Source organism: Billgrantia gudaonensis, from assembly GCF_900100195.1.
Taxonomy (GTDB): domain Bacteria; phylum Pseudomonadota; class Gammaproteobacteria; order Pseudomonadales; family Halomonadaceae; genus Halomonas; species Halomonas gudaonensis.
Window position 1 is genome coordinate 54,034 of sequence record NZ_FNES01000009.1, and the last position, 57,191, is coordinate 111,224.

The 57,191-nt window shown below is 66.2% G+C and carries 53 protein-coding genes (2 of these 53 only partly in view); 21 read left to right on the forward strand and 32 right to left on the reverse strand.

The annotated features are described in order from the left end of the window. A protein-coding gene (locus BLP96_RS11770; protein WP_089686393.1) for a S1C family serine protease crosses the window boundary here: on the forward strand, positions 1–233 show its end. 988 nt of this gene lie to the left of the window's left edge; only the last 233 of its 1,221 coding nucleotides appear in the window; its start codon lies beyond the left edge, outside the window; it ends in the stop codon at positions 231–233. A gap of 59 nt (positions 234–292) precedes the next feature. Here BLP96_RS11770 and hisD read toward each other — a convergent pair whose 3' ends face one another. The 9 genes from hisD to BLP96_RS11815 form a co-directional block, all read right to left on the reverse strand. Further along, complete coding sequence (gene hisD / locus BLP96_RS11775; RefSeq protein ID WP_089686395.1) at positions 293–1,615, reverse strand: histidinol dehydrogenase; 1,323 nt, start codon at positions 1,613–1,615, stop codon at positions 293–295. A 46-nt stretch (positions 1,616–1,661) separates the two neighbouring features. After that, positions 1,662–2,339: an ATP phosphoribosyltransferase gene (gene hisG / locus BLP96_RS11780; RefSeq protein ID WP_089686396.1), complete on the reverse strand. Its 678-nt coding sequence runs from the start codon at positions 2,337–2,339 to the stop codon at positions 1,662–1,664. Between the two features lie 33 nt (positions 2,340–2,372). Beyond that, complete coding sequence (murA, locus tag BLP96_RS11785) at positions 2,373–3,635, reverse strand: UDP-N-acetylglucosamine 1-carboxyvinyltransferase (protein ID WP_089686398.1); 1,263 nt, start codon at positions 3,633–3,635, stop codon at positions 2,373–2,375. A gap of 13 nt (positions 3,636–3,648) precedes the next feature. After that, positions 3,649–3,918: a BolA family protein gene (locus tag BLP96_RS11790; RefSeq protein WP_089686400.1), complete on the reverse strand. Its 270-nt coding sequence runs from the start codon at positions 3,916–3,918 to the stop codon at positions 3,649–3,651. 134 nt (positions 3,919–4,052) lie between these two features. After that, a complete protein-coding gene (locus BLP96_RS11795; protein WP_089686402.1) occupies positions 4,053–4,388 on the reverse strand; it encodes an STAS domain-containing protein in 336 nt (111 codons plus the stop codon). Beyond that, entirely contained in the window at positions 4,385–5,044 is a 660-nt protein-coding gene (locus BLP96_RS11800; RefSeq protein WP_089686404.1) for an MlaC/ttg2D family ABC transporter substrate-binding protein, read from the reverse strand. Before BLP96_RS11800 ends, BLP96_RS11795 begins: the two co-directional genes overlap by 4 nt. 37 nt (positions 5,045–5,081) lie before the next feature. Further along, entirely contained in the window at positions 5,082–5,546 is a 465-nt protein-coding gene (mlaD, locus tag BLP96_RS11805) for an outer membrane lipid asymmetry maintenance protein MlaD (protein ID WP_089686405.1), read from the reverse strand. 37 nt (positions 5,547–5,583) lie between these two features. After that, entirely contained in the window at positions 5,584–6,366 is a 783-nt protein-coding gene (mlaE, locus tag BLP96_RS11810; RefSeq protein ID WP_089686406.1) for a lipid asymmetry maintenance ABC transporter permease subunit MlaE, read from the reverse strand. After that, on the reverse strand, positions 6,363–7,175 hold the full coding sequence (locus BLP96_RS11815) for an ABC transporter ATP-binding protein (RefSeq protein WP_089686588.1): 813 nt from the start codon (positions 7,173–7,175) through the stop codon (positions 6,363–6,365). The genes mlaE and BLP96_RS11815 overlap by 4 nt, the downstream gene beginning before the upstream one ends. A gap of 125 nt (positions 7,176–7,300) precedes the next feature. On the opposite strand from BLP96_RS11815, the gene BLP96_RS11820 reads away from it, so the two are divergent. The 11 genes from BLP96_RS11820 to BLP96_RS11870 all read left to right on the forward strand — a co-directional run bounded on the left by BLP96_RS11820 (position 7,301) and on the right by BLP96_RS11870 (position 15,439). Next, positions 7,301–8,248: a calcium/sodium antiporter gene (locus BLP96_RS11820; RefSeq protein ID WP_089686408.1), complete on the forward strand. Its 948-nt coding sequence runs from the start codon at positions 7,301–7,303 to the stop codon at positions 8,246–8,248. 32 nt (positions 8,249–8,280) lie between these two features. Continuing rightward, positions 8,281–9,282, forward strand: coding sequence for a KpsF/GutQ family sugar-phosphate isomerase (locus tag BLP96_RS11825; protein WP_089686410.1), 1,002 nt, complete (start codon positions 8,281–8,283; stop codon positions 9,280–9,282). A gap of 17 nt (positions 9,283–9,299) precedes the next feature. Continuing rightward, positions 9,300–9,842: a KdsC family phosphatase gene (locus tag BLP96_RS11830; protein WP_089686412.1), complete on the forward strand. Its 543-nt coding sequence runs from the start codon at positions 9,300–9,302 to the stop codon at positions 9,840–9,842. Positions 9,843–9,845: 3 nt separating this feature from the next. Beyond that, positions 9,846–10,448, forward strand: coding sequence for an LPS export ABC transporter periplasmic protein LptC (gene lptC, locus BLP96_RS11835; RefSeq protein ID WP_089686414.1), 603 nt, complete (start codon positions 9,846–9,848; stop codon positions 10,446–10,448). Next, positions 10,445–10,948, forward strand: coding sequence for a lipopolysaccharide transport periplasmic protein LptA (lptA, locus tag BLP96_RS11840; RefSeq protein ID WP_089686416.1), 504 nt, complete (start codon positions 10,445–10,447; stop codon positions 10,946–10,948). Before lptC ends, lptA begins: the two co-directional genes overlap by 4 nt. Positions 10,949–10,953: 5 nt before the next feature. Then, on the forward strand, positions 10,954–11,679 hold the full coding sequence (gene lptB / locus BLP96_RS11845) for an LPS export ABC transporter ATP-binding protein (protein WP_089686418.1): 726 nt from the start codon (positions 10,954–10,956) through the stop codon (positions 11,677–11,679). 158 nt (positions 11,680–11,837) lie between these two features. Beyond that, on the forward strand, positions 11,838–13,256 hold the full coding sequence (locus BLP96_RS11850) for an RNA polymerase factor sigma-54 (protein WP_089686420.1): 1,419 nt from the start codon (positions 11,838–11,840) through the stop codon (positions 13,254–13,256). A 172-nt stretch (positions 13,257–13,428) separates the two neighbouring features. Beyond that, positions 13,429–13,737: a ribosome hibernation-promoting factor, HPF/YfiA family gene (gene hpf / locus BLP96_RS11855; RefSeq protein ID WP_089686422.1), complete on the forward strand. Its 309-nt coding sequence runs from the start codon at positions 13,429–13,431 to the stop codon at positions 13,735–13,737. A gap of 6 nt (positions 13,738–13,743) precedes the next feature. Continuing rightward, on the forward strand, positions 13,744–14,211 hold the full coding sequence (gene ptsN, locus BLP96_RS11860; RefSeq protein WP_089686424.1) for a PTS IIA-like nitrogen regulatory protein PtsN: 468 nt from the start codon (positions 13,744–13,746) through the stop codon (positions 14,209–14,211). A 38-nt stretch (positions 14,212–14,249) separates the two neighbouring features. Continuing rightward, a complete protein-coding gene (rapZ, locus tag BLP96_RS11865; RefSeq protein ID WP_089686426.1) occupies positions 14,250–15,167 on the forward strand; it encodes an RNase adapter RapZ in 918 nt (305 codons plus the stop codon). Positions 15,168–15,169: 2 nt separating this feature from the next. Beyond that, positions 15,170–15,439, forward strand: a complete 270-nt coding sequence (locus tag BLP96_RS11870) for an HPr family phosphocarrier protein (RefSeq protein ID WP_089686428.1) — start codon at positions 15,170–15,172, stop codon at positions 15,437–15,439. Positions 15,440–15,508: 69 nt separating this feature from the next. On the opposite strand, the gene pmbA is transcribed toward BLP96_RS11870, so the two are convergent. Then, positions 15,509–16,849, reverse strand: coding sequence for a metalloprotease PmbA (gene pmbA / locus BLP96_RS11875; protein ID WP_089686430.1), 1,341 nt, complete (start codon positions 16,847–16,849; stop codon positions 15,509–15,511). Positions 16,850–17,016: 167 nt separating this feature from the next. Between pmbA and yjgA the strand changes: the two genes are divergently transcribed. After that, positions 17,017–17,523 carry a ribosome biogenesis factor YjgA gene (yjgA, locus tag BLP96_RS11880; protein ID WP_089686432.1) on the forward strand — a complete coding sequence of 169 codons (507 nt, stop codon included), beginning with the start codon at positions 17,017–17,019 and terminating at the stop codon, positions 17,521–17,523. A 99-nt stretch (positions 17,524–17,622) separates the two neighbouring features. On the opposite strand, the gene tldD is transcribed toward yjgA, so the two are convergent. The 7 genes from tldD to BLP96_RS11915 all read right to left on the reverse strand — a co-directional run bounded on the left by tldD (position 17,623) and on the right by BLP96_RS11915 (position 27,680). After that, positions 17,623–19,077 carry a metalloprotease TldD gene (gene tldD / locus BLP96_RS11885; RefSeq protein ID WP_089686434.1) on the reverse strand — a complete coding sequence of 485 codons (1,455 nt, stop codon included), beginning with the start codon at positions 19,075–19,077 and terminating at the stop codon, positions 17,623–17,625. After that, entirely contained in the window at positions 19,074–22,913 is a 3,840-nt protein-coding gene (locus BLP96_RS11890; protein ID WP_089686436.1) for a YhdP family protein, read from the reverse strand. The genes tldD and BLP96_RS11890 overlap by 4 nt, the downstream gene beginning before the upstream one ends. Positions 22,914–22,917: 4 nt before the next feature. Further along, complete coding sequence (gene rng, locus BLP96_RS11895; protein ID WP_089686438.1) at positions 22,918–24,381, reverse strand: ribonuclease G; 1,464 nt, start codon at positions 24,379–24,381, stop codon at positions 22,918–22,920. A 46-nt stretch (positions 24,382–24,427) separates the two neighbouring features. Then, positions 24,428–25,030: a Maf family protein gene (locus BLP96_RS11900; protein ID WP_089686440.1), complete on the reverse strand. Its 603-nt coding sequence runs from the start codon at positions 25,028–25,030 to the stop codon at positions 24,428–24,430. Between the two features lie 12 nt (positions 25,031–25,042). Beyond that, positions 25,043–25,534, reverse strand: coding sequence for a rod shape-determining protein MreD (mreD, locus tag BLP96_RS11905; protein ID WP_089686441.1), 492 nt, complete (start codon positions 25,532–25,534; stop codon positions 25,043–25,045). After that, on the reverse strand, positions 25,534–26,415 hold the full coding sequence (gene mreC, locus BLP96_RS11910) for a rod shape-determining protein MreC (protein WP_089686590.1): 882 nt from the start codon (positions 26,413–26,415) through the stop codon (positions 25,534–25,536). Before mreC ends, mreD begins: the two co-directional genes overlap by 1 nt. Before the next feature lie 227 nt (positions 26,416–26,642). After that, positions 26,643–27,680, reverse strand: a complete 1,038-nt coding sequence (locus tag BLP96_RS11915) for a rod shape-determining protein (RefSeq protein ID WP_089686443.1) — start codon at positions 27,678–27,680, stop codon at positions 26,643–26,645. A 179-nt stretch (positions 27,681–27,859) separates the two neighbouring features. On the opposite strand from BLP96_RS11915, the gene gatC reads away from it, so the two are divergent. The 5 genes from gatC to BLP96_RS11940 all read left to right on the forward strand — a co-directional run bounded on the left by gatC (position 27,860) and on the right by BLP96_RS11940 (position 33,778). Continuing rightward, the gene (gatC, locus tag BLP96_RS11920) at positions 27,860–28,147 is read left to right on the forward strand and encodes an Asp-tRNA(Asn)/Glu-tRNA(Gln) amidotransferase subunit GatC (RefSeq protein ID WP_089686446.1); all 288 of its coding nucleotides are present in this window, start codon (positions 27,860–27,862) and stop codon (positions 28,145–28,147) included. 78 nt (positions 28,148–28,225) lie between these two features. Further along, on the forward strand, positions 28,226–29,686 hold the full coding sequence (gene gatA, locus BLP96_RS11925) for an Asp-tRNA(Asn)/Glu-tRNA(Gln) amidotransferase subunit GatA (RefSeq protein ID WP_089686447.1): 1,461 nt from the start codon (positions 28,226–28,228) through the stop codon (positions 29,684–29,686). Then, positions 29,686–31,140, forward strand: coding sequence for an Asp-tRNA(Asn)/Glu-tRNA(Gln) amidotransferase subunit GatB (gene gatB / locus BLP96_RS11930; protein WP_089686449.1), 1,455 nt, complete (start codon positions 29,686–29,688; stop codon positions 31,138–31,140). The genes gatA and gatB overlap by 1 nt, the downstream gene beginning before the upstream one ends. A 141-nt stretch (positions 31,141–31,281) precedes the next feature. Continuing rightward, entirely contained in the window at positions 31,282–31,833 is a 552-nt protein-coding gene (locus BLP96_RS11935; protein WP_089686452.1) for a cupin domain-containing protein, read from the forward strand. A gap of 250 nt (positions 31,834–32,083) precedes the next feature. Beyond that, on the forward strand, positions 32,084–33,778 hold the full coding sequence (locus BLP96_RS11940; protein ID WP_089686454.1) for a methyl-accepting chemotaxis protein: 1,695 nt from the start codon (positions 32,084–32,086) through the stop codon (positions 33,776–33,778). 82 nt (positions 33,779–33,860) lie between these two features. Here BLP96_RS11940 and BLP96_RS11945 read toward each other — a convergent pair whose 3' ends face one another. Continuing rightward, positions 33,861–35,363: an aldehyde dehydrogenase gene (locus BLP96_RS11945; RefSeq protein WP_089686456.1), complete on the reverse strand. Its 1,503-nt coding sequence runs from the start codon at positions 35,361–35,363 to the stop codon at positions 33,861–33,863. A 321-nt stretch (positions 35,364–35,684) separates the two neighbouring features. Here BLP96_RS11945 and BLP96_RS11950 point away from each other — a divergent pair, with 321 nt between their 5' ends. Then, positions 35,685–37,061 (forward strand): glutamine synthetase family protein, encoded by a 1,377-nt coding sequence (locus BLP96_RS11950; protein WP_089686457.1) that lies wholly within the window; start codon positions 35,685–35,687, stop codon positions 37,059–37,061. A 28-nt stretch (positions 37,062–37,089) separates the two neighbouring features. Here the strand turns inward: BLP96_RS11950 and BLP96_RS11955 are convergent, their stop codons facing one another. Beyond that, on the reverse strand, positions 37,090–38,286 hold the full coding sequence (locus tag BLP96_RS11955) for a glycine cleavage T C-terminal barrel domain-containing protein (protein ID WP_089686459.1): 1,197 nt from the start codon (positions 38,284–38,286) through the stop codon (positions 37,090–37,092). Positions 38,287–38,567: 281 nt separating this feature from the next. Between BLP96_RS11955 and BLP96_RS11960 the strand changes: the two genes are divergently transcribed. Further along, positions 38,568–41,135, forward strand: coding sequence for a GcvT family protein (locus BLP96_RS11960; RefSeq protein WP_089686461.1), 2,568 nt, complete (start codon positions 38,568–38,570; stop codon positions 41,133–41,135). A gap of 3 nt (positions 41,136–41,138) precedes the next feature. Here the strand turns inward: BLP96_RS11960 and BLP96_RS11965 are convergent, their stop codons facing one another. Next, positions 41,139–42,182 (reverse strand): GlxA family transcriptional regulator, encoded by a 1,044-nt coding sequence (locus tag BLP96_RS11965; protein ID WP_089686463.1) that lies wholly within the window; start codon positions 42,180–42,182, stop codon positions 41,139–41,141. A gap of 207 nt (positions 42,183–42,389) precedes the next feature. Between BLP96_RS11965 and BLP96_RS11970 the strand changes: the two genes are divergently transcribed. Next, a complete protein-coding gene (locus BLP96_RS11970) occupies positions 42,390–44,123 on the forward strand; it encodes a formate--tetrahydrofolate ligase (protein ID WP_089686465.1) in 1,734 nt (577 codons plus the stop codon). 154 nt (positions 44,124–44,277) lie between these two features. On the opposite strand, the gene BLP96_RS11975 is transcribed toward BLP96_RS11970, so the two are convergent. The 12 genes from BLP96_RS11975 to hemA all read right to left on the reverse strand — a co-directional run. Continuing rightward, on the reverse strand, positions 44,278–45,570 hold the full coding sequence (locus tag BLP96_RS11975; protein WP_089686467.1) for an NAD(P)/FAD-dependent oxidoreductase: 1,293 nt from the start codon (positions 45,568–45,570) through the stop codon (positions 44,278–44,280). A gap of 94 nt (positions 45,571–45,664) precedes the next feature. After that, a complete protein-coding gene (locus BLP96_RS11980; RefSeq protein WP_089686469.1) occupies positions 45,665–47,032 on the reverse strand; it encodes a glutamine synthetase family protein in 1,368 nt (455 codons plus the stop codon). A gap of 56 nt (positions 47,033–47,088) precedes the next feature. After that, entirely contained in the window at positions 47,089–48,153 is a 1,065-nt protein-coding gene (locus tag BLP96_RS11985) for an ABC transporter substrate-binding protein (RefSeq protein ID WP_089686471.1), read from the reverse strand. A 40-nt stretch (positions 48,154–48,193) separates the two neighbouring features. After that, entirely contained in the window at positions 48,194–48,991 is a 798-nt protein-coding gene (locus BLP96_RS11990) for an ABC transporter permease (protein ID WP_089686473.1), read from the reverse strand. After that, positions 48,988–49,911, reverse strand: coding sequence for an ABC transporter permease (locus tag BLP96_RS11995; protein ID WP_089686475.1), 924 nt, complete (start codon positions 49,909–49,911; stop codon positions 48,988–48,990). The genes BLP96_RS11990 and BLP96_RS11995 overlap by 4 nt, the downstream gene beginning before the upstream one ends. After that, positions 49,842–51,038: an ABC transporter ATP-binding protein gene (locus tag BLP96_RS20570; RefSeq protein ID WP_422666818.1), complete on the reverse strand. Its 1,197-nt coding sequence runs from the start codon at positions 51,036–51,038 to the stop codon at positions 49,842–49,844. Before BLP96_RS20570 ends, BLP96_RS11995 begins: the two co-directional genes overlap by 70 nt. A gap of 30 nt (positions 51,039–51,068) precedes the next feature. Then, the gene (locus BLP96_RS12005; protein ID WP_089686478.1) at positions 51,069–52,382 is read right to left on the reverse strand and encodes an NAD(P)/FAD-dependent oxidoreductase; all 1,314 of its coding nucleotides are present in this window, start codon (positions 52,380–52,382) and stop codon (positions 51,069–51,071) included. Between the two features lie 309 nt (positions 52,383–52,691). Continuing rightward, positions 52,692–53,450, reverse strand: a complete 759-nt coding sequence (locus tag BLP96_RS12010) for a HesA/MoeB/ThiF family protein (RefSeq protein WP_089686592.1) — start codon at positions 53,448–53,450, stop codon at positions 52,692–52,694. Between the two features lie 5 nt (positions 53,451–53,455). Next, complete coding sequence (locus BLP96_RS12015) at positions 53,456–53,956, reverse strand: Lrp/AsnC ligand binding domain-containing protein (RefSeq protein WP_089686480.1); 501 nt, start codon at positions 53,954–53,956, stop codon at positions 53,456–53,458. 179 nt (positions 53,957–54,135) lie between these two features. After that, the gene (prmC, locus tag BLP96_RS12020; RefSeq protein WP_089686594.1) at positions 54,136–54,981 is read right to left on the reverse strand and encodes a peptide chain release factor N(5)-glutamine methyltransferase; all 846 of its coding nucleotides are present in this window, start codon (positions 54,979–54,981) and stop codon (positions 54,136–54,138) included. A gap of 16 nt (positions 54,982–54,997) precedes the next feature. After that, entirely contained in the window at positions 54,998–56,089 is a 1,092-nt protein-coding gene (gene prfA, locus BLP96_RS12025) for a peptide chain release factor 1 (protein WP_089686481.1), read from the reverse strand. 11 nt (positions 56,090–56,100) lie between these two features. Further along, positions 56,101–57,191, reverse strand: partial view of a glutamyl-tRNA reductase gene (hemA, locus tag BLP96_RS12030; protein ID WP_089686483.1) — the 3' portion only. 175 nt of this gene lie beyond the right edge of the window; only the last 1,091 of its 1,266 coding nucleotides appear in the window; its start codon lies beyond the right edge, outside the window; its stop codon occupies positions 56,101–56,103.

Consider the following 57,191-nt stretch of genomic DNA (forward strand, 5'->3'; position numbering starts at 1 on the left):
CCGGCGTGGTCCCCGACGGCCCTGCCGCGCGTGCCAACCTGCGCCCCGGCGACGTCCTGCTGGAAGTGGATGGGCGCCCCATTCTCGACGCACGCGTGGTCATGAGCGATATCGCCGCCATCGAACCCGGTGCCGAGCTACCGTTGACCGTCGTGCGCGGCGGCGAAACCCTCTCCGTGACGCTGGAAGTCGGTGAGCGTCCGACCCCTCGGCGACGCCAGCCCGAGCGCTGATCCCGCCATCCAGTCGCTCCACTCTGCCCGTTCGGCAGGGGTGCTGGAAATCGCGGCAGCTATTTCCGGATGCGGTACTCGGCCGAGCGGGCATGAGCGGTCAACGCCTCGCCACGAGCCAGCACCGACGCCGTCTCCCCCAGGGTGGAGGCACCCGCTGCCGAACAGTGGATGATCGACGAGCGTTTCTGGAAGTCATAGACCCCAAGCGGCGACGAAAACCGTGCCGTGCCGGACGTAGGCAGCACGTGGTTAGGGCCGGCACAGTAATCTCCAAGCGCCTCGGCGGTGTAGCGCCCCATGAAGATGGCGCCGGCATGACGCACCTCGGGCAGCCACGCCTCGGGATCGGCCACGGAGAGCTCCAGATGCTCGGGAGCGATCCGATTGATCAGCGCCACTGCCTCCCGACGATCGCGACAGTGGATCAACGCCCCGCGCCGCGCCAACGACTCGCGCACGATCTCGGCCCGCTCCAATGTCGGCAACAACCGCTCGATGGCCTCTTCGACGGCATCCAGGTGCGCCGCATCCCAGCTCACCAGGATCGCCTGGGCATCCTCGTCATGCTCGGCCTGCGAGAACAGATCCATGGCCAGCCAGTCGACCTCGGTCTCGCCATCGGAGACCACCAGGATTTCCGAGGGGCCGGCGATCATGTCGATGCCGACCTGGCCGAACACCGCACGCTTGGCGGTCGCCACGTAGATATTGCCCGGCCCCACGATCTTGTCGACCCGCGGCACCGTCTCGGTGCCATAGGCGAGCGCCGCCACCGCCTGAGCGCCTCCCAGGGCAAAGACCCGATCCACTCCGGCGAGGTGAGCAGCCGCCAGCACCAGCTCGCTGATCACGCCATCCGGCATGGGCACCACCATGACGATCTCGCGGACCCCAGCCACGTGGGCGGGAATGGCATTCATCAGCACCGATGAGGGATAGGCCGCCTTGCCTCCCGGCACGTAGATGCCGGCGCGGTCGAGCGGGACGACCTGTTGGCCGAGCACGGTGCCGTCGGATTCGGTGTAGTGCCAGGATTCGGGTTTCTGGCGCTGATGGTAACTACGAATCCGCTCGGCAGCCTGCGCGAGCGCCTCACGCTGATCCTCGGGCAAGGCGGCAAACGCCTCTGCCAGCCGCTCGGCGGGAATCGTCAGCTCCGCCAGACTCGATACCGCCACTCGGTCGAAACGGTTGGTGGCCTCGACCAGGGCCGCATCGCCCCGCGTTCGCACGTCGTTCAGGATCGACTCGACGCGCTGCTGAACCCCGCTGCTGGAAACGCCCTCCCAGGCCAGCAACGCACCGAGCCGAACCTCGAATTCGTCGTCGGCCGTGGCGAGCCGGTTGATGCCGCAGAATGCGTCGTGGGATTCGCTCATGATGCTGTCCAGTCTCGTTTGCAGGAATGGTCGTAAAAGCACCCGATCATGCAGAGCCCCGCTCCGCTCGAGCCGGCGCCTCGGACGCACGGCGCTGCTGCACGGCCGCCTCCAGACGAGCGAGCAGCGGCTTGATGCGCGCGTGCTTCATGGTCATGGAGGCCTGGTTGACCACCAGCCGAGTGCTGATCGAAGCGATCAGCTCACGCGGCGACATTCCATTGGCACGCAGGGTATTGCCGGTATCGACGATGTCGACGATCTCGTCGGCGAGGTTCATCAGCGGTGCCAGTTCCATGGCCCCATAGAGCTTGATCACCTCCGCCTGGATGCCCTGCTCGGCATAATAGCGGCGCGCCACGTTGACGAACTTGGTCGCCACGCGTCGCCGAGCCCGAGCGGGCCGGCTGCCGTCGATGCCCGCCGTCATCAGCTTGCAGCGGGCGATCTCCAGATCGAGGGGTTCGTAGAGCCCTTCGGCACCGTGCTCCAGCAGCACGTCCTTGCCCGCCACGCCCAAATCGGCGGCGCCCAGTTGCACGTAGGTCGGCACGTCGGTGGCCCGAATCACCACCAGCTTGACGTCGGGGAGGTTGGTATCGAAGAGCAGTTTGCGGCTCTTGCCGAGATCCTCTCCGGGCACGATGCCGGCATCGGCCAGCAAGGGCAGGGTTTCGTCGAGAATGCGTCCCTTGGAGAGGGCCAGAATCAGTTGCTTGCTCATGGTTTCGCCTTGCCGGGATAGCGATGGTGGAACTCAGCCGGGCACGCGCCGTATGCGGGCCCCCAGCAGTTGCAGCTTCTCTTCGATGCATTCGTAGCCCCGGTCGATATGGTAGATGCGATCCACCTGCGTCTCGCCATCGGCCTTCATCGCCGCCACCACCAGCGATGCCGAGGCTCGCAGATCGGTGGCCATGACCGGCGCCCCAGACAACCGCTCGACTCCTTCGATCACGGCGGTATTGCCTTCCAGGGCGATCTTCGCCCCCATGCGATTGAGCTCCTGGACGTGCATGAAGCGATTCTCGAAGATCGTCTCGACCACCCGTGCCGTACCCTCGGCCACGGCATTGAGCGCCACGAACTGGGCCTGCATGTCGGTCGGAAAGGCGGGATAGGGCGCGGTACGCACGTTGACCGCCCGGGGACGCCGCCCGTGCATGTCCAGCGCGATCCACCCGTCGCCGCTGGTCACCTCGGCACCGGCCTCCTCGAGCTTGGCGAGGACCGCCTCGAGGATATCCGCACGGGTATTGCGCACCCGTACGCGCCCCCGCGATAGCGCCGCCGCCACGAGAAACGTGCCGGTCTCGATGCGATCGGGCATGACGTCGTGCTCGGCACCGTGCAGACGCTCGACGCCCTCGACGACGATGGTGTCGGTGCCATGGCCACGTATCCTGGCGCCCATCTTGATCAGGCATTCGGCTAGATCGGCCACCTCGGGCTCGCGGGCGGCGTTCTCCAGCACGGTGGTACCATCGGCCAGCGTCGCTGCCATCATCAGGTTCTCGGTCCCGGTCACCGTGACGGTATCGAAGAAGATCGTCGCCCCTTTCAGCCGTCCCTCGACGCGAGCGCGAATGTAGCCACCCTCGACGCGGATCTCGGCCCCCATCGCTTCGAGCCCGCGAATGTGCAGGTCCACAGGCCGCGAGCCGATGGCGCAGCCTCCCGGCAGCGACACGTCCGCATGACCGAAATGCGCCAGCAGCGGCCCGAGCACGAGGATCGAGGCGCGCATCTTCTTGACCAGCTCGTAGGGGGCGTGGCACTGGCGCACCTGGGAGCCGTCGAGCTGAATGGACATCTTCTCGCCCATCACCGGCTCGACGCCCATGCGGCCAAGCAGCTCAAGCGTCGTGGTAATGTCCTGCAGGTGAGGCAGGTTGCCCACCGTCACGGGCTCGTCGGCGAGCAGCGTGGCGCACAGGATGGGGAGAGCCGCATTCTTGGCGCCGCTGGCCCAGACTTCGCCCTCGACGGCACCGTTGCCGGTAATGATCAACTTGTCCATGGCGACTCGGCCGTCAGGCATCCTGGTTGCGGGAATCGGGGTTCTCGGGCGCACCCTGCCACTGCTCTGGGGTATAGGTCTTGATGCTCACGGCATGTACGTCCCCGGAGGCGATCTCGTCGGCCAGTGCCGAATAGATCAGCTGCTGGCGTTTGACCGGCGAGAGCCCGTCGAAGACCTCGCCGACGGCGATGACCTGGAAATTGCAGCCTTCGCCCTGGATGTGGAAGTCACAACCTTCGATGCGAGTTTCGAGTAGCACCTTGACGTCACTGGGTTGCATGGAAGCCGGAACTCCTGTGGTTGGGCCCGTCATCGACGAGGCCACGGCCGCCGCCAGTGAGCGACGTGCCGCGATCGGGGAAAGGCTACATGGTAATGAAAAGCGACGCACTTGGCGATGCCGGAGCCAACCGCTCAGCGGGGGGCGTCATCCACCGGCAACAGGGTGGCCAGCCCCGCTACGCGAGTCAGGCTCGCCAGCGCTGACGAGAGCCGCACGCGCTGGATGGTGATGCCCGCCGCCCGGGCACGGCGAGTCCATTCGAGGAGCACGCTCAGCGCCGCACTGCTGACCCGTTCGACGCCGGAAAGATCGAGGGTCACGCAAGCATCGGCCGGCTGCTTCGCTAGCCAGGCACTGCCCGCCCGGGCGAGCGCAGCGGCGACGCCGAAGTCCACGTCGCCACTCACCCACAGCCCCTCGGCATCGGCCTCCAGGCAAACGCCATCCTGCTGCAGGAGACGGTTCACGCTTCGCCACCTTCCTCGAGATCGCCGACGTCCAGCTCCGGCGCCCAGGCGTCGATCACGGCATCGTAGTCACGGCCGTTGTCACGCATGGCCTGGTCGAACTGGTTGCGGAAGGTGAGCCCCAGGTTGATGCCATTGACGATGACGTTGACCACTTTCCACTGGCCGTCCGAAAGACGCAGCGTATAACTCACCGGATAGACCGTACCGTCGGTGGCGACCACCTCCATGGCCACGCTGGCCTGGTCCTCGTGACGCCGGGGCTGCTGGGTATCGAGCACGCGCAATTCGTCGTAATCGAAGGTCACCAACCCCTTGGCATAGGTGTCGATCAACGTTTGGCGAAAGGTATCGACGAAACGCGAACGCTGCTGAGGCGTGGCATTGCGGAAATAGCGCCCCATCACACTGGCCCCGATGTAGCGGAAGTCGGCGATGTCGTCGAGGCTGTCGTCGACCAGCGCTTCCAGCTCATCCATGTTGTCCGAAAAATAGTCGCGACGGCCATCGATCTGGTTCACCAATTCATCGATGCTGCCGCGAATCACTTGCTCGGGGCTGCGTTCGGGGTCGGCCTGGGCAGGCAGTGCCAGCAGTACGACGAGCACCGGCCAGAGCCGGCGAAACAAGGCGGAAATGGCAGGCTTCAGGCTCATGACAGACATCCTCGGCACAAGAGAAAAGTGAGCCACGCTAGTTGGTGGCCATGTTGGACACGAACTGCTGGATGAGTTCTTCGAGCACCACCGCCGACTGGGTGTCGCGGATGGCATCCCCATCGGAGAGGGTTTCCGGATCGCCGCCCACGGAGAGACCGATGTATTGCTCACCCAGCAGCCCCGCCGTGAGAATCGCGGCCGTGGTGTCTCGCGACAGCTGGCCTTCGAGCTCGCCATCGAGCTCCAGGACGACCCGAGCATCGTACCACTCGGTATCCAGGTCGATGTCGGTGACCCTGCCTACCGTCACACCGGCCATGGTCACCCGGGCCCGTGGCTTGAGACTGCCGACATTGGCGAAATTGGCTTCCAGGCGAAAGGTCTCGCCAGGGGCGCTGAAGGTCAGGCCGCTGACGCGCACGCCAAGGAACACCAGGCCCAGGATGCCAGCCAGCATGAAAATGCCGACCCCCAGCTCCATCGTCTTGCTGCGCTTCATCCCGTTTCTCCGAACATCAATGCCTTGTCTCCAGGTATCAGGAAAGACCGCCGAACATCACGGCGGTGAGCACGAAATCGAGCCCGAGCACCACCAGTGAGGAATAGACCACGGTACGCGTCGTGGCCCGCGATATGCCCTCGGAAGTGGGGATCAGGTCGTAACCCTGGAATACGGCGATCCATGTCACCACCAGCGCAAAGACCAGGCTCTTGACCATGCCGTTACCGATATCGCTCCAGAAGTCGACGCTGGCCTGCATGTTGCCCCAGAACGAGCCATCGAAGACGCCCAGCCATTCGACACCCACCAGGTAACCCCCGCCGATGCCCACCACGCTGAACCCCACGGTGAGTAGCGGCAAGGCCACGAACCCCGCCCACAGGCGAGGCGCCACGACCCGACGCAGCGGGTCGACGCCGATCATCTCCATGCTGGTGAGCTGCTCGGTGGCCTTCATCAGCCCGATCTCCGCGGTCAGCGCCGAGCCGGCCCGGCCGGCAAAGAGTAGCGCCGCTACCACCGGCGACAATTCACGCAACAGCGACAGTGCCACCATCTGCCCCAACGCCTGCTCGGCGCCGAAATCGACCAGGATGGTATAACCCTGCAATGCCAGCACCATGCCGATGAACAGGCCCGACACCATCACGATGGCCAGCGACAACACGCCGACGAAGTGCATCTGACGCAACCACAGGCGCCACCCTTCCGGAGAGGGCACGCCGAAGGATGCCTGGATCAGGAAGATACCGGCGCGTCCCAGTGTCTCCAGGCCCTCGCAGCCGCGGCGACCGAACCGCTGCAGGAGCACCATCATCGCTGCGCTCCCGTGGCCAGGATATCGGTGACAAAATCGACCGCCGGATAATGGAACGGCACCGGCCCGTCGGGCTCGCCATGCACGAACTGGCTGACTCGCGGGTCATCGTCGACATCCAGCGAAGCGGGCGTGCCGTGTGCCATGACTTCGCCATCGGCGATCACGTAAACGTAGTCGGCGATCGAGAGCGTCTCCTTGATGTCATGCGAAACCACGATGGCGGTGAGCCCCAGCGCCTCGTTGAGGCGCTTGATCAGCTGTACCAGCACCCCCATCGAGATCGGGTCCTGACCGACGAAGGGCTCATCGTAAAGGACCAGCTCCGGATCCAGAGCAATCGCCCGAGCCAGCGCCACCCGCCGCGCCATGCCGCCGGAAAGCTCCGCAGGCATCATGGCGCGGGCGCCGCGCAGGCCCACGGCCTCGAGCTTCATCAGCGCCACGTCACGGATCATGGCGTCGGGCAGGTCGGTATGCACGCGCAGCGGGAAGGCCACGTTCTCGTAGACATCGAGATCCGAGAACAGCGCACCGCTCTGAAACAGCATGCCCATGCGCCGTCGCAACACGAAGAGTGCCTTGCGCGACAGCGCATGAACGTCATGCCCATCGATCAGCACCTGTCCGGCGTCCGGCACCAGTTGGCCGCCGATCAGCTTGAGCAGCGTCGTCTTGCCGGTACCGCTCGGGCCCATCACGGCAGTGATCTTGCCACGCGGGATCTGCATGTCGACACCGCGAAAGATCGGCATGTCGCCGCGCGAGAAGTGCAGATCCTTGACCACGACCAGCGGGGAGTCACTCATCGGCAGATTCCCGGGAAAATTATCGAACATCGTATCCTAACTCACCTCGACGACGCCAGTGCGGTCTTGCACCCCAAGGTCACAGCACGTTTAATGGGCGCCTTTCTCGGCCACCATCCAATGCCATGCTCGTGCCCCTGATTCTGGTTCTTGCCGGCCTCGTCGGCCTTCTGTGGAGCGCCGATCGCTTCGTCGGCGCGGCGGCCGCCACGGCCTGTCGTGCCGGTGTCAGCACCCTGCTGGTGGGCATGACCGTAGTCTCCATCGGCACCTCGGCTCCCGAGATCGCCGTTTCCGTCATGGCCGCCGCCGACGGGGCGCCCGATCTCGCCGTGGGCAACGCCCTGGGTTCGAACATCGCCAACATCGGCCTGGTGCTGGGCATCACGGCCCTGGTGGTGCCGGTTCCCGTGCCCTTCTCGATGGTGCGTCGCGAACTTCCGCTGCTGCTGGGCGCCACCGGTCTCGCCGGCTACGCGCTGGCCAACGGCCATCTCGACCGCCTCGATGGCGCCTTGCTGGTACTTCTGCTGATCTTCAGCCTTTGGTGGCTGATCCGTGCCGACACGCCGGACAGCCACCCCAACGAGTCCATTCCCGGCATGCCGCTGGGGCAGGCCGTGTCGTGGCTGGTGATCTCCCTGGTCATCATGCTGGCGAGTTCACGGGCTCTGGTGTGGGGTGCCAGCGAACTGGCCCGCGGGCTGGGCATCAGCGAGCTGGTGATCGGGCTGACCGTGGTCGCCATCGGCACCAGCCTGCCCGAGCTGGCGGCCTGCATCGTCAGCGCCCTGAAGCGGCAGCATGGGCTGGTCATCGGCAACGTCATCGGCTCCAACCTGTTCAACATGCTGGCCGTAGTGCCGATCCCCGCGCTGCTGGCTCCTGGAGCCAGCGATCCGGCCGCCGGAGGTCGCGACTACCCGGTGATGCTGGCCCTGACGCTCGGCCTCGGCGCACTGCTGTTATGGCAACGCCGTGGCCGCGTCGGCCGGCTTGCCGGTGCGGTCCTGTTGGCGAGCTATCTGATCTATCTGGCCTGGCTCGGCATGTCCGGCACCACGGCCACTTGAGTGAAACCCTGCAACGGGCAACAATCGCCACCATGACCACGGACACTTCGAACGCTCCCGATGCCGAAGCCTCGCCGCTGCGCGACAGCGCTCGGCGAACCCTGGACGTGGAGCAACAGGCCATCGCCGCTCTCGCCCAGCGCCTCGATCATCACTTCGACCGCGCCTGCGAACTGGTGCTCGCCTGCCAGGGACGCGTGGTGGTGACCGGCATGGGAAAATCGGGCCACATTGCCGGCAAGATCGCCGCCACCCTGGCCAGTACGGGCACGCCGGCCTTCTTCGTCCACCCCGGCGAAGCGAGCCACGGCGACCTGGGCATGATCACCCCGGGAGACGTGGTACTGGCACTGTCCAATTCCGGCGAAACGGGCGAAGTCACGGCCCTGCTGCCGCTACTCAAGCGACTGGGCACGCCGTTGATCAGCATGACCGGTCGCCCCGGCTCGACGCTGGCCCGCCACGCCGACGCCCATCTCGACTCGGGCGTCACCCGCGAAGCCTGCCCCCTCGACCTCGCCCCCACCGCTTCCACCACCGCCGCCCTGGCGCTCGGCGATGCGCTGGCCGTGGCTCTGCTGGAGGCGCGCGGCTTCACGGCGGAAGACTTCGCCCGTTCGCATCCCGGCGGCAGCCTGGGCAAGCGGCTGCTGTTGAGAGTGCGCGACCTGATGCATGAGGGCAGCCGTCTGCCCCGGGTTCCGCTGGGCAGCCCGCTGCGCGACGCCCTGCTCGAAATCACCCGACAGGGCCTGGGCTTCACCTGCGTGGTAGACGCCGACGGCTGCCTCGCCGGGGTCTACACCGATGGCGACCTGCGCCGCACCCTTGACCACCATGGCGACCTCAGCGCACTCCGGGTCGACGACGTCATGACTCGCCCAGGCAAGCGCATCGCTCCCGACGTGCTGGCCGCCGAGGCGGTACGCATGATGGAGGACAACCGCATCACGGCATTGGCCGTGGTCGACGAAACGGGCCACCCCATCGGCGCCCTGCACATGCACGACCTGCTGGCCAGCGGCGTGATATGACCCTTGGAGGAGAACGCATGCCCCCGGCTCCGCACCTGATGGACCGCCTTCGCCAGATACGCCTTCTGGGTCTGGACGTGGATGGCGTACTCACCGACGGACGCCTCTACTTTCAAGCCGACGGAATCGAGATCAAGGCCTTCCACACCCATGACGGCCATGGCATCAAGCTGCTGCAGCAGGCCGGCATCGTGGTCGCACTGATCACCGGACGCGATTCGCCGATGGTGAGTCAGCGCGCCGCCGCCCTGGGCATCCAGCACGTGCATCAGGGCGTGGACGACAAACTCGACGTACTCGGCGAGCTTTGCCAACGGCTCGATATCGGCCTTGAACAAGTCGCCTATTGCGGCGACGACATGCCCGACTTGGCCCCCATCCAGCGCGTCGGCGTGGGTATCAGCGTCCCCGGCGCCCCGTCCTACGTGCGCCGGCACGCCGACTGGGTCACCGCAACGCCCGGCGGTCACGGCGCGGTGCGCGAGATCTGCGACACCCTCCTCCAGGCGCAGGGGCACTGGAATTCCGTGCTCGCCACCTACCTGCACGGCGAACGCTGAACGATGCGCTGGCGCCCCACCTTCCGCTTCGGGCTGCTGCTGGTGCTGCTCGCGCTGGGCGGCCTGCTGGTCTGGCTCGATCCCCGCGAGCCCGCGCCGCCGGGTCCAGTGCCCGGCGATAGCGCCGGCGAACCCGATTACTATCTGGAAGAGGCCCGCCTGACCCGCTTCGACGCCACGGGCAACGCCCATCAACGCCTGGTCACGCCCCGCCTGTCGCACACCCCGCATGACGACGTCACGCGCCTGGAAACGCCCCGCATCGAGCTCATCGACGACAGCGACCGCCGCTGGCTCGCCAGCGGCGATGCCGGCCGCCTCGGTGCGAACGGCAACCCGCTGACCCTGTCGGGTGATGCACGCCTCATCGCTCCCGCCGAGCGCTGGCAGCTGGATACCGAGGTTCTACACTACGACGCCGACCTCGGTCACGCCTGGAGCGACACGGCCGCCATTCTCCGGCAACCGCCACAACGCATGCGCGGCGAACGCTTCGATGCCTGGATCCATGACAACCGCGCCCGTCTGACGGACAATGTGCGCGGCCACCATCCCCCCGAGCCCCGCAGCAACTCACCCGCCGACCGCGAGGAGCCGAAGCCATGATGCGTACCGCCTGCCTGCCCTTGTTCGCCCTGGCCCTGGCCAGCTCCCCCGTTCTGGCTCTGGAGGGCGACGCCGAAGCCCCCGTCGAGGTGACCGCCGACCAGCTCGACCTGGACGACCAAGCCGGCACCGCCATCTATACCGGCGACGTGGACATCCGCCAGGGCAGCCTCCACCTTACCGGCGAACGCGTCGAAATCCAGCGCAACGACGCCGGCGAGCTGTCACGAGCCATCGCCACCGGCGAACGCGCCTACATCGAACAGCAGCCCTCCCCGGAGGAGCCGGTGGTACGCGGCTGGGGCCGCACCATTCGCTACCACGTCAGCGAACGCAGGGTCGAGTTGATCGATCGTGCCGAACTCCATCAGGGGGGCGACACCTTCGACGGCGGCTATCTGGAGTACTTCCTCGATCGTCGCGAGGTCCAGGCCCGATCGGAGGCAGAAGGCATCGACGAGCGCCAGCGCGTGCGCATGACTCTGAAGCCGGAACAGTGAATGCCATGAAGACCCTACACGCTCGCCATCTGGCCAAGAGCTACAAACGTCGCCGCGTGGTACAGGACATCGGCCTGGACATCGGCCAGGGCAGTATCGTCGGGCTGCTGGGTCCCAACGGCGCCGGCAAGACCACCTCCTTCTACATGATCATCGGCCTGGTACGTGCCGATGCCGGCACGGTGACCATCGACGACCTCGACCTGTCGCAGGCAGCAATGCACGAACGCGCCCGCGCAGGCATCGGCTATCTGCCCCAGGAAGCCTCGATCTTCCGCAAGCTCTCGGTGGCCGACAACATCATGGCCATCCTCGAAACGCGCCGCGATCTCGATCGCGCCGGGCGACACCATCGCCTGGAAGAGCTGCTCCACGACTTCCACGTCACCCACATCCGCGACAACCTCGGGATGAGCCTTTCCGGTGGGGAACGACGGCGCGTCGAAATCGCCAGGGCCCTGGCCACCGAACCGACCTTCATCCTGCTCGACGAGCCTTTCGCCGGCGTCGACCCCATCTCCGTCAACGAGATCAAGGGCATCATCCGGCAGCTCAAGGCGCGCAACATCGGCGTGCTGATCACCGACCACAACGTACGCGAGACGCTGGACATCTGCGACACCGCCTACATCGTCGGCGACGGCCAGATCATCGCCGAAGGCGATGCAGAGAGCATTCTCGCCAACCGCCGGGTCCGAGAGGTCTACCTGGGTGACGACTTCCGGCTATGACCCACATCGCAACGTACTGATAGAGCGACGCACCGGGTGCTGCGGCATGAAGATTGCGCATGGCACGATTGTTGCTTTTAAGCGACGCGATCTCCGCTTGCATGCCAGCTGACAGCGGTCTAGGGTGAGCCTTTTCGGGATACGAGCATTCGCCCCCCATGGCCATGAAAGCTTCTCTGCAACTGCGCATCGGCACCCAACTGACCATGACGCCTCAACTGCAGCAGGCCATTGCCCTGCTGCAGCTCTCCACGCTCGACCTGCGCCAGGAGATCCAGCAGGCACTGGAAACCAACCCCATGCTGGAGCTCGACGACGACTTCGGCGAACAGCGCGTCGACGAAACGCGGGACGAAGAGTGGTCGAGCGAGATTCCCAGCGACCTCAGCGTGGATAGCGACTGGTCGGACACCTACCCCGATCACGGCGGCAGTGCAGCCGGCAGCGAGGGTCCCGATTTCGAACGCCAGGCCAGCAGCCAGAGCTTGTCCGGTCATCTGGCCTGGCAGCTCGCCATGACCGACCTCCCTCCTCGCCAGTTGCAGATCGCCGAAAGCCTGATCGACGCCGTGGACAATGCCGGCTACCTTGCCCAACCCCTCGACGAGATCCGCGATGGCCTCCGCCAGCAAGGGCTCGAGGGCCTGCCCACCCGTGAGGTCGAACAGGTGCTGCTGCGCTTGCAACAATTCGAACCCACCGGGGTCTTTGCCCGCGATCTTCGCGAATGCCTGATGCTGCAACTCGCGGCCCTGCCCGACGACACCCCGCTGCTACCCCAGGCGCGGCGCCTGGTCCGCCAGTTTCTCGAGGCGCTGGCCGCCGGTGACCGCCGCCTGCTGAAGCGTCGTCTGGGACTGGACGACGACGCTCTCGACACGACCATTGCCCTGGTGCGCTCGCTGGATCCCCGACCGGGCAGCGCCTATGCCGATGTCAGCAGCGACTACGTCATTCCCGACCTGGTGGCCCGTCACGACAGCGATGGCTGGCGCGTCGAACTCAACGCCGAGGCCCTGCCACGCCTGCGCATCCAACCCGATTACGCGGCCCTGATTCGCCGTGCCGACAAGAGCCAGGACAACCAGTTCCTCAAGGACCATCTGCAGGAAGCGCGCTGGCTGATGAAGAGCCTGGTCAGCCGCAACGACACCCTGCTCCGGGTGGGTCGCGAAATCATGGCGCGCCAGATCGAATTCCTGGAGCACGGCGAGGAGGCCATGAAGCCGCTGGTGCTGGCCGACATCGCCCAGACCGTGGAAATGCACGAATCGACCATCTCGCGGGTCACCACCCAGAAGTTCATCCACACGCCCCGAGGCGTCTTCGAACTGAAGTACTTCTTCTCCAGCCACGTGGGGGGTGGCGAAGGCGAGGGCGATGCCCACTCCAGCACGGCGATTCGTGCCCGTATCCGCAAACTGATTCAGGACGAGCCGCCGCGCAAGCCTCTCTCCGACAGCAAGCTCGTCGACCTGCTCGGCAAGGAGGGCATTCAGGTCGCCCGGCGTACCGTAGCGAAGTACCGCGAAGCCCTCGGCATTCCCTCCTCCAGCGAGCGCAAGCGCTTCCGCTGAGTGGCGTACCGTAGCGCTCACCAAGGCCGGCCGCGAAGCCCTCGGCATTCCCTCCTCCAGCGAGCGCAAGCGCTTCCGCTGACATCCTGATGGCCGTCGAGTGACAGGGGGTTTGCAGGGCAGGAAAAAGGGTTACAATCGAGGCACCATCCGAAGGACGAAGGAGCCTGTCATGCAAGTCAATATCACCGGCCACCATGTAGAGCTGACCGATGCACTGCGTGACTACGTCAACGAAAAGCTGGCACGCGTGGAGCGTCACTACGACAACATCACCACCGTTCAGGTCACGCTCTCCGTGGAAAAGGAGCGACAACAGGCCGCCTGTACCTTGCATGCCGCCGGCGCCGACCTACACGCCGAGGCCCAGGACGTCGACATGTACGCCGCCATCGACGCCCTGACCGACAAGCTCGACCGCCAGCTGGTCAAGCACAAGGAAAAAGCCCAGGCCCGCGCCCAAGGCGCCGGCGCTCGCTGATTCGCCATGTCACTGGAAACCATACTGCCCCCAGAACGCACTCTGTTCGCCGTCCCCGGGGGCAGCAAGAAGAGGGTGCTGGAGTTCTTCAGCACCTTCATTGCCCAGAATACCCCTAGCCTCGACAGCCAGGAGGTCTTCGCCCGACTGATCGGCCGCGAACGCCTGGGCAGCACCGGCATCGGCAATGGGGTAGCCATTCCTCATGCCCGCAGCCCGCATTGCAACGGCCCGGTCGCGGCCTTTCTCAAGCTCGCCGAGCCCATCGACTTCGACGCCATCGACGGCGAGCCCGTCGACTTGGTATTCGTTCTGCTGGTTCCCGAAGAGGCCGACGACACCCACCTGGCACTGCTCAGCCAGGTCGCCACCGTCATGAACGATGCCGATACGCGTACTCGTCTTCGCCGCAGCACCACCCAGCGCGAGCTGCATGAAACCCTCTTGGAGGCAATTCGCCGCCAGGGCAGTTGACGCCCCTGTTCGTTTACCTACCGGGAGAGCCCGACCGTATGCAGCTCGTGATCATCAGCGGACGCTCCGGATCGGGCAAGTCCATCGCGCTGCAGGCCCTCGAGGATCTCGGCTTCTACGCCATCGACAACCTCCCGGCCATGCTGCTCGGTGCCCTGGTCGATGAGCTGAGCGAGAGTCCCACCGGCCCGGATGCCATCGCCGTCAGCATCGATGCCCGCAATCTGCCCCATGCCCTGCAGCGCTTTCCGCAACTGCTCGAGGACCTGCGCGGCCGCCGGGTCGATCGGCAGGTGATCTACCTCACCACCGACGCGCGCATCCTGCTCGAACGCTACTCGGCGACGCGCCGACGCCACCCGCTCACGCGAGGCAGCGACATGACGCTGGCCGAAGCCATCGAGTCGGAGGAGGACGCACTCGGCGAGATTCGCGACCTCGCCGACCTGGTCATCGACACGTCGCGCCTGTCGGTCCACGATCTGCGCGGGCGCATCGCCGAGCAAGTGGCCGGGCACCGTGCCGAGGAGCTGACGCTGACGGTGGAATCCTTCGGCTTCAAGCGGGGCGTCCCCCTGGATGCCGACATCGTCTTCGACGCCCGCTGCCTGCCCAACCCCTACTGGGATCCGCGACTGCGCTCGGCCACCGGCAGGGATCCCAGCATCGCCACCTTTCTCGAACAGTACCCGCTGGTGGGCGAAATGCTCGACGACATCGTCGCCTGGGTGGAACGCTGGCTGCCGGCCTACCGAGACAGCCATCGCAGCTACCTCACGGTAGCCATCGGCTGCACCGGCGGCCAACACCGCTCGGTCTATCTGGCCGAGAAGCTCGCCCACCACCTGGCCGAACAGCAGCCGGGCATCCGGCTTCGCCACCGGGAACTCGGCATCCACACACCACTCACCCCGGTAACGCCGCCTGAGACACCGACAGACGACGAGGAATCCTGAGCGTGGCCAGCCGCAAGCTCACCCTGACCAACAAGCGGGGCCTGCACGCCCGCGCCGCCACCAAACTCGTGCAGTGCTGCCAGCGTTTCCAGGCTCGCGTGACCGTCAGGCACGCCAGCCAGCACGCCGATGCCGCCAACGTCATGGCGCTGCTGATGCTGGCCGCCCCCTGCGGCACCGAACTCACGGTGAGCGCCGAGGGCGAGGATGCCGAAGCGGCATTGGAAGCGATCGAGGCGCTGTTCGACGCCCGCTTCGAAGAGGATATCTGAAAGCCGCGAGCCGCAGCATAATCCAGAGCGAAAAGCCCGTGGCAAGGTCGCGGGCCTTTCGCTCGAAGCTCAGCCGCCCGCCACGGTCATCTCGTCGATCAACCAACTGCCGGTGTGAATGCTGCCGCGAGTGTCGAGATCGTCGCCCACTCCGACGAGCCCCTTGAACATGGCTTCCAGGTTACCGGCGATGGTGAATTCCTCCACCGGGTACTGGATCTCGCCGTTCTCCACCCAGAAGCCGGCCGCACCGCGCGAATAGTCGCCGGTCACGCCGTTGACGCCCTGCCCCATCAGTTCGGTGACCAACACGCCGCGTTCCATGCGCCCCAGGAGTTCATCGCGCGAGAGCAGCGGCGCCGCGATGCGCAGGTTGCGGGCCCCGCCGGCATTGCCGGTGGTCTGCATTCCCAGGCGGCGAGCGCTGTAGGCCGAGAGCATGTAGCTGGCCAACCGGCCGCGCTCGATGAAGACGTTGTCGCGCGTCTGTACGCCGTCATTGTCGAATGGCGAGCTGGCCATGGCGCCACGCTCCATGGGGCGCTCGAAGAGCGTGAGCCACTCCGGAAAGAGCGGCTCGCCCAGGCGATCGCACAGAAAAGACGCCTGGCGGTAGAGCGAGCCGCCGGCAATGGCGCTCATCAGATGCCCCACCAGGCCGCTGGCCACCGTGGCATCGAACATCACCGGCAGTCGACCGGTGGCTGGCCGCTGCGCCCCCAGACGCTGCAGCGTGCGTTCGGCAGCGCGGCGGCCGACCGTCTCGGCCGCCACCAGATCGCGAGGATCGCGGGCGCTGGTGTAGTCGTAGTCGCGCTGCATGCCACTGGCATCCTCGGCGATGAGCAGGCAGGAGAGCGAATGGCGGCTACCGCGCTGGCTACCCAGAAAGCCATGGCTGTTGGCGTAGACCCTCACCCCCTCGCCGCTGGACAGCGAGGCTCCCTCGGACTGGCGAATACCGGCCACGCGCCGCCCCGCCGATTCACAGGCCAGCGCCACATCGATGGCCTCGTCCGTCCCCAGCGCCCAGGGATGGTGGACGTCCAGATCGGGCAGCTCACGAGCCATCAGCTCGGCGTCGGCCAACCCGGCGGCCGGATCTTCCCCCGTATGCCGAGCGATGCCCAGCGCCTTTTCGACCACGGCATGAATCGACGCCTCGCTGGCATCGGTGGAGGAAGCGCTGCCCTTGCGTGCCCCGACGTAGACGGTGACCGCGATGCCCTGATCGCGCGACAGTTCGACCGTCTCCACCTCGCCCTCGCGGACGCTGACGCCAATCCCCTGATCGACGCTGGCCCCTATCTCGGCGGCATCGGCACCCAGCCGGCGTGCCAGGGCGAGTGCCTGCTCGGCCCGTGACTCCAGCTGCCTCTGCTGGGCGACGGCATCGAAAGCCTGTGTCATGCGATTCTCCTTCCTCTACCGGCCCGTGGGCCGTGCTGCATTCGTGACCACGCGCCCATCGGTCGCGTCGGATTGATGTCGGGTCCGCTGCCGCCAGCGGACTGATATACTGCACCTTGGGCGGCATCGTCTGCCATTCCCAAGCTTCCCACTCACTTGGATGCGGTATGACCCAGGAATTCACCCCTTCGGCCGACGAAAGGCCGAGCAAGTCCCAGCTCAAGCGCGAGATGCATGCGTTGCAGGCCCTGGGCGAGAAGATCATTGCCTTGCGCGACGCCGAGCGCGCCCGCCTGCCGCTCTCCGACGATCTACTGGCTGCCGTCGAGGAAACCGGCCGCATCCGTTCCCGCGAGGCGCGCCGGCGCCACATGCAGTACGTCGGCAAACTGATGCGCCGCGAGGATCTCGACGCCATCGACGCCGTCTTCGAGCAGATGGAGCAGGAAACGCAGCGCCGCGACCTTGCCTTCCACCGCCTCGAACGGTGGCGCGACCGGCTGATCGACGAAGGCGATGCTGCCGTCGAGGCGTTCATCGCCGACCACCCCGACGTCGATCGTCAGGCACTGCGCCAGCTGGTGCGCAACGCCCGTCAGGAGCGCCAGCGGGACAAGCCGCCCACCAATGCTCGCCGGCTGTTCCGGCTGATTCGCGACACTGCGGGGCTCTGAGCGGCGAGGCCCGCGTCGCGAGCGAAGCCCGAAGCGACAGGGTTCGACTGCCAGCTTCGGTCTTCGCGCCTCCCGCCGCGGAGCGGCACTCTTCCCGCCTTACGACTGCGTTCCCCCTACGGTGATCTCGTCGATCTTGAGCGTGGGCTGCCCCACGCCCACCGGCACGCCCTGCCCCTCCTTGCCGCACACGCCGATACCGGTATCGAGCTCCAGGTCGTGGCCGATCATCGATACCCGCCCCATCGCCTCAGGACCGTTACCGATCAGCGTGGCCCCCTTCACCGGCGCGGTGATGCGGCCATCCTCGATCAGGTAGGCTTCGCTGGCGGAGAAGACGAACTTGCCCGAGGTGATGTCCACCTGGCCACCGCCGAAGCTGACCGCATAGAGGCCGCGCTTGACACTGCCGATGATGTCCGCCGGGTCATCCTGACCGGCCAGCATGTAGGTGTTGGTCATGCGCGGCATGGGCAAGTGAGCGAAGGACTCGCGGCGCGCATTGCCGGTGGTCGTCATGCCCATAAGCCGGGCATTGAGCTTGTCCTGCATGTAGCCGGTCAGAATGCCGTCCTCGATCAGCGGCGTGTACTGCCCTGGTGTGCCCTCGTCATCGACCGCGAGGGAACCTCGGCGATCGCCCAGAGTGGCGTCGTCGACCACGGTCACCCCCTTCGCCGCCACGCGCTGACCCATGCGGCCGGCAAAGGCCGAACTGCCCTTGCGATTGAAGTCGCCCTCCAGGCCATGGCCCACCGCCTCGTGCAGCAGGATGCCCGGCCAACCCGGGCCGAGCACCACCGGCAACTGCCCTGCAGGGGCATCCACGGCCTCCAGGTTGACCAGCGCCTGTCGCACGGCTTCCTTGGCGAAACGCTCGGCGACATCGTCGTCGCGCAGCCGATCCATGGCGTAGCGGCCACCCCCACCGGCGCTGCCACGCTCACGACGGCCATTCTTCACGGCGATGACGCTGACATTGAAGCGCACCAAGGGGCGGATGTCCGCGGCCAATGTGCCGTCGCTGGCGCGTACCAGCACGACCTCGTGCACCCCAGTGAGCGATGCACTCACCTGGCTGACGGAAGGATCAGCAGCCCGTGCCACGCGGTCGGCCCGCTTGAGCAGGGCGACCTTCTCATCGGCGGAGAGCCCGGTGAGGGGGTCGACGGTGGCATAACGCGCCGGCGCATGGCAGATCGCTCGCGGCGCGACACCGAGCCGCGATCCGCTGCGCACGATGCCCGAAGCGGTACGGCCGGTTTCGGCCAGAGCGTCGGCGGTGATCTGATTGGAATAGGCGAAGCCGGTCTTCTCACCGGCCATCGCCCGCACCCCCACCCCGCCATCGATGTTGTAGCCGGCCTCCTTGACCTCACCGTCTTCCAGCACCCAGCTTTCGTGCCAGCTGCGCTGGAGATAGAGGTCGGCGTAGTCGACACCGGGCGTCAACACATGGCCGAGGCCGGTATCCAGCGCCTCGAGGTTCAGGCCGCCGGGATGCAACAGGATCTCGGCGGCGGTGTCGAGCAGGGCATGCGGTCGTATCGTCATTCGGCGTCTTCCAGGGTGATCTGCGGCGCCGTCCAAGGACCGCGCACGCGGTAGTGTATTCGAGTGACCCGGTCGATGGCGCTGCCGAACAGCTGGTCGGCAATGAACAGTGCACCACCGACCACCGGAGCCCCCGCTATCACGGCGGCCAGCGGTAGATTGCGGCTGATGGGCACTGTGACGCCCAATCGCTGATCGAGTTCACGCCGTGCCAGATCCACGGTGCCCTCCAGAGTGAAGGTCGTCGCCGGTGCTTTGACTTCCACCGGCCCACGGGTCTCGAGAATGCCCTCGTACAGGGTAGCGGCTCCCACGACGGAATCGAAGGCGGTACCCTGCCCTGTCACGTCGGAAAAATCCAAGCGCAGCCGGCGCACCAGATTATCGAGGTTGAACAATCCGACCAACCGCGCCGAGGGAGATTCCACGTTGAGAAAACGTCCTTCTCTCAACTCGACCTCCACACTGCCTCGCGAACGCGCCAGGGCGAACTGCCAGGGCGCCCCCGACCACGCCAGCTGGCTGCGCACCCGAGTCGTGGCGTTGCGCAAGGTCACCGGCTGCCCCAGCCTTTCCAGCGCCGTACCCAGATCCCCGCCCTCCAGGTCGACGCGCGAGCGCGTCAGGCTCGCTCCCTCGCCGGCGGCTTCCCAGACCACTTCGCCTTGCGCCGTCACTTCACCGAGGGTCAACGCCAACGGAGTGACGGTGAGTCGCTCCGGCTGAGCCCGCCAGCGAGCGGTGAAGGGCCCGAAGGTCCGGTCCCGGTGCTCGATGTCGGCGATCCTCACACGCCCGTTGGGCAAATCGGACACCCAGGATGACAACGCCACGGGGTCGGGCGCCACGTCCAGTTCGTTCAATAGCTCCCCGGTCCTGCCGCGGTCGTCCGCCGGCATGAGGTCATCCAAGGTCAGCCTGTCGAGAGCCAGCTCCAGCGTGTCGTCCTGCGCAGGGCGGTAGTCGAAACGACCTTCCATCAAACTGCCGTCGAGGTCCACGCGCCAACCGCTGCCGGCCTGAGGCACCGCCTCGGCGGCAAGGCTGCCCACACAGCCCCTGCCGACATCCAGGCAGTCGGTTTCCAGCCTGGCGACCCGCAGCCAATCGCCGAAACCGCCATTCGATGAGCCGGCCGCCGGCGACACCACATCACGCCAGGCCGGCAACTGCAAACGCGGCTGGTAGGCATCGACGTGCCAGCCGGCGGCATCGGGCCAGGGCGGTTCGGTCGGCACGCGCCCAATCCACAGCTGCCCCTGCCCCACCGCTGCCGCCCCCCGAGGACGCCAGCGCAAGGCGGCGATGTCCCCCAGCGACGCATCGATCCGACCGCCATCCAGATCGGCATCCACGCGTAGAGCGCGCGAGGCGTCGGCCGTCTTGCCGAAAGGTGCGGGCAGATCGATGGCGAGTCCGTCGAGATCGCTGGTCAAGCGGAGCCGGTTGCGCCCCTCGCTCAGCTCGAGATCGCCCTGCCAGGGGACGCGCCCCGAAAGCCGGCCATCCAGCGCATTGGCGCCGCCCCAATCGAGCAGCGCCGGAACCGACGCCGTCCCGTTGAGCGTGATGCCGCCGCCGTTGAGCGTGTCGAACTGCGCGGTCAGCGGGCCGCCGAGCAGCCGCGCCTCGATCTCGCCGCTGAGCCCCCCTGCCTCGCCGCGCTGATGCCAAACCAACGGGCCCTGCACGTCGTGAAAGGTGAGACCCAGTTCATCCTGGGAGAGGCGAGTGAAAGCAGCGTGGGTGTCAATGGACAAATCCAGGGATTCGGGCTCGTCCAACGTCAATGCCAAGTCCAGCCCGGCCTCGTTGACTCCCTCGCCATGCCATGCCGACACGGCCTCGGTGCCCTCGACCGGCATGGCCAGCAGGTAGCGGCGCAACGACTCGCCATCGGCGACCAGGTCGCCGCGCACCCTGAGATCGTCATCGCGCAGGGTGACGCGGCCGTTGGCTGCCGTCACCCCGAGACTCTCGGCGTGGTGCACCACCGCCTCGAGTTCCTCGCCGTCGACTTCGAGCTGGCCGTTCACGGCCTCCAGAGCCGGCCATTGGGGCGCAAAGGGCAAGCGCCCCTCTTCGACTGTCAGGTCGAGTCGCACCTGCGGATCGAGCTGCGTCTCTTCGCCGCCGATCGGCACATGCAGCCTCACCCGCCCCTGCGGCACCAACCCGGCCGCACCGCCGGCCAGCCATTCCGTCAGCTCGGGATCGAGTACCTTGGTCGGCAACCAGTCGGCCAGCGGACGTTGCCGTGCATCGGCACCTCGAAAATCGAGGTCAAGCCCCAAGCCACCACGTTCCTCTCCTCCGATGGCCAGACCGAAACCGCCTTCGATTTCTGCACCCTGCCAGCCGACGCGAAGCCCTCGCCCACTGACGAAGCTGCGCGGTCCGTCATAGGCCCAGTTGACTTCGCCGCTGGCATGGGCAAGCGCCAGCGGCCCCGGGAAGATCTCGGGAAAGTCGAGCGTCATGCCATCGGCACCGACGAATCGCACGCTGCCGGTCAGGTCGCGTACGTCCACCCAGGCATCCAGCGGTCCACCGCCCGGCGCCTGCTCCCAGGGCGACACCTCGACATCGTGCAGCGCCGCACGGGCCAGCCATTCGCCGTTACGGCGCCCCACGCCCAGGCCGTCGACCCGGCCGCGCGGCGCCAGGCTGTCGATCGTGCGGGTCAGCCCCACGGGCAACGGCACGCGATCCCGCCAGGCCGCCAGGGACGCGAGCTCGAACTCACTGGTGTTGAGCCACCAGCCATCATCGGTGCGACGCAGATGCCAGCGGTGCGGCAATGCCGGCCCGCCGCTGCGCGCCATTTCCTCCGGCGCCGCCCAGTCCACCGTACCGGCGTCGCCCTCCAGCCACGCCTGCCAGCCGTTCCCGGCCTCATCCCGAAGCCACTGCCCGCGCGCCTCCACGTTCTCCAGGGCGATGAGCTCGGCGTCGTGACGCAACGCCAGCCGTGGCGCCGTGAGGTCGAGTCGGGCGTCGGCTAGGGTGCCACGGTGCCAGCGGCCCCACAGTCGCGCCTCACCGCGCGATTCGGCCAGGCGCAACGGGTCTTCGGTGCGGGTGAAAACGGCGGCCAGCTCGATCAAGGTGTCGAGCTTCATGTCGGCCTGCAGTGCGGCACTGAAATCGCCGAACCCGCCGGGCCCGGGAAATATCTCAAGCGCGGCCTGCAGCGACGCCTCGGGATCGCCGTCGACGAACACTTCGCCTTCGAGATGAGTGCGCCGTGCATCGCCGGTCATGAGCAAGCGTGGCGCCGTCAGGCCGAGCTGCGCTTCGCGGCCGTGCAACACCACACGCAGGTCTTCCACCCAGGCGCGCTGGCGCAGCAGCAAGCCGACCCAGAAATCCAGGCGCTGAAGATCGAACGCCGCATCGGGGATCAGTGCCGCAGGCACCCGCGCCGGCTCGGGCCAGTGCCAGGCTCCCTGTTCGTTCTGGTAGAGATGCAGGGTGACGCCGTCGAGCCGCGCTTCTTCGACTACCGGCACACCGTCGCGCAAGCTGGACGGCGTATCGAGTCGCAACCGAGCCCCCTCGACTTCGAGCAGCGCCAGTCCCTCGCCGCCTTGCCGAGAGCGAATGACGAGACCGCCCGCCTCGACCCGGGGATCCAGGCCGACCAGCTGCGCATCGAGGTGCTCGAGCTCGGCCCAGGCACCGAAGCTCGCCTCGATCAGCCGCTCCACGCGGGGAGCCAGATCATCCACTTGCGTCAACGCCAATCGCAGCAGCAACAGCAATACCGCCAGCGTGCCCAGCACGGCGGCAACGAGCGTCAAGACCCAGCGACTCAGCCAGCGGATCGGGTGCATCGGCTCACATCAGCACGATGTCGTACTGCTCCTGGGAATAGTGGCTTTCGACCTGGAACCGAATCGTCTTGCCGATGAAGGTCTCCAGATCGGCCACGGCCGCGGAGTCTTCGTCCAGCAGGCGGTCCACCACCGCCTGAGACGCCAGCACCATGTAGGTCTCGGCGCTATAGGCACGCTCCTCGCGTAGAATTTCGCGAAAGATCTCGTAGCACACCGTCTCTGCCGTCTTGAGCGTGCCGCGCCCGCCGCAGGTGGTACAGGGCTCGCAGAGCGTCTGCTCCAGGCTCTCCCGGGTGCGCTTTCGGGTCAGTTGCACGAGCCCCAGTTCGGTGACGCCGGTGCATTTTGTCTTGGCATGGTCGCGCTCCAGCGCCTTCTCCAGCATGCGAAGCACCTGACGCTGGTGCTCGGGATCGTCCATGTCGATGAAGTCGATGATGATGATGCCACCCAGATTGCGCAGCCTCAGCTGTCGGGCTATGGCGTTGGCCGCTTCGAGGTTGGTCTTGAAGATCGTCTCCTCGAGGTTGCGATGCCCTACGTAGCCCCCGGTATTGACATCGATGGTGGTCATCGCCTCGGTGGGGTCGATCACCAGGTACCCCCCCGACTTGAGCTGCACCTTGCGCCCCAGCGCCTTGTGGATCTCGTCCTCGACGCTATAGAGGTCGAAGATGGGGCGCTCGCCCGGGTAATACTCGATGCGCGTCACGGCATCGGGCATGAATTCGTCGGCGAACTCCACCAGCTTGAGATAGTTTTCGCGCGAGTCGATGCGCACCTTCTCGATCTCGTCGCGCCGCATGTCGCGCAGCGTGCGGATGAACAGCGGCAGGTCGTCGTAGATCACGCTGGGTGCCGGCGCCGTGACCTTGCGCTCACTGACCTTGCGCCATAGCCGCAGCAGGAAATGCATGTCCGTGTAGAGCGCGTCGCGCCCCACCCCCTCGGCAGCGGTGCGCACGATGAAGCCGCCGGTGATCTCCAGCTCCATCTCGCCCTCCACCGCATCGAGCAGCTGACGCAACCGCTCGCGCTCGGCCTCGTCCTCGATGCGCTGCGACACGCCGCTATGCGGAGAGTCGGGCATGTAGACCAGATAGCGCGACGGCACCGACAGGTGCGTCGTCAACCGTGCCCCCTTGGAGCCGATGGGATCCTTGGTGACCTGCACCACCAGCGCCTGTCCTTCATGCAGCAGCGAGCCGATCGCCTGCTGCTCTTCCGCCGGCGTACCCGGCGGCATGACCTCGTGGGCATGGATGAAGGCGGCACGCTCCAGGCCGATGTCGACGAAGGCCGCCTGCATGCCGGGCAGCACGCGAACCACGCGCCCCTTGAAGATGTTGCCGACGATGCCGCGTCGACGCGTGCGCTCGATCAGCGCTTCCTGCAGAACCCCGTTCTCCACCACCGCCACGCGCGTTTCCATGGGGGTGAGGTTGATCAGTACTTCACCGCTCATGCGGAAGTCCTTGTCCAGACGAATCTCCGCGCATTATGACACACTGTCATCGCGATACGGCGCGGTTCCAGCATGGCACGCCCTGACGCTCCAGCAGCGAGGCGGTCTCGAACAGAGGCAGCCCCACCACCGCCGAATGACTGCCTTCGATGCGCTCGACGAATACCGCCGCATAGCCCTGAATGGCATAGCCCCCGGCCTTGTCGAGCGGCTCGCCGGTGCCCCAGTAGGCGGCGATTTCGGCCTCTGAGATAGGCCGCATGATCACGCGCGTCACCACGCAGGCGTCGAGCAAGCCTGCCTGGCCGTTCAGCGCCACTGCGGTCAGCACCTCATGACTGCGTCCCGCCAGCCGGCGCAGCATGGCAGCTGCATGGTCGCGGTCACGAGGCTTGCCGAGGATGGCACCGTCGCACACCACCGCCGTGTCGGAACCCAGCGACGGCAGCGGCGAGCGACGCGACCCGGCCAGCGCCTTGGCCCGCGCCAGGCGCAGCACGTAGTCGGCCGCCGCCTCGCCGGGATGCACCGACTCGTCGATGCCCACTGGGCACACCTCGACGGCCACGCCGATGGAAGCCAGCAGCTCACGGCGACGCGGCGAGGCCGAAGCGAGGCAGAGAACGGGAGAGTTTGCCGAGTTCAGCATAGGCGATACCACTCAGTGCACGCCGGCCAGGCGACGCTCCATGGCACGAAACATGGTGGCCAGCCACGGCCACAGGACCGCGCCGATGAGCGACGGCAGCAGGAAGGAAAGGTGCATGGAAAATGGCCCGAATAGCGTGCGCAGCCACTGCTCGGTGAGCTGCGAAAGCCCCAGCAGCACCAGGATCAGCAGCGACTGCTGCAGTAGCGAGTAAGCGCGAAAGCGCGGATAGACGAGCGCACTGAGAAACGCCAGCAGCGACAGAGCCAGGGCGTTCTGACCCAGGGTGGCGCCTTCGATGAGATCGAGCAGGATGCCCAGTACGAAGCCATGAAAGACCCCCACGCGATCGGGAGCCGCCATGCACCAGTAGATGAGCATCAAGCCCAGCCAGTCGGGCCGCCATACCTGCCAGCCTTCGGCCAGCGGCATCACCTGCAGGCATAGCGCCAGCAGCAGGGAAAGCCAGATCCACGGCAATGCGGTGAGTGGCGAGCTCGGCATCAGGGCTCCTCCTCGCGGGCGGCTCTTTCGTCCGGCTCGAGCACGGGGGGCACACGGATCGCATCCGGCGCGGCTTCGTCCCCCACCGGCCCGTCTCCCTCGGGCCCCGCAGGGAACAGCAACAGAAAGTGGCGCGAACGCTGCAGCCGCGCCGCCGGTTCGGCGGTCACCTGGGCGAACGGCTGACCCGGATCGTGCACCACCTCGCTCACCCGTGCGACGGGGAAGCCCGGAGGAAAACGCCCCGCCAGGCCCGAGCTGACCAGCAGGTCGCCCTCGCGAATGTCGGCCGTGTCCGCCACGTGCAGTACGTCGAGGCTATCGTACTTGCCGGTGCCCTGGACGATGAAGCGCTGACCGTTGCGGTTGACCTGCACCGGCAGCGCATGACTGGCATCGGCGAGCATCAGCACGCGGCTCGAGAAAGCGGAAACCGCCGTGACCTGCCCAACCAGCCCCGAGGCATCCATGACCGGCTGTCCCACGTAGACGCCTTCGCGACGACCGCGATCCACTACCATTTGAAACGTGAAGGGATCGGCATCCAGCGAGAGCAGCTCGGCAGTAATGTAGGGGACGTCCTGTCGCTTGCCGGCGTCGAGCAGCTCGCGCAAGCGCACGTTCTCGGCGGTGAGACTCGACATGCGCTGGACGCGATGGGACAGATGCAGCAGTTGCTCGCGCAGGCGTCGGTTCTCTTCCACCAGCGCGCGCTGTTCGGAGAGCGCCAACGACCCCCAGGTCAGGATGTCACTGGGAGCGCTGACCAGCCACTGGATGGGCGCGACCACGGTAGAGAGCTGGGCCCGTACGGCTTCCATGCGCGTGAGGCGGTGATCGGCGAACATCAGCGCCGCCGCCAGCAACGCGCACAGCAGCATTCGATAGCCGGGCACCGAACCATGCGAGAACAACGGCTTGATAGACGTTTCCTCCAAGTCTCCTGCCCCGTGCCAACCGCCCCCAGTGAAGCGCTGAAGCCGTCGCCGAGCGGGATGAAGCGCGAGGCGCACGGAGCACAGCAACCGGAGCCTATGGGGTATAGGTGAGGATTGCGAGCACCGCGCAACGAAGTGATTCGCCCGCGCAGGCAGGATTCAGCGCTTCACTAGTCGCTGGAGAGCAGCTCGAACGTATGCCGGTCGATCATCTCCAGCGCCTTGCCACCTCCGCGAGCCACGCAGGTCAGCGGGTCTTCGGCGACGATCACCGGCAGGCCGGTCTCTTCGGCGATCAGCTTGTCGAGATCGCGCAGCAGCGCGCCCCCGCCGGTCAATACCAGCCCTCGTTCGGCGATGTCAGAAGCCAGCTCGGGGGGAGACTGCTCGAGAGCGCTCTTCACCGCCGAGACGATCGAAGCCAGCGTCTCCTGCAGGGCATCGAGGATCTCGTGGGAGTTGAGCGTGAAGCTGCGCGGAATGCCTTCGGCCAGATTGCGGCCGCGAACGTCGATCTCGCGCAGCTCGCCGCCGGGGTAGGCGCAACCGATCTCTTCCTTGATGCGCTCGGCGGTGGCCTCACCGATCAGGCTGCCGTAGTGGCGACGCACGTAGGCGGAAATCGCCTCGTCGAAGCGGTCGCCGCCAACGCGGATCGACTCGGAGTAGACCACCCCGTTGAGCGAGATGATGGCGATCTCCGTGGTACCGCCACCGATGTCCACGACCATGGAGCCCTGAGCATCGTCCACCGGCAGGCCGGCACCGATGGCCGCGGCCATCGGTTCCTCGATCAGGAACACTTCGCGCGCTCCGGCGCCTTCTGCGGACTCCTTGATGGCGCGGCGCTCCACCTGGGTCGACATGCAGGGCACGCACACCAGCACCCGCGGGCTCGGCGTGAGAAAGGTGCTCTGATGGACCTTGCGAATGAAGTGCTGCAGCATCTGCTCGGTGACGGTGAAATCGGCGATCACCCCGTCCTTCATGGGACGAATGGCAGTGATGTTGCCCGGCGTGCGCCCCAGCATGCGCTTGGCATCGGCACCTACCGCGGCCACGCTGCGCATGTTGCCGGACTGACGGATGGCCACCACCGACGGTTCGTCGAGCACGATGCCGCGACCGCGGACATATATCAGCGTATTGGCCGTGCCCAGGTCGATCGACAGATCGCTGGAAAACAGCCCCCTCAAACGTTTGAACATGGACGTCGTTACCTAGTGCGGACCGGGAACCCTGTGCGGAGGCAAACGGTATCACCGCGGCCCCCTGGCAGCAAGCGACGCCGCCTCTACGTGCCCGAGCGACGGCTGCCGAAACGTCGTGAATATGGTACATTCAGCGGCTGTTTCCCACTCTCAACCCGTGCGAGGACATCCAGCCCATGGCGCTTGAACAAGCAGATGTACAACGGGCAGCGCACCTGGCCCGGCTGGGCCTGAACGAGGGCGATGCCGCCCGCTATGTCGACGACCTCAATCGCATCCTGGCAATGGTCGACCAGCTTCAGCGGTTGGACACCACCGACATCGCACCCCTGTCGCACCCCCTCGACGCCACCCAGCGCCTGCGCGCCGACGAAGTCACCGAAAGCGACCAGCGCGACCACTTCCAGCGCTGCGCCCCAGCCGTGGAGAACGGCCTCTATCTGGTGCCACGGGTCGTCGAATGATCGTCACCGGCGTCCATTTGCGGTGCCGCTTCGTCCGCCATTCCACCCTTTCGGCACGTCTTCATGGAGCCATGCCGCATGCATGACAAGACACTGAGCGAACTCGCCGCGGGCCTCGCCTCCGGCGAGTTCACCAGCCGCGAACTCATCCAGCACCTGCTGGGCCGCATCGAGCGCCTCGACGGCGAGCTCAACAGTTTCATCACCGTTACCTCCGATGCTGCCCTGGATGCAGCCGACCGTGCCGACGCCGCCCGCGCCGCCGGCCGGGCCGGCGCGCTCACCGGCCTGCCCCTGGCACTCAAGGACATCTTCTGCACCCAAGGCGTGAAAACCAGTGCCGGGTCGCGCATGCTCGACGACTTCGTCTCGCCCTATGACGCCAGCGTGGTCGAGAAGCTCGCCGCCGCCGGCAGCGTGAGCCTGGGCAAGACCAACATGGACGAGTTCGCCATGGGCTCTTCCAACGAGAACAGCCATTACGGCCCGGTGAAGAATCCTTGGGATCTCACCGCCGTGCCCGGCGGCTCCTCGGGAGGCAGTGCGGCTGCCGTGGCCGCCGGGCTGGTGCCCGCCGCCATGGGCACCGACACCGGTGGCTCGATCCGCCAACCCGCCGCCTTCTGCGGCATCACCGGGCTGAAACCCACCTACGGGCGGGTGTCGCGCTACGGCATGATCGCCTATGCATCGAGCCTCGACCAGGCCGGCCCCATGGCGCGCACGGCCGAGGACTGCGCTCTGCTGCTGAACGCCATCGCCGGACACGACCTGCGTGATTCCACCAGCGTGGCGCGAGGCGTGCCGGATTACACCGCCGAACTCGACGCCCCCCTGGCCGGCCTCAAGATAGGCCTGCCCAAGGAGTACTTCGGCGAAGGCCTCGATCCGGCCGTGGCAACCACCGTGCACGAGGCGATCGAGGTTTTCGAAACCCTGGGCGCCAGCGTGCGAGAGGTGAGCCTGCCGCATACGCACTACGCCATTCCGGCCTACTACGTCATCGCCCCGGCCGAAGCGTCCTCCAACCTGTCGCGCTTCGACGGGGTGCGTTTCGGTCACCGCTGCGACGATCCCAAGGATCTCATCGACCTCTACGAGCGCACCCGCTCCGAGGGCTTCGGCGAGGAAGTCAAACGGCGCATCCTGATCGGCACTCACACGCTCTCCGAGGGTTTCTTCGACGCTTACTACAAGAAGGCACAGCAGGTGCGGCGGCTGATTCGCCAGGATTTCCTCGACGCCTTCGAACAGGTCGACGTGCTGATGGGGCCGGCTTCGCCCACCCCGGCCTTCGACTTGGGAGCCAAGTCGGATCCGGTTTCCATGTACCTTCAGGACATCTACACCATCGCCGTCAATCTGGCGGGCATTCCTGGCATCAGCGTGCCTGCCGGGTTCGTCGACGGCCGCCCCGTCGGCCTCCAGGTGCTGGGCACTCACTTCGCCGAGGAGCGGCTGCTCAACGTCGCCCACCGCTTCCAGCAGGCCACCGACTGGCACCTGCGCCGCCCCGCCTTTGCCGAGGAGAACGCCTGATGCAATGGGAAACCGTGATCGGGCTGGAGGTGCACGTCCAGCTCGCCACCCAGTCCAAGATCTTTTCCGGCGCCTCCACCGCGTTCGGCGCCGAGCCCAATACCCAGGCCTGTGCAGTGGACCTGGGCCTGCCCGGCGTGCTGCCGGTGCTCAACGAGGCCGCCGTGGCCATGGCCGTGCAGTTCGGCCTGGCGATACATGCCGAGATCCCCGAGGTCTCGATATTCGACCGCAAGAACTACTTCTACCCGGATCTGCCCAAGGGCTACCAGACGAGCCAGATGTACCACCCCATCGTCGGCCCCGGCGTGGTCGAGATTTCGCTCGACGACGGCGACACCAAGCGCGTCCGGGTGCATCACGCCCACCTCGAAGAGGATGCCGGCAAGTCGCTGCACGAAGACTTCCACGGCATGACCGGCGTCGATCTCAACCGCGCCGGTACGCCGCTGCTGGAGATCGTCTCCGAGCCAGACATGCGCTCGGCCAAGGAGGCCGCCGCCTATCTCAAGGCGATCCACTCCATCGTCACCTACCTCGGCATCAGCGACGGCAACATGGCCGAGGGTTCGATGCGCTGCGACGTCAACGTCTCGGTGCGCCCGCAGGGCCAGGAAGCCTTCGGGACTCGTGCCGAGATCAAGAACGTCAACTCCTTCCGCTTCGTCGAGCGAGCCATCGCCTTCGAAGTGGAGCGTCAGATCGAGCTGCTGGAAGACGGCGGCGAGGTGATCCAGGAGACGCGGCTGTTCGACCCCGAACGCGACGAGACGCGCAGCATGCGCACCAAGGAGCAGGCCAACGACTACCGTTACTTTCCCTGTCCCGACCTGCTCCCGGTCGTGCTCGACCGTGCCTACGTCGATCACCTTCGCGAGACCTTGCCGGAGCTGCCCGCCGACAAGCGTGCACGTTTCCAGAACGAACTGGGGCTCTCCGCCTACGACGCCAGCGTGCTCTCCGCCACCCGCGAGATGGCCGATTACTTCGAGGCCGTCAAGGACGCATGCGGCGATGCCAAGCAGGCTGCCAACTGGGTCCAGGGCGAGCTCTCGGGCGCGCTGAATCGCGAAGGACTCGCCATCCAGGACAGCCCCGTATCGGCTCGCCAGCTCGGCGAGCTGATCGGCAGAGTGATCGACGACACCATCAACGGCAAGGCGGCCAAGCAGGTTTTCCAGGCGCTATGGCACGGCGAGGGCGAGAACGCCGACGCAGTGATCGAGGCCAAGGGCCTCAAGCAGGTCACCGACACCGCGGCAATCGATGCGATGATCGACCGGGTGATTGCCGACAGCCCCGCCCAGGTGGCCCAGTACCGCGACGCCGAACCGGAAAAGCGCGGCAAGATGATCGGCTACTTCGTTGGCCAGGTCATGAAGGCATCTCGCGGCACCGCCAACCCGCAGCAGGTCAACGCGCTCCTCAAGGAGAAACTCGACGCCCTGTGCTGACGCCATGGGCGGGCGCCCTGCGCCCGCCCTTCCGGCGCCATCGCCGTTGGCCATGACGAGAGGCGCCGGTCGGCCCTGATCGACAAGGGCGACGGCGATAGTCGTACCACCCCCACCTCGTGGATTGTCAGAGGACGCCCCATGGCAGACGATGTCGGTGCGCGACTGCGTGCCCTGCGTAACCTGCGCGGCATCTCCCAGCGCGAATTGGCCAAGCGCTGCGGCGTGACCCACTCCAGCCTGTCGCTCATCGAGCAGGGCAAGGTCAGCCCCTCGGTGAGTTCGCTGAAGAAGATCCTCGACGCCATTCCCATCGGCGTCGGTGACTTCTTCACCATGGACCTGGAGAGTCGCAACCAGGTGTTCTATGCGCCCGACGAACTCGCCGACGTGGGCTCGGGCGAAGTGATCTACAAGCTGGTCGGCGCCAACCGCGACAGCCGCGCACTGGCCTTCATGATCGAAACCTATCCGGCCGGCGCCGACACCGGTCGCGAGATGATCGCCCACCAGGGCGAGGAAGCCGGCGTGGTGCTCGAGGGCGAGATCGAGATCACCGTGGGTGCAGAAAGCCGCGTGCTCGGTCCCGGGGAAGCCTATTACTTCGACACCAACGTCCCCCATCGCTTCCGCAACCCGGGCCAGGTGGCCTGCCGCCTGGTCAGCTGTGCCACACCGGCTCGCGCCTTCTGAATCCGACGCCGCCGGCCAAGTTCCTTTACAACACCTTTACACCGACCTCCTGTTCCATCAACCGCCCCTGTCATCGCTCGCCGACCAATGGCGGTTCCACCGCCAGCGGGAGATGGAGGCTTGGGGGATGATTTGCTATACAAGAATAAATTATTTGTACAAGTACAATATAAGTATTAGGCTGGGTAACGAACAGGGTCGCACGATGTCATGCACCCACCCCGACGTTACGCAGAAGGAACGCCTCACAATGAAAACACTATCGGCCAGAGTGGCACGCCTCGGCATCCGCACCCGCCTCGTCGGCGGTTTTTCCGCCGTCCTCGCCCTGATCGTCGTTCTCACCGTCATTGGCATCGATCAGGTCAACCGCATCGATCGCGACCTGACAACCATCAACGACGTCAATGGCGTCAAGCTACGGCATGCCATCGACTGGCGCGGCAGCGTGCACGACCGCGCCATCCTGCTCCGCGACATGACGCTGGTCACTCAGCAGGACGAACTGAATCGACTGCAGGCCGATTACCGGGAACTGGCCGACAACTACCGGACCGCCAGCCAAGGCATGCAGGACACCCTCGACGCCAGCACCGCCAGCCGGGAAGAGGCTCGCCTGCTGGAGGTCATCGAGAACCAGGCGGACCGCACCAACGCCCTGGCCAGCGAGATCATCGCCGCTCGCGAAGACGGCAACGTCGACGAAGCGCGCCGCGTTCTGCTCAGCGCAGCGGGACCGGCCTTCTTCCAGTGGCTCGACGACATCAACGCTTTCATCGACCACCAGGAAGCGGAAACCGCCATCGACACCGCCAGCGCACGAGATACCGCTTCCGGCTTCCAGATGCTGATGCTCGGTCTGTGCCTCGCCGCTCTGGTGATCGGCGGCCTGATCGCCTATTTCCTGTCACGCCAGCTGCTGCGTGAGCTGGGTGCCGAACCGCACGAGGTGAAGGCTTTCGCCGAGGCCATCGGCCGCGGCGATCTGGCCACCGAAGGCCAGCTGCGCAAGGGCGACCGACACAGCATCATGGCTGCCCAGGTGGCCATGGCTCGCCAGTTGCAAGGCATCGTGGCCCAGGTCCGTGCCGCTGCCGAATCGGTGGCCAGCAACAGCGAGCAGATTGCCGAAGGCAACAACGACCTCGCCTCGCGCACCGAGCAGCAGGCCAGCGCCCTGACACAGACCGCCTCGGCCATGGAGGAGCTCAACGGCACCGTGACCCAGAATTCCGACAACGCCGAACAGGCCAGCCAGGAAGCCACGGGCGCCTCCGACACCGCCAAGCGCGGCGGCGAAGCGGTGCATCAGGTGACCCGCACCATGCGTGAGCTCGACGAGAGTTCCAGCGAAATCGCCAGCATCATCTCCACCATCGACGACATCGCTTTCCAGACCAACATCCTGGCGCTCAACGCCTCGGTGGAAGCGGCACGGGCCGGCGAACACGGTCGCGGTTTCGCCGTGGTCGCCGCCGAAGTGCGCAAGCTGGCCCAGAACAGCGCGGATGCAGCTCAGGAGATCACCGACCTGATCCAGCGCAACGGCGAGCGCGTCAAGCACGGCAACGAGCGTGCGGCCGAGGCCAGCCAGGCCACCGAAGAGATCGTTGCCGCCATCGGCCGAGTCAGTCAGATCATGCAGGAGATCAGCCACGCCAGCATGGAACAGCGCGCCGGCGTCGAGGAAGCCGGCACGGCGGTCACCCAGATGGACCAGGTCACCCAGCAGAACGCCGGACTGGTCCAGGAGAGTGCCACGGCCGCCGGCAACCTGCGTCAACACGCGCAACAACTGATGGCCGCCATGTCGGCCTTCCACCTGCCGGACAGCAGCCAGGCAGTGAGTCGCGCCCTGGCCAGCATGGACTCGACCGCCCGCCCGGCGACACCGACCGCGGTGGCTGCGAGCACACGACCGGAACCGGAATGGGCCAGCTTCTGAGCTCCGGGCCGACCCGCGCGTCCCGTGAAACGACGACGCCCGCTCGATGAGCGGGCGTCGTCGTCAAGAGGGCGAGAAGACCTCAGGGTTCCAGCGCCATCCACACCGTCTTGAGTTCCGAGTACTCCTGCAGCGAGTGCATCGACTTGTCGCGCCCGTTGCCCGACTGCTTGACGCCGCCGAAAGGCACGGTCTGGTCGCCGCCGGCCCAGTTGTTGACGAACACCTGCCCCGAATGGAGCCGACGCGTCACGCGCATGATGCGGTCGATGTCCTGGCTCCACAGGCCGGCAGCAAGCCCGTAGTCGCTGTCGTTGGCCATGGCGATGGCCTCATCCTCGCTGTCGAAGCCGAACACCGAGAGCACCGGGCCGAAGACCTCCTCACGGCCGATGGCCATCGCCGGGGTCACGCCATCGAACACCGTGGGCGGAATGAACAGCCCCGGTCCGTCCAGGGCCTGGCCACCGACGCGCAGCCGAGCACCGGCCTCGACCCCCTGGCGAATGTAGTCGAGAATCCGCCGGTGCTGGGCCTCGTCGACGATCGCCCCCATGAAGCTGCCGGGGTCGAGCGGATCGCCCGGCTGCATGGTTTCGGCAGCGGCCAGGACCTCGTCGACGAACGCCTCACGGATAGGGTTCTCGACCAGCAGCCGCGAGCCGGCGATGCACACCTCTCCCTGGTTGTGGAAGATGGCCGCTGCGGCATGCTTGGCCACCCGGCCGAGATTCTTGCAATCGGCAAAGATCAAGTTGGGGCTCTTGCCGCCGCACTCCAGATAGACCCGCTTGAGGTTGGACTGCCCGGCGTACTGCATCAACTGCTTGCCGGTGGCGGTGGAGCCGGTGAAGGAGAGGCAGTCGACCTCCATGGAGAGCGCCAGCGCCTTGCCCACGGTATGGCCGAAGCCCGGCAGCACCTGGAACACCCCGCGCGGCAGGCCTGCCTCTTTGGCCAGTTGGGCCAGGCGCAGCGCCGACAGCGGCGACTTCTCCGAGGGCTTCAGGATCACGCTGTTGCCGGCGGCCAATGCCGGGGCGACCTTCCAGGCGGTCATCATCAGCGGGAAATTCCACGGCACGATGGAAGCCACCACGCCGAGCGGCTCGCGCAGCACCAGTGCCAGGCTCTCCTCGCCGGTGGGCGCGACCTCGCCATAGACCTTGTCGATGGCCTCGGCGTTGTAGCGCAGACAGGCGATGGCGCCGGCCATGTCGCCGAGGGCGCTGCCGATCGGCTTGCCCATGTCGAGGGTATCGAGCAGCGCCAGCTCGTCCTTGTGGGCTTCCATCAGGTCGGCCAGCTCGAGCAGGCGCTTCTTGCGCTTACCGGGAGCGAGACGCGACCAGCCGCCTGCCGCGAAGGCGGCCCGGGCTGCCGCGACGGCACGCTCGGCGTCCAGCGCATCGCAACTCGCCACCTCGGCCAGGCGCTCGCCGGTGGCGGGATTGATCGTCGTGAAGGTCTCGCCGCTCGTCGCTGGCGCAAAGTCGCCGTCGATGAAGGCGCGACTCTCGAAGCTCAGAGAGTCGGCGAGAGCCTGCCAGTCGGCTCGGGTCTCGGGGCGGCGCTGGGCACTCATGCGGATGTCTCCTGTGTGGGCGATTGACAGGCCCGACGCAGTGCCGGGCATGCGGCGGTTTCATCCTGCGAGCCGTATACCGAGCATGCAGTGATGCGACTCCTTCAGGGGTCGATGTTATGTTTTGCTCAACATACAATTCCGAATACCGAATTGCCAACGCATCGCGAAGTCCGTAAATACTCCTTGAACACCAGTCGATACTGGACGGAAAGGCAGACGAGCGAGGCGAAACGGCGAGCGGCAAAACGTAAAGGATTTGACAACAGATGGTGGCGGCGAAAAGATAGCCGCCAAAGCCAACCACGCATAGGTGACACCATGTCGTCACGCCCTGCCGTCGAGGCCGATGCCTTTTTCGAGGAGCATCCGGACATCGACAGCGTCGACCTGCTGGTCAGCGACCTCAATGGCGTCATGCGCGGCAAGCGGCTGCCTGCCGGCAATCTCTCGAAGGCGTTCGAACAGGGCATCCACCTGCCGGCGTCGGTGTTCGCGCTGGACATCAACGGCAATACCATCGAGGCAACCGGTCTTGGCCTGTCGAGCGGAGACGGCGACCGTATCTGCCATCCCATACCGGGTACCCTGGCCCCCACCCCCTGGCTAAGGGAAGGGCGCCAGGCCCAGTTGCTGATGACCATGAGCGAGCTCGATGGCAGCCCTTTCTTCGCCGACCCGCGCCAGGTGCTGTCTCGGGTGCTGGCTCGCTTTCAGCACGCCGGCCTGACTCCAGTGGTCGCCGTGGAAATGGAGTTCTACCTGGTCGATCGTGCACGCAATGCCCAGGGCATGGTACAGCCGCCCCTGTCCCCTGGCAGCGGCGAGCGGGCCACCCAGAGCCAGCTCTTTTCGATCGGCGAACTCGACGAGTACGCCGACTTCCTCGAAGCGATTCAGAACGCTGCCGACATTCAGGGTCTGCCGCTGGACACGGCGCTCAAGGAGTGCGCCCCGGGGCAGTTCGAGATCAACCTGCTGCACTGTGACGATGCCCTGGCCGCCTGCGACAGCGCCGTGCTGCTCAAGCGGCTGATCAAGGGCGTGGCGCTGACCCAGGGTTTCGAAGCGACCTTCATGGCCAAGCCCTATGGTCAGGAGGCCGGCAACGGCACCCACGTGCACATCAGCTTGCTCGACCGGGCCGGCAACAACGTCTTCGCCGCCCCGGGTGGCGAGCCGCTGGGCACGCCCCGCCTCCATCACGCCGTGGCCGGACTGTTGGCCACCATGCCGGCCAGCATGGCCGTCTGCGCACCCAACCTCAACTCCTACCGCCGTTTTCAACCAGGCCTCTACGTTCCCATGGCTCCCACCTGGGGTTTCGACAACCGCTCGGTGTCGCTACGCATCCCGGCCGGACCCAACGCGGCGCGCCGCATCGAACATCGCGTGGCCGGCGCCGATGCCAACCCTTATCTGCTGGTGGCAACCCTGCTGGCCGGCATCGAACATGGCCTCGACCATCGGCTCGAACCGCCGCCCCCCCTCACCGGCAACGCCTATGACCAGGTGCCGCCCAGCCTCACCAGCAGTTGGCAGCGCGCGCTGGACCTGTTGGAAGAAAGCAGCGTGCTCGGCGAGGCGCTGGGACACGATTTCCTCGCCGTCTTCCTGGCCAACCGGCGCGCCGAGCGCGACACGGCCATGCAGGTGGTGAGCAAGCTCGAGTACGACTGGTATCTGCGCCACGTTTGACCCCACCTCGGTGGGGTCGTGGCGTGACTCATCCCTTGGGGATCGCCTTGCTCGGATCGTGGAACGGCTTGGGCACCACCCGCGCTTCCTGCGGCCCGGTGTTGGCCTCGACACGCAATGGCGTGTCCAGCTCGGCATGCTCGATCGGCACCATGGCATAGCCGATGTTGCGCTCCTGCCGCGGAGAGCGAGTGGCCGAAGTCACCTGTCCGATGCGCCTGCCGGCCGAATCGAGGACGGGAAAGACGTCGATCATGGCACCGTCGGTGAAGTAGCCCACGCTGGGACCGTCGATTTCCACCCCCACCAGCTTGCGCGAGACGCCTTCGGCCTTGATTCGCTCCAGGGCGGTGCGGCCGATGAAGTCGTCGTCGCCGCGCAGGTCGACCATCCAGTCATAGCCCATGCCCACCTCGAAGGGGTTGGTGTCGTACCAGATGTCGCAGCCGAAGGCGAGGATGCCACCCTCGATGCGGCGGATGTGGCAAGGACCGATCACCTGCATGCCATGGGGCCGTCCCGCCTCGAAGACCCGCTGCCACAGCGCTTCGCCGTGGCGGCTCGCCTCGCGCAGATAGATCTCGTAGCCGATCTCGCCGGAGTAACCGGTGCGCGAGATCACCACCGACATGCCGTCGAGTTCGGCCTCCATCAAGTGGTAGTAGGGCATCGCCAGCACCGCTTCGCCGAACAGGTCGACCATCACCGCCTTGGCCTTGGGACCCTGGACCTGCACCGGGGCCACGTCCACCTCCCGTAGGGTCACGTCGTAGCCGGACCGATAGGCCAACCCCTGGCACCACAGCAGCACGTCGCTATCCGCCAGCGACAGCCAGAAGCGATTCTCCTCGATGCGCAACAGCACCGGGTCGTTGATGATGCCGCCATCGGGGGCAGTGACGAAGACGTACTTGCACTGTCCCACCTGACACTGGCGCATGTCGCGAGGCACCAGCCGTTGGGTGAAGGCGAAGGCATCGGGACCGCTGATCTCGATCTGGCGCTCCACTCCTACGTCCCACAGGGTGACGCCCTCCACCAGGGCCCAGTACTCGTCTACCGGATCGGTGTAGAGGCGAGGATGGTAGTGGTGATTGTAGACGCTGTACTTGCGCACCCCGTGACGGCGCGAAGCGTAGAAGAACGGGGACTTGCGAATCCGCGGATACAGCAGAATCTCGGGTACCGCGTCGCCTTGGGGGATATTCTCGATGGCCTGGGACATGATCGCTGCTCCTTGCCCGGCTGGTGAACCGCACCGCTGGCGGGCCGACGTCGTGTGTGCGCGGGTCGCCGCCTGGGGCTACCCTCGTTTCCAGGCTAGTGCGCCGAACCGCTGGCATGGCGCCGACGACGACGGCCTTTTTGGCGGCAACGACAAGCATGGCCATCTCCTGTCGCCACGATGCAAGTGCGGGTCGTCGCTGGACAGCAGACACGAGCTGGGTGCATTAGCTTGAGTAGCAACGGCAAGGCCAAACCAGGCGGCACATCAGGAGGACGAGCATGGCGGCATTACCCCAGCAGGCACGCGCGGTCATCATCGGGCAGGGCGGCATCGTCGGCGCGTCGGTGGCCCACCACTTGATCGAGCAGGGCTGGGACGACCTGGTCGGCCTCGACAAGTCGTCGATCCCCTCGGACATCGGCTCGACGTCCCACGCCTCCGACTTCTGCTACATGACCTCCCACGACAAGATGTCTTGCTACACCACCACCTACAGTCAGCGCTTCTACGAGCGCCTGGGCCACTACCAGAAGGTCGGCGGCCTAGAGGTGGCCCGCGTCGGCGATGCAGCCCGCCTCGCCGAGCTCGAGCGCAAAGTGGCCTCGGGCAAGGCCTTCGGCACCAACGTGCGCATGATCAGCGCCGCCGAGGCCGCCGAACGCTTCCCCCTGCTGGACCGCGACCTGATCCAGGCAGCCATGTGGGATCCCGATGCCGGCCTGGTCGTGCCGCGCTCTCAGCAGGTCGCTGGCGAGCTGGTGGAACGGGCCGTGGCCTCCGGAGCCCTGACGGTCTTCGCCGACACCCCGGCCCTGGACATCGACGTACGCAACGGACGCGTCCACGGCGTGGAGACCGCCAAGGGTTACATCTCCACCTCGGTGGTGATCGTCACTTCCGGCATCTGGGGACCGATTCCCGCCGCCATGGGCGGCGCCGCCCTACCCCTGATGCCCGTGGAGCATCCCCTGCTCTTCTTCGGTCCCTTCGACGCCTTCGCCGGCACCGGCCGGGAGATCGGCTACCCGCTGCTACGTGACCAGGGCAACTCCGCCTATCTGCGCGATACCGGCGATCCGGCGAGCACCGAGGGCGGCCAGCTCGAGTGGGGCTACTACGAGGCTCGCAATCCCCGTCTCGTCCCCCCTGGCGACATCCTCGAACGCCACCAGGCGCGGCTGTCACCCTCCATGCGCGACCTAGAGCTGGACCAGGTCACGGAAGCCTTCGAGCGGGCCATCGAGCTGACTCCCGTACTCGGCGAGCTCGGCTGGGACGAGAAGCACTCCTTCAACGGCCTGCTGTCGGTGACCAACGACGGCGGCTCGCTGGTCGGCGAGTCCCCCGAGACCCGCGGGCTGTGGTTCTGCGAGGCGGTATGGGTCAAGGACGGACCGGGCATGGGCAAGGTGCTCGCCGACTGGCTGACCCGGGGCAAGCCGGAACTCGACCCACACGGCATCGACATCGCCCGCTTCTACCCGGTACAGAAGACGCCCGACTACGTGTACGGGCGCTGCGAGGAAATCGCCCGCAAGATCTACGATCCGCCCGTGCATCCCCGCGAGCCGTTCGAGACCGGCCGCAACCTGCGCCGCAGCCCCTTCTGGCCGCGCGAAGTGGAACTCGGCGGCCACTTCATGGAGACCGCCGGCTGGGAGCGCGCCCACGGCTACGCGGCCAACGAGCCGCTGCTGGAGCGCTACGCCGGGCAGGTGCCCGAACGATCCAACGAGTGGGACGCCCGCCACTTCTGGCGCGTCTCCAACGCCGAACACCTGGCGCTGTCCGACGACGTGGGCATGATCAACCTCTCCCACTTCGCCATCTACGACGTCACCGGACCCGACGCCGAGGCGCTGCTGGAGACCCTCTCGGTGGCCAAGGTCGGCGGCGACACCCCGGCCGGCAAGGGCGTCTACACCCACTTCCTGGACGAATGGGGCGGCGTGCACGCCGATCTCACCATCGTGCGCCTGGCCAGCGATGCATTCCGCGTCATCTGCGGCGGCGATACCGGCCATCGCGACCTCGTGTGGATGACGCGCATGGCCGAGGCCAAGGAACTCGAGCGCCTGCATGTCGAGGATCGTACCGACAGCCTGGCTACCCTGGGGGTATGGGGCCCCAACGCGCGGCGCACGCTGCAGGCCGTCGCCGACGCCCCCGAGACGCTCGACGACGAGCGTTTTCCCTTCGCCACGGCGCGCGAGATTCGCCTGCACGGCCTGCCGGTGTGGGCCTTCCGCATCTCCTACGTGGGCGAACAGGGCTGGGAGCTCTACGTTCCCTTCAGCTACGGTCTCGCCCTGTGGGATCTGCTCTTCGATCAGGGCGTGACGCCGGTCGGCATCGAAACCTACGCCAACAGCCGCCGCCTGGAAAAGAGCCTGCGGCTGCAGAACGCCGACCTGCTCACCGAGTACAACCTCGTTGAGGCGGGCCTTGCCCGCCCCAAGGTCAAGGCCGCGGATTTCCACGGCAAGGCGGCCTATCTCGCGCAGCGCGAACGCGACCGTCAGCCCGCCTATCTATGCACCCTGGTCATGGAAGAGCATCGCGACGCCTCGGGCACGCCACGCTTCCCGGTCGGCCATGCCCCCATCCTCGACCCGGCCAGCGGCGACGTGCTGGTCGACAGCGAGGGGCGCCGCTCCTACGTGACCAGCATCGCCTATGGCCCCTCGGTGGAGAAGGTCATCGCTCTGGGCTACCTGCCGGAGGAACATGCCCGGGAAGGCAATGGCCTGCTCATGGAGTACTTCGGCGAACACTACCCGCTGCGGGTGGCCGCCGTAGGCTATCGTCCGCTCTACGACCCCGAAAGCCTGCGCCCGCGCAGCTGAGTATCACTGGGAATGATCGGCCTGAGAGTGCGTTAGCGGGGGGCTGGCGGCCTGGGCTGCTGCTTCGCGATCGCGGCGACGCTCGCGTTCGCGGCTCGGCGAATGACCGAAGCGGTCGCGATAGCTCTTGGTGAAGTGCGGCGGGGAGACGAAACCGCAGGCCATGGCCACGTCGGTGATCGGCATGTGCGTCTGGCGCAGCAGTTGACGAGCCCGCATCAGACGCAGGTCCATGTAGTACTTCAGGGGCGGACAGTCGACGTAGCGCTGAAACAGCCGCTCCAGCTGACGCCGCGAGAGGTCGGCGTGGCTGGCCAGCTCGTCGAGGGTGAGCGGCTCCTGGAGGTTGGCTTCCATCAGCGTGGCCACCTCTTCCAGCTTGGGATGGCTATGGCCCAGGCGAACGCGCAGCGGATTGCGCTGACGATCGCCCACGCCACGAATGCGCTCGTGAATGAACTCTTCGGCGATCGCTTCGGCCAGCCCCAGCCCCTGCTGGCGGGCAATCAGGGTGAGCATCATGTCCAGCGGCGCAATGCCGCCCGAGCAGGTATAGCGATCGCGGTCGAGCACGAAGAGCTGCGAGCAGAAAGTCACCTGGGGAAACTGCAGCGCTTCGTGAAGGCTAGAAATGTGCTCCCAGTGCAGGGTACAGCGATAGCCGTCGAGAAGCCCTGCCTGTGCCAACACGTACCCCCCGGTACACACCGCCCCCAGCGGCAGGCGTCGACCGGCCTGGCGTCGCAGCCACTGCAGGGTGTCGCGATCGCAATGGCTCTGCACCTCGATGCCGGCACACACCAGCACCAGGTCGAGGCGCGGTGACGAAGCCAGTCCTGCATCGACGCCGGCTGCCAGGTCGCTGCTGGCCTTGACCGGTTCGCCGTCACGGCTCAGCAGGTGCCAGCGATAGAGCCGCCGGTCGGTGAGATGGTTGGCCATGCGCAGCGGCTCCAGCGCCGAAGAGAACGCCAGCTGAGAAAACCCCGGGATCAACAGGAACCCGACGTCATACTGGCCATCGCCCGGAAACTCGTAGGGCTCCATGCTCGCCTCCCTGGGCCGTTCGTCGTTCTCATTCAGCGACAACGAACATGGCCCCAAGTTGCACCGCCACGTCAACCGTCCCATCCCAGGGAGTTCGGTGTCGCTGCGACCAAGCCGGTTGACGCCTGCGCACAAACGCCAAGGGCACATGACGGAAATACTGAAACGAAGCGCACGCCTACCGCAACCGGCATCAGGAGACGCCCCATGGCCCCCGAATCCCAGGCCCTGTCCGATGCGCCCCTCCCGGCACAGGACAACCTCAGCATTGCACGGCAGGCACGACTATGGCCCATCGAGGAGATAGCCCATCGCCTGGGCGTGCCCGGCGACACCGTTGAACCCTACGGCCGTGGCGTAGCCAAGCTGGACCTGGCGGCGCTGAACGCTCTGGAACGTCGCCCGCGCGGCCGCTACGTGGTGGTGTCGGCGATCACGCCCACGCCGCTCGGCGAAGGCAAGACCACCACCGCCATCGGTCTCGTCCAGGGACTGCAGCAGCTCGGCCATGGCGCAACGGTAGCCATCCGCCAACCCTCTCTCGGGCCGACCCTCGGGCTCAAGGGCGGCGCGGCAGGCGGCGGGCTCAGTCAGGTCGTACCCATGGAGCGCATCAACCTGCACCTCACTGGCGACATTCATGCCGTCACCGCAGCGCACAACTTGCTCGCCGCGATGATCGACAACCATCTCCACCAGCGCCGAGGCGTCGCTCTCGACCCGCGCACGGTACGCTGGTTGCGCGTGCTGGATCTCAACGACCGCGCCTTGCGCCACATCGTCACCGGCCTTGGCGGGCGCGGCGATGGCGTGACACGCCAGAGCGGCTTCGAGATCACCGCCGCCTCCGAGGTCATGGCGGTGCTCGCCCTGGCCGACTCCCTGGCGGACCTGCGCCGGCGTCTCGGCCGCATGGTGGTGGGTGAAACCCACGACGGCGAGCCAGTCACCGCCGACGACATCGGTGCGGCCGGCGCCATGACCGCGCTGCTCAAGGAGGCGATAAAGCCCAACCTGCTACAGACGCTCGAGCATGCCCCGGCGCTGATCCACGCCGGCCCCTTCGGCAACATCGCCCACGGCAACTCGTCGATACTCGCCGACCGCTTCGGCATCCACGGCAGCGACTACCTGGTCACCGAAGCGGGCTTCGGCGCCGACATGGGGGCGGAGCGCTTCTTCAACATCAAATGCCGCAGTTCGGGACTCAAGCCCGACACTGCCGTCTTGGTCGTCACGGTGCGCGCCCTCAAGTATCACTCGGGGCGCCACGACGTCCGCCCCGGACAGCCCTTGCCGGCCGCCATGCAGACCGAAAGCCCACAGGACGTGCAGGCCGGCGCCAGCAACCTGATCAAGCAGATCGACAACATTCGCGCCCACGGCATCACCCCGGTAGTGGCCATCAATGCCTTCCCGACGGATCATCCCAGCGAACACGCCATCATCCGCGACATCGCTGCGGCAGCGGGCGTGCGCGCGGCCGTCTCGACTCACGTGCGAGATGGCGGCGCCGGCGCCGTAGAACTGGCCGACGCAGTCGCCGAGGCGGCCGATCAAGGTGGCGACTTCCGCTTCCTCTACCCCGATGCACTGCCGCTGGCCGACAAGATCGAACGCATCGCCACGCGGATCTACGGCGCCGACGGCATCGAGCTCGCGCCCCAGGCACGTCGGCAGCTCGAGGCGTTCCAGGCCCAGGGCCATGGCCACCTGCCGGTGTGCATCGCCAAGAGCCACCTGTCGCTCTCCGCCGACCCGGCGCTGCTGGGCGCGCCCAGCGGCTGGGTTCTGCCAGTGCGCGAGGTGCGCCTCTCCGCCGGGGCCGGCTTCGTCTACGCCCTGTGCGGCGACATTCGCACCATGCCGGGTCTCAGCGCGGAACCCGCCGCCTCGCGCATCGACATCGACGACGACGGCGAGATCGTCGGGCTGTTCTGAATGCATCAAGCCCTGGAAGTGCTGATTGGCGTCACGAGCGATGAGAGGCTGACCGTCGCCGGAACGGAAGCACCGGAGTTTACACGGCAGTCAATGAGGATTCTGAGTACCGCCGGCGGTCAGGATATCGAGCGCAGTAGGCAATCAGTACTTCCTAGATGCCGAGGCGATCGCGGGCCTGGTAGTACCAGGCCCCCAGCGCCGACAGGGGCACGCGCAGCAACCGCCCGCCAGGAAACGGCAGGTGGGGCAGCCCGGCGAAGGCATCGAAGCGCTCGCTGCGACCCTCGATCACCTCGGCGATCAACTTGCCGGCCAGGTGCGTGCAGGTCACGCCGTGGCCGGAATAGCCCTGGGCATAGTAGACGTTGCCGTTGATCACACCGAACTGCGGCAGGCGGTTGAGCGTCATCAGGAAGGTGCCGCTCCAGGCGTACTCGACCCCGACGTCGGCCAGTGACGGAAAGGTCTCGAGCATCTTGGGCCGAATGAGACTTTCGATATCGCGGGGATCGTCGCCACCGTAATTGACTCCGCCTCCGTAGAGTAGGCGGTGGTCGCGGGTCAGCCGATAGTAGTCCAGCAGGTAGTTGCAGTCTTCCACCGCCAGACCATTGGGAATCAGAGCACGGGCACGCGCTTCGCCGAGCGGCTCGGTGGCGATGATCTGAGTGCCGCAGGGCATCGATCGACCCTCGATCTCGGGTAGCACTCCCTTGAGATAGGCATTGCCGGCCATCACCACCCGCTCGGCCTTGATCCGACCGGACGGCGTACGCACGACCACCGGTTCGCCATGATCGATGCCGGTCACGGATGACCGTTCGTAAATGCGACCGCCCAGCGACTCCAACGCCGCGGCCTGGCCCAGCACCAGGTTGAGCGGATGCAGATGGCCGCCGCCATGGTCGACGAGGGCACCGCTGTAGCGGTCGGACTCGACCTCGCGCTTGACGGCCGTACCCTCCAGCAGTTCCAGCTCGGTGTAGCCGTAGCGCTCCCACAGCGCCTTGTGCGCGCGTAGTCCGTCCAGTTGCTTGGCATTGCAGGCAGCGAATAGATTGCCGTCACGCAGATCGCAATCGATGGCATAGCGCTCGACGCGCTCGCGGATGATGCGGTTGCCCTCGAAGGCCATGTCCCCCAAGGCGCGGGCGGTCTCGGCACCGTACCTGGCTTCGATCACATCCAGATCGCGACTGTAGCTGTTGACGATCTGGCCACCGTTGCGCCCCGAGGCGCCGTAGCCCACGCGCGCCGCTTCGAGCACCGCTACAGAGTGGCCCCGCTCGGCAAGATGCAGCGCCGCCGACATCCCGGTGAACCCGGCTCCGACCACGCAGACGTCGCAGTCGACTTCTCCTGTCAGGGCGGGCCGTTCCGGAGTGGGATTGGCGGTGGCTGCATACCAGGATGCCACGTGTTCGCTGGACGACGCTGCCGTCATATCGCCTTCCTCGGTTGCATGAATATCCGCCCGGTGGAGCCCCGATGCGGTGCCGTCGACCGGCTTTCAGACCACAGAATCATGGCCGGCACTCTCAGACCCGCAGCAGCAGGTGCTCGCGCTCCCAGGAACTGATCACCTGGAAATACGCCTTGTGCTCGGCTCGCTTGACCGCCAGATAGCTGTTAACGAAACGCTCGCCCAGCACATCGGCCAATGCCTGGCAGTCGCGCAAAGCATCCAGTGCCGGGCCGACGTCATCGGGCAGCTTGTTGCCGCCGGACCACGCCGATCCCAGCATGGGAGGGCGCGGCTCGAGCTGGCCGAGCATGCCCAGATAGCCGCACGCCAGGGAGGCGGCAATGGCCAGGTAGGGGTTGGCGTCGGCACCGGCCAGACGGTTCTCGATGCGCGTGGCGGCCGGTGGCGAGACGGGTACCCGCAGGCCGACGGTGCGGTTGTCGAGCCCCCATTCGACGTTGATCGGCGCCGAACCGCTGGTTTCGCCGCGCATCAGGCGTCGGTAGGAATTGACATTGGGCGCCAGCAGCGGCATCGCCGCCGGCAGATAGCGCTGCAAACCTCCGAGGTAATGATGGAAAAGCGGGCTGGGCTGATCGCCCTCGCCGGCGAAGAGATTGTTACCCGCTTTCAGGTCCACGAGGCTCTGATGAATGTGCAGGGAGCTGCCCGGCTCGCCCGCCATCGGCTTGGCCATGAAGGTGGCATACATGCCGTGACGCAGCGCCGTTTCGCGCAGGGTACGCTTGAACATCACCACCTGGTCGGCCAGCTGCAGGGGATCGCCGTGCTGGAAGTTGACCTCCATCTGTCCGGCTCCCTCTTCGTGGATCAGGGTATCGAGATCGAGATCCATGGCCTCGCAGTAGTCGTACATCTCCTCGAACAGCGGATCGAATTCGTTGACCGCATCGATGGAGAAGGACTGACGGCTGCTTTCCTGGCGCCCGGTGCGACCGATGGGCGGTTCCAGCGGGTAGTCGGAATCGGTATTGGTCTTGACCAGATAGAACTCCACCTCGGGGGCGACGACCGGCTTCCAGCCACGCGCGGCATAGATCTCCAGTACCCGCTTGAGAACGTGGCGTGGCGCCAGTTCCACCGGTTCGCCGGTGAGGTAGTGACAATCGTGAATGATCTGAGCCGTTGGATCGTCAGCCCAGGGTACGAGATAGATGGCATCGAGATCGGGCACCAGCTCCATGTCCCGCTCGGCGGGATTCCAGAAGCGGATGTCCTCGTCGTCCGGATAGCCGCCGGTGACGGTCTGGATGAAGATCGAATCGGGCAGTCGTGGCCGCCCCCCGTTCAGATACTTGCCGGCGGGCATGATCTTGCCCTTGAGTATTCCGGTCAGGTCGCTGACCAGGCATTCGACCTCGGTGATGCCGTGTGCCTGAAACCAGTCGTTGAGAACCGGCCTGTCCTGTGAGTCACTCATGGAGTTGTCCTTGCGGAAATTGGCGAGCTCCCGGCCTCGGCCGGGAGCTCGCTCGTTCAGCGAGACTGGACCTCCGACCACAGCTGCTGGAAGGTCTGCAGCGCCTCGCCCTGAAGGCTGGGCGTGAAACGCAGCCGCTGCATGTCAGCGTCGCTGGGCTGCACCGGCGGCTGGGTGAGCACGTCATCGAGGTAAGGCTCTGCCGCGGCATTGGGGCTGGCGTAATAGTTGTAGTTGGAAAGCCGAGCGCCGACTTGCGCATCGAGGATGAAGTCGATGAACTTGTGCGCCATGTCGGGATTGGGCGCCTCGGATGGGATCAACATGGCATCCACCCACATCTCGGCGCCTTCATCGGGAATCATGAAGTCCAGCGACTCGAAGGTCTCCGGATCCTCGTCCTTGAAGAACAGGTAGTCGCCGTTGTAGCTCATGCCCACATGCGTCACGCCACGGGCCAGCTGCTGCAGCGCCGGGGTGCCATCGGTGAAGCCGCTGAAGGTGTCCCGGCCCTTGGTGTCGATGATCAACCGAGCGGCCTCCTTCCAGGCCTCTGGATCGGTACAGTCGTAGCCGTGGCCAAGATAGGCGCAGGCGGCCCCCATGCTCACCTGGCCGTCGCCCATCAGCGCGAAGGGATGCTCCGGGTTGACCTCGGGATCGAACATCAACGACCAGCTCTTGGGGGCATCGGGAAAGGTCTCGGTGTTGTAGACCATGGCCGTGGTACCCCACTGGTAAGGGGCGGAGTATTCGGCATCCGGATCGTAGCTCGGGTCGCGGAACTGCTCCATGACGTTGTCGAGATTCTCGAGCTTCGACTTGTCGAGCTTTTGCACCAGGCCGGTCTCGATCAGCCGCGGCACGTAGTAGTTGGACGGCACGATGATGTCGTACTGCGATACCCCGCCGGCATTGAGCTTGGCGAACATCTCGGGCAGCGAGTTGAAATAGTTCTGCACCACCTCGACGTCGTATTGCGCTTCGAAGTCCTCGATGATCTCGGGATCCATGTATTCGGTCCAGTTGAACAGGTAGAGCTTGTTCTCCTGAGCGTGAACGCTGCCGGCGAGCAGAAGCCCACCGAGGGACAGGGCCAGGGTCGTCTTGTGCATTGTCATGATGCTCTCCTCGTTTCCCCTTGGGTCGTTGAATGCCGGCTCAGACCGGCCGGCGACGGCTGAACAGCAGGCTGGCGATGGCCACGATCGCCACGGCAGCGAGCATCAGGGTGGCAACGGCATTGATCTCGGGAGAGACCCCTTTCTTGATCGCCCCCCAGATGTAGATGGGCAGGGTGGCGCTCTCCGGCCCGGCAGTGAAGAAGCTGATCACGAAGTCATCCACCGACAGGGTAAAGGAGAGGAAGAAGGCCGAGATCAACGCCGGCTTGATGGTCGGCAACATGAAGTGCAGCGCTCGCTTGGCCGGCGAGGCGTAGAGATCCTTGGCCGCCTCGAACAATGCCGGGTCGAGACCGACGAAGCGCGAGTAGACGATCAGCGCCACGAAGGGGATCTGGAAGGTGACGTGAGCAATGATCATGGTGCCGAGCCCTGGCTGCAGGAATCCGGTCAGCCGGTGGATTTGCACGAAAAAGGCCATCTCGGAAATGCCGAAGACGATATCCGGCAGCACGATGGGCAGGTAGATCAGCACGATCAGCCAGCCGAGCTTGCGGTGGCGATGACGGTACATGCCATAACCGATGAAACAGCCGATGCCCAGTGCCACCACCGACGAGACGATCGCCAGGATCATGCTGTTGGCGAAGGCCGACAGAATCTCTTCGTTGCCCATCAGGCGCTCGTACCAGCGCAAGGAGAAGCCGGTGAAACTGGCCGCACTGTTGGCCGCGTTGAAGGAGAACAGCGCCACCACCGCCAGCGGCAGGTAGAGAAACAGCAGCGTCAGCCACCAGATGCCGGTCAACGTGCGCCGCAAGGAGCGCCTGCTCATATCACCACCTCCTCGCCGCCGCCCAGGCGCTTGCCGATGCGACGCATGGCGAACAGGCCGATGAAGGTGGCGATCAGCATCAGAATGGCGCCGGCGGCGCCCAGCGGCCAGTTGGCGGACCCCGCGAACTGATTGGCCACCAGATTGCCCAGCATCATGCCCTTGCCACCGCCGAGCAGCTCGGGAATCACGTACATGCCGAAGGCGGGAATGGCCACCAGCACGATCCCTGCCAACAGTCCCGGCAGCGTCTGCGGAAAGACCGCATGCCGGAAGGCACGCAGCGGCGAAGCGTAGAGATCCTGGGCAGCTTCCACCTGGGCCGTGTCGAGCTTCTCGAAGGCGGCATACAAGGGTAGAACCATGAACGGCAGAAAGTTGTAGACCAGTCCCAGAGTCACCGCGAAGTTGGACGGATACAGCCCCATGTTCGGCGCGACCAGCCCCAGAGCCTCGGCCACGCTGGAGAGGGGCGTCCCCGGTGCCAGCAGGTTCATCCAACCGAAGGTGCGTATCACCTGATTGGTCCAGGAAGGCACTACCACGGCAAGCAGCATGATCGGGCGCCAGCGGGCGCGGCAGGTCGAAATGTGGTAGGCGATTGGATAGGCAATGGCCACCACCAGCCCCGTGGCAACCAGCGTCTGCCACAGCGAGCGCAACAGTGTGTAGAGGTTGCCCGGGCTCCAGCCCAGAAAACCGAAGCCCGCCAAGCGTCGAAACGACTCCAGGGAGAGCGGCATCTCCGGCAGCCCGTAGGTACCGCTGGACATGAAGGCCACGCTCATCAGGTAGGCGCTGGGCAGCACCAGGAAGAAGACGATCCATGACGCGCCGGGTGCCACGGTCATCAGCAGGTGGCGAGACTCGCGCACCATGGCCTGACTGCGAGCGGTGGGGAGCCTGTCGGAATGAGCCATGTCCCCTCCTCACTCTGCCAGGGTGACGAGGTCGTCGGGCGCCACCGCCACGGTGACTCGCTCATCGACCTCGGGAAGATGGCGTCCGCGGTTGCTGACCGTGGCCTGCAACGTGACGTCACCGATCGCCAGGCGATATTCGGCATGGCTGCCGCGGTAGAGGCGCTCGACCACGCGAGCCGGCAAGTGATTGGGCCCCCGACGTCACCGGGAAGCAGGTCCAGCGTCTCGGGGCGAATCAACAGCAGCGCGCCGTCGCCGGCCTGCTCGACGTGCAACTGGCCCAGTGGCGTGGTGAGCGTGTCACCATCCCGGGCGGTGACCGGATAGAGGTTGTCATGGCCCATGAAACGGGCCACGAAGGCATTGACGGGCCGCTCATAGACGTCGCGCGGCGGCCCGACCTGCTGGATCAGCCCACCGTTGAGCACGGCGATGCGATCCGACATCACCATCGCCTCCTGCTGGTCGTGGGTGACGAACACGAAGGTCATGCCGAGTCGCTTTTGAACGCGCAACAGTTCCACCTGGAGCTGGCTGCGCAGCCCCGCATCCAGCGCCGAAAGCGGTTCGTCGAGCAGCAGCACGTCGGGCTCGCAGACCAGCGCCCGGGCCAGAGCGATACGCTGACGCTGGCCACCGGAGAGCTGATCGACGCGACGGTCGATGAGATCCCCCAACTGGATGAACTCGGCGATCCTGGCAACCCGGGCCTCGCGCTCGGCCACCGCAAGCCCCTGCATCTTGAGCCCGAAAGCGAGATTGTCGCGCACCGACAAATGCGGGAAGAGCGCATAGGACTGGAACACGGTATTCACGCTGCGCCGGTGGGGCGGAACCTCGGTGACATCGCGTCCGCCGATCTGCAAGCGCCCCCGATCGGCCTCCTCGAGGCCGGCAAGGATGCGCAGCAGCGTCGTCTTGCCACAGCCGGAAGGTCCCAGCAGGGTGAAGAACTCGCCGGGCTCGATGGCCAGATCGACGCCGGCCAGAGCCACGGTATCGCGGCCGAAGCGCTTGTGCAGCCCCTGCAGCGCGATGGAAGAGGCTTCACGGCTCGGGGCAGACCGACCGGTCGCGGCCGCAGGGTTCTCGTCCTTGGCATCCGCCGTCAGGGAGTCACTCATGAAGAAGCCCTCGAGGTCGTGGCCGTCGGGTCACAGCCGATCGCGCAACTTATAGAAATGGGTAGCGAGCAACAGCAGCGGCAGGCGCAGACGCCGACCGCCGGGAAAGCGGCGGTGCGGCATCGCGGCGAAGACATCGAAACGCTCGCTCTGTCCGCCGATGGCTTCGGCCAGCAGCTTGCCGGCCAGCCCCGCCAGCGCCATGCCGTGGCCGGAATACCCCTGCGCATAGAAGAGATTGGCATCCACGCGACCGAAGTCCGGTGCGCGGTTGACGGTGATCGCCACGTCGCCACCCCAGCGGTAGTCGATGTTCACGCCCTGGAGGACCGGGAACAACCGGGCGATCTTGGCATCCATGCGTGCCGGCAGATTGCGCGGCTCACGACCGTCATAGCTCACTTCACCACCGTAGATCAGCCTCCGGGAAGCCGTTAGACGGTAGTAGTCGAGAACGAAATTGGCATCCGACAAGGCATCGTTGCGCGGCAACACCTGCGCTGCCTGCTCCGCGGTGAGCGGCTCGGTGGCGATCATGTAGTTGGCGGCGCGCATCACCCGACCGCTGAGTTCCGGTACCAGCCCGCTCTGGTAGGCATTGGTGGCCAGTACCACGAAGTCGGCGCTGACCCGCCCTGCCTGGGTCGTCACAACGGGCTTGGAGCCTCGCTGAACGGACAGTGCCGGGCTGCGCTCGTGAAGCTGCACCCCGGCTGCCTGCGCGGCCCTGGCCAGCCCCAGCGTGTAATTGAGGGGATGCAGGTGCCCCGCCTCGCGCTCGTAGAGTGCGCCAGGATAGGCATCGGTGACCACGTGCTGCCTCAGCGCATCTCCCTCGAGCCACTCCAGAGCTTGGTAACCGTAATCTCGCGCCATGCGGTCGCAGAAGGCCTGGAGCTCTCTCGAATGGCGCTTCTTCAGCGCAGCGTGCAGGTAGCCCCAGGCCAGTTCGCAAGGGATCGCATGCCGTTCGATGCGCTCCGCCGTGAGACGCACCGCTTCACGGCTCATCTCCCAGACGTCGCGAGCCGCCTCGCGGCCCAGCGCCTTTTCGACCGTGGCGATATCGGTGCCCAGCCCCGGCAGGATCTGCCCCCCGCTGCGTCCGGATGCCCCATGACCGATCTCGCCGGCTTCCAGCAGGGTCACCGCATGGCCGCGCTCCGCCAGATGCAGCGCCGCCGACACCCCGGTGATGCCCCCGCCGATGACGCAGACATCGGCCCGCACCTCGCCGGACAGCGGCGGGCAAGCGTCCAGGTCCACGACGATGGAGTCGCGATACCAGGAAGCGGGGCGCTCGAGGCGTCGCACGGTAGAGGAAAGGGAAGCCTGTGTGTTCATGCGCACTGCGCTCGTTGTTGTTGGCGGCGATCGGCGTAACGGCGAAAACATCCCGGCTCTTGACGTCTCCCGCCGAGCCAGTTTGACACCAGGCGACGCACCAATGTCAAGTATTCGACAACACACTCCATGATGGCGCCTCCTCGAGGGAGCGAACCTTGCAGCCAGAATCGCAAAGAGCGCTAAGACAACCGCATCCCATGGAATCTTTCTGTCAAATAAAAAACACCACCGAAAGCCGAGTTACCCGTGACGACCATCGCCTGCACGACCATGCTCGGTGGCAACGCCACCCGGCTGGCACCGCCGTCAGTTCCGCTCGACCGACCCGCACACGGGGCACGCCGGGTCCCGCGGTACCTGGAAGTGGCGCCACTGGCCCCGCAGGCCATCGAAGGCGGAGAGCCCACGATGCGGCGTGCCGGCACCGCTGAGCAGCTTCATCGCCTCCAGTGCCTGGAAGCAGCCGATGAGCCCCACCAGCGGCGCCACCACCCCGCTCTCGGCACAGGAGAGGGCCTCGTCGCCCCGCTCATCGGGTGGGTAGAGGCAGGCATAACAGGGGCTTTCGGGATCGCGCGGATCGAAGACCGCAAGCTGGCCGGAGAAACGGATCGCCGCTCCGGAAACCAGCGGCACGCCGGCCCGTCGACAGGCGGCGTTTATCGCGTAGCGACTGGAGAAGCGATCGGTACAGTCGAGCACCAGGTCCGAGGCCGCCACGGCTGCATCCATCGCCGCACCATCGAGGTGCTCCGTCAACGCCTCGACGTGGCATTCGGGGTTGAGAGCCAGCGCCGCATCGCGGGCCGAGGCCGCCTTGTTGTGGCCGAGGTCGGCCATCCCGTGGGCGATCTGACGCTGCAAATTCGAGAGTTCCACCGCATCGGCATCGGCCAGGGTGAGCCGCCCCACTCCGCCCGCAGCCAGATAGAGCGCCACCGGCGAACCCAGGCCACCGGCGCCGACCACCAGTGCATGCGAGGCGAGCAGGCGCTCCTGCCCGTCGATGTCGATCGCCTCCAGCATGATCTGGCGGCTGTAGCGCAGCAGCGCTTCGTCGTTCATGGCCATCACTTGCTCTCGAGTTCCTCGATGTCGGGCACGTAGAGGGAGAATTCCTCCTTGACCTCCTCCATTACCACGTAGCTCTTGGACTCCTTCACCCCCGGCAAGGTCAGCACCACATCGCCGAGCAGCTGGCGGTAGGCCGACATCTCGGGTATGCGGCACTTGAGGATGTAGTCGAACTGGCCGGAGACCAGATGACACTCCTGAATCTGCGGCAGCCGCGCCACGGCGCGACGGAACTCGTCGAACACCGCCGGAGACTGGGTCTCCAGGCTGATCTCCACGAACACCAGCAGGTTGGCCTTGAGCGCGCGAGGGTCGAGCACGGCACGGTACCCACGGATCACGCCAGCCCGCTCGAGACGCTTGACGCGCTCCAGGCAAGGGGTGGTGGAAAGGCCTACCTGAGCGGCCAGATCCACGTAGGAGATGCGGGCATTCTCCTGCAGGCAACGCAGGATCTTCAGGTCGATGCGGTCGAGCGAGCGAGTCTTGGCTTTCATTGTTGGCTGGACACACCGTTCGAGTTGGGTGGAGGCTGCCGACCCGGCAGGCGATCCGCCTGAAAAATCCCGGCGACGGAGGAAACCACCAGCGTTCGCTCTCGGGATCGTGCCGACTGTCGGTATTTTTTCCTGAACAGATGTATCACAGTGCATGGCACCCCTCCAGCACCGCACCCTCAACGCAAACCGGACTTTCGCCCCAGGCTGACCCGCTCACGCCCGGCCAGGTCACGTCGAGTGGTCACCTCGGCATAGCCGGACGCCATCAGCCGCTCGCGCACCGCCGCCCCTTGGGCGTGGCCGTGTTCCAGCGCCAGCCACCCTCCCTCCACAAGGTGGTCACGCGACGCCGCAATCAGAAGCCGCAGATCGTCGAGACCCTCGGCGCCGGCCACCAGGGCACTCACCGGCTCGAAGCGCACGTCGCCCTGCTTCAGGTGGGGATCGTCCGCAGCGATGTAGGGAGGATTGGCGACGATCAGCTCGAAACGTTCACCGGGAAGGGCCGTGAACCAGTCGCTCGTCCGAAATTCGGCATTGCCGATGGCCAATCGTTCGGCGTTGCGTCGTGCCAAGGCCACCGCCTCGGCCTGGCAATCGACGCCCACCACCGACCAGTCCGGCCGTTCGCTGGCAAAGGCCAGCGCAATGGCCCCCGTACCGGTACCCAGATCGAGCAGCCTCCCCGCTGATGCGGGCGCGAGCGCGAGCGCGACCTCGACCAGCGTCTCGGTATCCGGCCGTGGAATCAGGGTGCTGGGGTGAGTCGCCAGGGAAAGCCCCCAGAACTCCCGCTCGCCGGTGAGATAGGCCACGGGATGGCCCTGAACGCGCGCCGCCACCAACGCTTCGAAACGGGCCCGCGCGAGCCGTGGAGCCTCACCGTCGCCCCAGGTATAGAGCCAGGTGCGGTCGCACCCCAGCGCATGGCACAGCAGCACCTCGGCGTCGAGACGAGGGCTTGGCGATCCGGCGGCCCGAAGGCGAACGGCCGCGCGGGACAGCAGCCTGTCGAGCGGCACTATTTTGCCCTGCACATCACGCCTCCTGCTGCAGGGCGGCGAGCTGCTCTGCCTGGTATTCGTGGATCAGCGGCGCGATCACCTCGTCGAGCTGCTCGCCGCTGATCACTTCGCCGAGCTTGTAGAGGGTGAGGTTGATGCGGTGGTCGGTGACGCGCCCCTGGGGGAAGTTGTAGGTGCGAATGCGTTCGCTGCGGTCGCCGGAGCCCACCAGCGAACGGCGCGTGTCGGCCTGCGCCTGGCGCTGGCTGTCGACGGCACTCTGCTTGAGCTTGGCGGCGAGCAGCGACATCGCCTTGGCGCGGTTCTTGTGCTGGCTGCGCTCCTCCTGGCACTCCACCACCACCCCGGTGGGCAGGTGGGTGAGGCGAATGGCCGAGTCGGTAGTGTTGACGTGCTGGCCGCCCGCCCCGCTGGAGCGGAAGGTGTCCACCCGCAGGTCCCCCGGATCGATGTCGATGTCGCCCACCTCGTCGGCCTCGGGCATCACCGCCACGGTGCACGCCGAGGTATGGATGCGCCCCTGGGACTCGGTGGCCGGCACGCGCTGCACGCGGTGAGCGCCGGATTCGAACTTGAGCCGCGCATAGACGCCCTCGCCTTTGATGCGCGAGATGAGCTCCTTGTAGCCGCCCTGCTCGCCGTGACTGGCGCTGACCACCTCGACCTTCCAGCCCCGCTTCTCGGCGTAGCGCGAATACATCCGGAACAGGTCGCCGGCGAACAGCGCCGCTTCGTCGCCGCCGGTGCCGGCACGGATCTCGAGGAAGACGTTGCGTCGGTCATCGGGATCCTTGGGCACCAGCAGTTGCTTGAGGCGCGTTTCCAACGCCTCTAGCTTGTCGCGCCCCTCGGCGAGCTCCAGCTCGGCCAGCTCGCGAAGCTCGGCATCGCTGTCATCGGCCAGTTCGCCGGCGGAGGCCAGGTCGGCCTCGGTGGCCCGGTAGTCCCGCCAGGCCTCGACCAGTGGCTCGAGCTCGGCGTATTCGCGCGAATAGTCGCGAAAGCGCGGCTGGTCGCCGATCACGTCGGGCTCCGCCAGCAGGGCGGCAAGCTCCTCGAAGCGCTCGACGAAGGCATCGAGACGCTGGCGCAGGGTCGCTTTCATGGCGTGTCCTGTCAGGATTTCGGGGAAGGCGGATCGATCAGCAGCGACTCCGCCGCGGTCAACAGATCGCGGCGCTCGCTGCCCGACGCCTCGCGCATGGCCACGGTGGGGCGATGCAACAGGCGGTTGGTGAGCTGATGCGCCAGCAGCCGAACCACGCTCTCCGGATCCTCGCCTCGCGCCAGACGCGCCAGTGCCTGCTGCTCGGAAAGTTCGCGCAGATCGGATGCCTGGTCACGGTAGCGACGGATCAGCTCGCCGCTGCTGCGGATGCGCCGCTCGTGGAGCCACACGCTGACGCCATGCTCGATCAGCGACTCGGCCTGATCGGCGGCCACCTGACGATGTCGGCGATTCTCCTGAATCACCTCGTTGAGGTCGTCGACGGTGTACAGGAAGACGTCGTCGAGGTCGCCCACCTCGGGCTCGATGTCGCGCGGCACGGCGATGTCGACCATGAAGATCGGCCGGTGACGGCGCTTCTTCAGCGCTCTCTCGGCCATGCCCTTGCCGAGTATCGGCAGCGGCGCCGCCGTGGAGGAGATGACGATGTCGGCGCGCGGCAGCGCCTCGGGAATCTCGTTGAGCGAGATCGCCTCGGCGTTGAACTCGCCGGCCAACTCTTCGGCACGCTCGCGGGTACGGTTGGCGACGATCATTTCGCGCACGCCCGCCTCGCGCAGATGACGTGCCACCAGCTCGATGGTCTCGCCGGCACCGATGAGCATCGCCCGCGAGCGACTGAAGTCGTCGAAGATGCGGCTGGCCAGGCTGACCGCCGCATAGGCCACCGACACCGGGTTCTGGCCGATGCCGGTGCGCGTGCGCACCTGCTTGGCCACGGAAAAGGTATGCTGAAACAGCAGCTCGAGTTCACCGCCCAGACCCTGGGCATCGCGCGCCGACTGATAGGCCTCCTTGAGCTGGCCGAGGATCTGCGGCTCGCCGAGCACCATGGAATCGAGACCCACGGCCACCCGCATCAGGTGGCGGGCCGCTTCATTGTCCAGGTAGTGGTAGGCGCAGCGCGACAGATCATCCACCGGCAAACCGTGGAAATCGCTCAGCCAGTCGAGGATCGGCCTCTCGCCGCTGGACTCGG

Coding starts and splice junctions, on each gene's coding strand:
- gatC (WP_089686446.1), top strand. CDS start 27,860: ATGGCGCTTGAACAAGCAGATGTACAACGGGCAGCGCACCTGGCCCGG.
- rng (WP_089686438.1), bottom strand. CDS start 24,381: ATGAGCGGTGAAGTACTGATCAACCTCACCCCCATGGAAACGCGCGTG.
- BLP96_RS11825 (WP_089686410.1), top strand. CDS start 8,281: ATGACCACGGACACTTCGAACGCTCCCGATGCCGAAGCCTCGCCGCTG.
- hisD (WP_089686395.1), bottom strand. CDS start 1,615: ATGAGCGAATCCCACGACGCATTCTGCGGCATCAACCGGCTCGCCACG.
- BLP96_RS11995 (WP_089686475.1), bottom strand. CDS start 49,911: ATGGCTCATTCCGACAGGCTCCCCACCGCTCGCAGTCAGGCCATGGTG.
- mreC (WP_089686590.1), bottom strand. CDS start 26,415: ATGCTGCTGTGCGCGTTGCTGGCGGCGGCGCTGATGTTCGCCGATCAC.
- yjgA (WP_089686432.1), top strand. CDS start 17,017: ATGACCCAGGAATTCACCCCTTCGGCCGACGAAAGGCCGAGCAAGTCC.
- mlaE (WP_089686406.1), bottom strand. CDS start 6,366: ATGATGGTGCTCCTGCAGCGGTTCGGTCGCCGCGGCTGCGAGGGCCTG.
- murA (WP_089686398.1), bottom strand. CDS start 3,635: ATGGACAAGTTGATCATTACCGGCAACGGTGCCGTCGAGGGCGAAGTC.
- BLP96_RS11790 (WP_089686400.1), bottom strand. CDS start 3,918: ATGCAACCCAGTGACGTCAAGGTGCTACTCGAAACTCGCATCGAAGGT.
- BLP96_RS11915 (WP_089686443.1), bottom strand. CDS start 27,680: ATGTTCAAACGTTTGAGGGGGCTGTTTTCCAGCGATCTGTCGATCGAC.
- BLP96_RS12005 (WP_089686478.1), bottom strand. CDS start 52,382: ATGAACACACAGGCTTCCCTTTCCTCTACCGTGCGACGCCTCGAGCGC.
- mreD (WP_089686441.1), bottom strand. CDS start 25,534: ATGCCGAGCTCGCCACTCACCGCATTGCCGTGGATCTGGCTTTCCCTG.
- lptB (WP_089686418.1), top strand. CDS start 10,954: ATGAAGACCCTACACGCTCGCCATCTGGCCAAGAGCTACAAACGTCGC.
- tldD (WP_089686434.1), bottom strand. CDS start 19,077: ATGACGATACGACCGCATGCCCTGCTCGACACCGCCGCCGAGATCCTG.
- BLP96_RS11965 (WP_089686463.1), bottom strand. CDS start 42,182: ATGGAGCCCTACGAGTTTCCGGGCGATGGCCAGTATGACGTCGGGTTC.
- BLP96_RS11945 (WP_089686456.1), bottom strand. CDS start 35,363: ATGAGTGCCCAGCGCCGCCCCGAGACCCGAGCCGACTGGCAGGCTCTC.
- mlaD (WP_089686405.1), bottom strand. CDS start 5,546: ATGAAGCGCAGCAAGACGATGGAGCTGGGGGTCGGCATTTTCATGCTG.
- pmbA (WP_089686430.1), bottom strand. CDS start 16,849: ATGACACAGGCTTTCGATGCCGTCGCCCAGCAGAGGCAGCTGGAGTCA.
- gatB (WP_089686449.1), top strand. CDS start 29,686: ATGCAATGGGAAACCGTGATCGGGCTGGAGGTGCACGTCCAGCTCGCC.
- ptsN (WP_089686424.1), top strand. CDS start 13,744: ATGTCACTGGAAACCATACTGCCCCCAGAACGCACTCTGTTCGCCGTC.
- BLP96_RS11950 (WP_089686457.1), top strand. CDS start 35,685: ATGTCGTCACGCCCTGCCGTCGAGGCCGATGCCTTTTTCGAGGAGCAT.
- BLP96_RS11900 (WP_089686440.1), bottom strand. CDS start 25,030: ATGCTGAACTCGGCAAACTCTCCCGTTCTCTGCCTCGCTTCGGCCTCG.
- gatA (WP_089686447.1), top strand. CDS start 28,226: ATGCATGACAAGACACTGAGCGAACTCGCCGCGGGCCTCGCCTCCGGC.
- BLP96_RS11800 (WP_089686404.1), bottom strand. CDS start 5,044: ATGAGCCTGAAGCCTGCCATTTCCGCCTTGTTTCGCCGGCTCTGGCCG.
- BLP96_RS11990 (WP_089686473.1), bottom strand. CDS start 48,991: ATGAGCAGGCGCTCCTTGCGGCGCACGTTGACCGGCATCTGGTGGCTG.
- hpf (WP_089686422.1), top strand. CDS start 13,429: ATGCAAGTCAATATCACCGGCCACCATGTAGAGCTGACCGATGCACTG.
- BLP96_RS11815 (WP_089686588.1), bottom strand. CDS start 7,175: ATGAGTGACTCCCCGCTGGTCGTGGTCAAGGATCTGCACTTCTCGCGC.
- BLP96_RS11935 (WP_089686452.1), top strand. CDS start 31,282: ATGGCAGACGATGTCGGTGCGCGACTGCGTGCCCTGCGTAACCTGCGC.
- BLP96_RS11975 (WP_089686467.1), bottom strand. CDS start 45,570: ATGACGGCAGCGTCGTCCAGCGAACACGTGGCATCCTGGTATGCAGCC.
- BLP96_RS11940 (WP_089686454.1), top strand. CDS start 32,084: ATGAAAACACTATCGGCCAGAGTGGCACGCCTCGGCATCCGCACCCGC.
- prfA (WP_089686481.1), bottom strand. CDS start 56,089: ATGAAAGCGACCCTGCGCCAGCGTCTCGATGCCTTCGTCGAGCGCTTC.
- BLP96_RS11890 (WP_089686436.1), bottom strand. CDS start 22,913: ATGCACCCGATCCGCTGGCTGAGTCGCTGGGTCTTGACGCTCGTTGCC.
- BLP96_RS11960 (WP_089686461.1), top strand. CDS start 38,568: ATGGCGGCATTACCCCAGCAGGCACGCGCGGTCATCATCGGGCAGGGC.
- BLP96_RS11985 (WP_089686471.1), bottom strand. CDS start 48,153: ATGACAATGCACAAGACGACCCTGGCCCTGTCCCTCGGTGGGCTTCTG.
- lptA (WP_089686416.1), top strand. CDS start 10,445: ATGATGCGTACCGCCTGCCTGCCCTTGTTCGCCCTGGCCCTGGCCAGC.
- BLP96_RS11850 (WP_089686420.1), top strand. CDS start 11,838: ATGGCCATGAAAGCTTCTCTGCAACTGCGCATCGGCACCCAACTGACC.
- hisG (WP_089686396.1), bottom strand. CDS start 2,339: ATGAGCAAGCAACTGATTCTGGCCCTCTCCAAGGGACGCATTCTCGAC.
- BLP96_RS11980 (WP_089686469.1), bottom strand. CDS start 47,032: ATGAGTGACTCACAGGACAGGCCGGTTCTCAACGACTGGTTTCAGGCA.
- BLP96_RS12015 (WP_089686480.1), bottom strand. CDS start 53,956: ATGAAAGCCAAGACTCGCTCGCTCGACCGCATCGACCTGAAGATCCTG.
- BLP96_RS11955 (WP_089686459.1), bottom strand. CDS start 38,286: ATGTCCCAGGCCATCGAGAATATCCCCCAAGGCGACGCGGTACCCGAG.
- BLP96_RS12010 (WP_089686592.1), bottom strand. CDS start 53,450: ATGAACGACGAAGCGCTGCTGCGCTACAGCCGCCAGATCATGCTGGAG.
- BLP96_RS11820 (WP_089686408.1), top strand. CDS start 7,301: ATGCTCGTGCCCCTGATTCTGGTTCTTGCCGGCCTCGTCGGCCTTCTG.
- lptC (WP_089686414.1), top strand. CDS start 9,846: ATGCGCTGGCGCCCCACCTTCCGCTTCGGGCTGCTGCTGGTGCTGCTC.
- BLP96_RS11970 (WP_089686465.1), top strand. CDS start 42,390: ATGGCCCCCGAATCCCAGGCCCTGTCCGATGCGCCCCTCCCGGCACAG.
- BLP96_RS11830 (WP_089686412.1), top strand. CDS start 9,300: ATGCCCCCGGCTCCGCACCTGATGGACCGCCTTCGCCAGATACGCCTT.
- BLP96_RS20570 (WP_422666818.1), bottom strand. CDS start 51,038: ATGAGTGACTCCCTGACGGCGGATGCCAAGGACGAGAACCCTGCGGCC.
- rapZ (WP_089686426.1), top strand. CDS start 14,250: ATGCAGCTCGTGATCATCAGCGGACGCTCCGGATCGGGCAAGTCCATC.